49 protein-coding genes, 1 tRNA gene and 1 pseudogene (2 of these 51 cut by a window edge) are annotated in these 57,671 nt (G+C 70.0%); 20 read left to right on the top strand and 31 right to left on the bottom strand.

Annotated elements, in window-relative coordinates:
- From argG to HHX31_RS16185, 3 genes are all read right to left on the bottom strand, one after another.
- Window positions 1–906: the 5' portion of an argininosuccinate synthase gene (gene argG, locus HHX31_RS16195; RefSeq protein ID WP_169949098.1), read on the bottom strand. 543 nt of this gene lie to the left of the window's left edge; only the first 906 of its 1,449 coding nucleotides appear in the window; its start codon is at window positions 904–906; the stop codon falls past the left edge of the window.
- Window positions 907–1,101: 195 nt separating this feature from the next.
- Complete coding sequence (locus tag HHX31_RS16190; RefSeq protein ID WP_169949097.1) at window positions 1,102–2,298, bottom strand: ROK family transcriptional regulator; 1,197 nt, start codon at window positions 2,296–2,298, stop codon at window positions 1,102–1,104.
- Between the two features lie 188 nt (window positions 2,299–2,486).
- Window positions 2,487–3,314, bottom strand: a complete 828-nt coding sequence (locus HHX31_RS16185) for an SDR family NAD(P)-dependent oxidoreductase (protein WP_169949096.1) — start codon at window positions 3,312–3,314, stop codon at window positions 2,487–2,489.
- 84 nt (window positions 3,315–3,398) lie between these two features.
- Between HHX31_RS16185 and HHX31_RS16180 the strand changes: the two genes are divergently transcribed.
- The gene (locus tag HHX31_RS16180; RefSeq protein ID WP_169949095.1) at window positions 3,399–4,247 is read left to right on the top strand and encodes a helix-turn-helix domain-containing protein; all 849 of its coding nucleotides are present in this window, start codon (window positions 3,399–3,401) and stop codon (window positions 4,245–4,247) included.
- A gap of 12 nt (window positions 4,248–4,259) precedes the next feature.
- Here HHX31_RS16180 and HHX31_RS16175 read toward each other — a convergent pair whose 3' ends face one another.
- The 4 genes from HHX31_RS16175 to HHX31_RS16160 form a co-directional block, all read right to left on the bottom strand.
- Complete coding sequence (locus tag HHX31_RS16175) at window positions 4,260–4,889, bottom strand: TetR/AcrR family transcriptional regulator (RefSeq protein WP_169949094.1); 630 nt, start codon at window positions 4,887–4,889, stop codon at window positions 4,260–4,262.
- A gap of 52 nt (window positions 4,890–4,941) precedes the next feature.
- Window positions 4,942–6,147, bottom strand: a complete 1,206-nt coding sequence (locus HHX31_RS16170) for a cytochrome P450 (protein WP_169949093.1) — start codon at window positions 6,145–6,147, stop codon at window positions 4,942–4,944.
- Between the two features lie 162 nt (window positions 6,148–6,309).
- On the bottom strand, window positions 6,310–6,612 hold the full coding sequence (locus HHX31_RS16165; protein ID WP_169949092.1) for an STAS domain-containing protein: 303 nt from the start codon (window positions 6,610–6,612) through the stop codon (window positions 6,310–6,312).
- Entirely contained in the window at window positions 6,612–10,787 is a 4,176-nt protein-coding gene (locus tag HHX31_RS16160; protein ID WP_311931822.1) for a SpoIIE family protein phosphatase, read from the bottom strand. The genes HHX31_RS16165 and HHX31_RS16160 overlap by 1 nt, the downstream gene beginning before the upstream one ends.
- Before the next feature lie 258 nt (window positions 10,788–11,045).
- Here HHX31_RS16160 and HHX31_RS16155 point away from each other — a divergent pair, with 258 nt between their 5' ends.
- Window positions 11,046–11,378 carry a YnfA family protein gene (locus HHX31_RS16155; protein ID WP_169949090.1) on the top strand — a complete coding sequence of 111 codons (333 nt, stop codon included), beginning with the start codon at window positions 11,046–11,048 and terminating at the stop codon, window positions 11,376–11,378.
- Here HHX31_RS16155 and HHX31_RS16150 read toward each other — a convergent pair.
- The 4 genes from HHX31_RS16150 to HHX31_RS16135 form a co-directional block, all read right to left on the bottom strand.
- Window positions 11,375–12,541, bottom strand: coding sequence for an SRPBCC family protein (locus HHX31_RS16150; protein WP_211589785.1), 1,167 nt, complete (start codon window positions 12,539–12,541; stop codon window positions 11,375–11,377). The genes HHX31_RS16155 and HHX31_RS16150 overlap by 4 nt on opposite strands.
- Window positions 12,542–12,613: 72 nt before the next feature.
- Window positions 12,614–13,207 (bottom strand): TetR/AcrR family transcriptional regulator, encoded by a 594-nt coding sequence (locus HHX31_RS35685; RefSeq protein ID WP_311931821.1) that lies wholly within the window; start codon window positions 13,205–13,207, stop codon window positions 12,614–12,616.
- 59 nt (window positions 13,208–13,266) lie between these two features.
- Entirely contained in the window at window positions 13,267–14,151 is an 885-nt protein-coding gene (locus tag HHX31_RS16140; RefSeq protein ID WP_169949089.1) for a maleylpyruvate isomerase N-terminal domain-containing protein, read from the bottom strand.
- A 217-nt stretch (window positions 14,152–14,368) separates the two neighbouring features.
- Window positions 14,369–14,830, bottom strand: coding sequence for a hypothetical protein (locus HHX31_RS16135; RefSeq protein ID WP_169949088.1), 462 nt, complete (start codon window positions 14,828–14,830; stop codon window positions 14,369–14,371).
- A gap of 793 nt (window positions 14,831–15,623) precedes the next feature.
- Here HHX31_RS16135 and HHX31_RS16130 point away from each other — a divergent pair.
- The 8 genes from HHX31_RS16130 to HHX31_RS16095 all read left to right on the top strand — a co-directional run bounded on the left by HHX31_RS16130 (window position 15,624) and on the right by HHX31_RS16095 (window position 24,236).
- Window positions 15,624–16,091: a general stress protein gene (locus HHX31_RS16130; protein ID WP_169949087.1), complete on the top strand. Its 468-nt coding sequence runs from the start codon at window positions 15,624–15,626 to the stop codon at window positions 16,089–16,091.
- A gap of 22 nt (window positions 16,092–16,113) precedes the next feature.
- The gene (dnaK, locus tag HHX31_RS16125; RefSeq protein WP_169949086.1) at window positions 16,114–18,012 is read left to right on the top strand and encodes a molecular chaperone DnaK; all 1,899 of its coding nucleotides are present in this window, start codon (window positions 16,114–16,116) and stop codon (window positions 18,010–18,012) included.
- A gap of 13 nt (window positions 18,013–18,025) precedes the next feature.
- Window positions 18,026–18,520 carry a nucleotide exchange factor GrpE gene (locus HHX31_RS16120; RefSeq protein WP_169949085.1) on the top strand — a complete coding sequence of 165 codons (495 nt, stop codon included), beginning with the start codon at window positions 18,026–18,028 and terminating at the stop codon, window positions 18,518–18,520.
- Window positions 18,520–19,509, top strand: coding sequence for a DnaJ C-terminal domain-containing protein (locus HHX31_RS16115; protein WP_169949084.1), 990 nt, complete (start codon window positions 18,520–18,522; stop codon window positions 19,507–19,509). The genes HHX31_RS16120 and HHX31_RS16115 overlap by 1 nt, the downstream gene beginning before the upstream one ends.
- Window positions 19,506–19,832 (top strand): chaperone modulator CbpM, encoded by a 327-nt coding sequence (locus tag HHX31_RS16110; RefSeq protein WP_169949083.1) that lies wholly within the window; start codon window positions 19,506–19,508, stop codon window positions 19,830–19,832. Before HHX31_RS16115 ends, HHX31_RS16110 begins: the two co-directional genes overlap by 4 nt.
- Complete coding sequence (gene clpB, locus HHX31_RS16105) at window positions 19,823–22,441, top strand: ATP-dependent chaperone ClpB (RefSeq protein ID WP_169949278.1); 2,619 nt, start codon at window positions 19,823–19,825, stop codon at window positions 22,439–22,441. The genes HHX31_RS16110 and clpB overlap by 10 nt, the downstream gene beginning before the upstream one ends.
- A 3-nt stretch (window positions 22,442–22,444) precedes the next feature.
- Window positions 22,445–22,864, top strand: a complete 420-nt coding sequence (trxA, locus tag HHX31_RS16100) for a thioredoxin (RefSeq protein WP_211589783.1) — start codon at window positions 22,445–22,447, stop codon at window positions 22,862–22,864.
- A 220-nt stretch (window positions 22,865–23,084) separates the two neighbouring features.
- The gene (locus HHX31_RS16095; RefSeq protein ID WP_169949082.1) at window positions 23,085–24,236 is read left to right on the top strand and encodes a glutathione-independent formaldehyde dehydrogenase; all 1,152 of its coding nucleotides are present in this window, start codon (window positions 23,085–23,087) and stop codon (window positions 24,234–24,236) included.
- Between the two features lie 76 nt (window positions 24,237–24,312).
- Here the strand turns inward: HHX31_RS16095 and HHX31_RS34355 are convergent.
- From HHX31_RS34355 to dnaA, 10 genes and pseudogenes are all read right to left on the bottom strand, one after another.
- A pseudogene (locus tag HHX31_RS34355) lies at window positions 24,313–24,915 on the bottom strand (transposase); the annotation flags it as partial.
- A gap of 115 nt (window positions 24,916–25,030) precedes the next feature.
- A tRNA-Ile gene (locus tag HHX31_RS16080) sits at window positions 25,031–25,107 on the bottom strand.
- A 169-nt stretch (window positions 25,108–25,276) separates the two neighbouring features.
- Window positions 25,277–25,987, bottom strand: a complete 711-nt coding sequence (locus tag HHX31_RS16075) for a DUF3566 domain-containing protein (RefSeq protein WP_311931820.1) — start codon at window positions 25,985–25,987, stop codon at window positions 25,277–25,279.
- Between the two features lie 196 nt (window positions 25,988–26,183).
- Window positions 26,184–28,685, bottom strand: a complete 2,502-nt coding sequence (gene gyrA, locus HHX31_RS16070; protein WP_169949079.1) for a DNA gyrase subunit A — start codon at window positions 28,683–28,685, stop codon at window positions 26,184–26,186.
- A gap of 28 nt (window positions 28,686–28,713) precedes the next feature.
- Window positions 28,714–30,639 carry a DNA topoisomerase (ATP-hydrolyzing) subunit B gene (gene gyrB, locus HHX31_RS16065; RefSeq protein WP_396711154.1) on the bottom strand — a complete coding sequence of 642 codons (1,926 nt, stop codon included), beginning with the start codon at window positions 30,637–30,639 and terminating at the stop codon, window positions 28,714–28,716.
- Window positions 30,640–31,010: 371 nt separating this feature from the next.
- Complete coding sequence (locus HHX31_RS16060) at window positions 31,011–31,544, bottom strand: DciA family protein (protein ID WP_311931819.1); 534 nt, start codon at window positions 31,542–31,544, stop codon at window positions 31,011–31,013.
- Window positions 31,534–32,721 (bottom strand): DNA replication/repair protein RecF, encoded by a 1,188-nt coding sequence (gene recF, locus HHX31_RS16055; RefSeq protein WP_169949077.1) that lies wholly within the window; start codon window positions 32,719–32,721, stop codon window positions 31,534–31,536. The genes HHX31_RS16060 and recF overlap by 11 nt, the downstream gene beginning before the upstream one ends.
- Before the next feature lie 84 nt (window positions 32,722–32,805).
- Window positions 32,806–33,750, bottom strand: coding sequence for a phosphogluconate dehydrogenase (NAD(+)-dependent, decarboxylating) (gene gnd, locus HHX31_RS16050; RefSeq protein ID WP_169949076.1), 945 nt, complete (start codon window positions 33,748–33,750; stop codon window positions 32,806–32,808).
- 103 nt (window positions 33,751–33,853) lie between these two features.
- Window positions 33,854–34,993: a DNA polymerase III subunit beta gene (gene dnaN, locus HHX31_RS16045; RefSeq protein ID WP_169949075.1), complete on the bottom strand. Its 1,140-nt coding sequence runs from the start codon at window positions 34,991–34,993 to the stop codon at window positions 33,854–33,856.
- A gap of 524 nt (window positions 34,994–35,517) precedes the next feature.
- Window positions 35,518–37,239 carry a chromosomal replication initiator protein DnaA gene (gene dnaA, locus HHX31_RS16040; RefSeq protein WP_169949074.1) on the bottom strand — a complete coding sequence of 574 codons (1,722 nt, stop codon included), beginning with the start codon at window positions 37,237–37,239 and terminating at the stop codon, window positions 35,518–35,520.
- A 433-nt stretch (window positions 37,240–37,672) separates the two neighbouring features.
- On the opposite strand from dnaA, the gene rpmH reads away from it, so the two are divergent.
- The 8 genes from rpmH to HHX31_RS16000 all read left to right on the top strand — a co-directional run bounded on the left by rpmH (window position 37,673) and on the right by HHX31_RS16000 (window position 43,167).
- Window positions 37,673–37,810 (top strand): 50S ribosomal protein L34, encoded by a 138-nt coding sequence (rpmH, locus tag HHX31_RS16035; RefSeq protein WP_015772801.1) that lies wholly within the window; start codon window positions 37,673–37,675, stop codon window positions 37,808–37,810.
- A gap of 63 nt (window positions 37,811–37,873) precedes the next feature.
- Window positions 37,874–38,251, top strand: a complete 378-nt coding sequence (gene rnpA, locus HHX31_RS16030; RefSeq protein WP_169949073.1) for a ribonuclease P protein component — start codon at window positions 37,874–37,876, stop codon at window positions 38,249–38,251.
- On the top strand, window positions 38,248–38,562 hold the full coding sequence (gene yidD / locus HHX31_RS16025; RefSeq protein WP_169949072.1) for a membrane protein insertion efficiency factor YidD: 315 nt from the start codon (window positions 38,248–38,250) through the stop codon (window positions 38,560–38,562). The genes rnpA and yidD overlap by 4 nt, the downstream gene beginning before the upstream one ends.
- Before the next feature lie 4 nt (window positions 38,563–38,566).
- On the top strand, window positions 38,567–39,517 hold the full coding sequence (gene yidC, locus HHX31_RS16020; RefSeq protein ID WP_169949071.1) for a membrane protein insertase YidC: 951 nt from the start codon (window positions 38,567–38,569) through the stop codon (window positions 39,515–39,517).
- 18 nt (window positions 39,518–39,535) lie between these two features.
- Window positions 39,536–40,030, top strand: coding sequence for a R3H domain-containing nucleic acid-binding protein (locus HHX31_RS16015; RefSeq protein WP_169949070.1), 495 nt, complete (start codon window positions 39,536–39,538; stop codon window positions 40,028–40,030).
- Window positions 40,031–40,228: 198 nt separating this feature from the next.
- Window positions 40,229–40,909 carry a 16S rRNA (guanine(527)-N(7))-methyltransferase RsmG gene (gene rsmG, locus HHX31_RS16010; protein ID WP_169949069.1) on the top strand — a complete coding sequence of 227 codons (681 nt, stop codon included), beginning with the start codon at window positions 40,229–40,231 and terminating at the stop codon, window positions 40,907–40,909.
- A 319-nt stretch (window positions 40,910–41,228) separates the two neighbouring features.
- On the top strand, window positions 41,229–42,002 hold the full coding sequence (locus HHX31_RS16005) for a ParA family protein (RefSeq protein ID WP_169949068.1): 774 nt from the start codon (window positions 41,229–41,231) through the stop codon (window positions 42,000–42,002).
- A gap of 178 nt (window positions 42,003–42,180) precedes the next feature.
- Window positions 42,181–43,167 carry a ParB/RepB/Spo0J family partition protein gene (locus tag HHX31_RS16000; protein ID WP_169949067.1) on the top strand — a complete coding sequence of 329 codons (987 nt, stop codon included), beginning with the start codon at window positions 42,181–42,183 and terminating at the stop codon, window positions 43,165–43,167.
- A 519-nt stretch (window positions 43,168–43,686) separates the two neighbouring features.
- Here the strand turns inward: HHX31_RS16000 and HHX31_RS15995 are convergent.
- Both HHX31_RS15995 and HHX31_RS15990 read right to left on the bottom strand, forming a co-directional pair.
- On the bottom strand, window positions 43,687–44,637 hold the full coding sequence (locus HHX31_RS15995) for a D-alanine--D-alanine ligase (RefSeq protein WP_169949066.1): 951 nt from the start codon (window positions 44,635–44,637) through the stop codon (window positions 43,687–43,689).
- A 321-nt stretch (window positions 44,638–44,958) separates the two neighbouring features.
- Complete coding sequence (locus HHX31_RS15990) at window positions 44,959–46,284, bottom strand: PLP-dependent aminotransferase family protein (RefSeq protein WP_396711090.1); 1,326 nt, start codon at window positions 46,282–46,284, stop codon at window positions 44,959–44,961.
- A 260-nt stretch (window positions 46,285–46,544) separates the two neighbouring features.
- Between HHX31_RS15990 and HHX31_RS15985 the strand changes: the two genes are divergently transcribed.
- Complete coding sequence (locus HHX31_RS15985; protein WP_169949065.1) at window positions 46,545–47,165, top strand: GNAT family N-acetyltransferase; 621 nt, start codon at window positions 46,545–46,547, stop codon at window positions 47,163–47,165.
- Between the two features lie 137 nt (window positions 47,166–47,302).
- On the opposite strand, the gene trxA (HHX31_RS15980) is transcribed toward HHX31_RS15985, so the two are convergent.
- The 8 genes from trxA (HHX31_RS15980) to HHX31_RS15945 all read right to left on the bottom strand — a co-directional run bounded on the left by trxA (HHX31_RS15980) (window position 47,303) and on the right by HHX31_RS15945 (window position 56,602).
- Entirely contained in the window at window positions 47,303–47,626 is a 324-nt protein-coding gene (gene trxA / locus HHX31_RS15980) for a thioredoxin (protein ID WP_311931818.1), read from the bottom strand.
- Window positions 47,627–47,704: 78 nt separating this feature from the next.
- The gene (gene trxB, locus HHX31_RS15975) at window positions 47,705–48,634 is read right to left on the bottom strand and encodes a thioredoxin-disulfide reductase (protein ID WP_169949064.1); all 930 of its coding nucleotides are present in this window, start codon (window positions 48,632–48,634) and stop codon (window positions 47,705–47,707) included.
- A gap of 165 nt (window positions 48,635–48,799) precedes the next feature.
- A complete protein-coding gene (locus HHX31_RS15970; RefSeq protein WP_169949063.1) occupies window positions 48,800–49,723 on the bottom strand; it encodes an anti-sigma factor in 924 nt (307 codons plus the stop codon).
- Complete coding sequence (gene sigM / locus HHX31_RS15965; RefSeq protein WP_169949062.1) at window positions 49,713–50,303, bottom strand: RNA polymerase sigma factor SigM; 591 nt, start codon at window positions 50,301–50,303, stop codon at window positions 49,713–49,715. Before sigM ends, HHX31_RS15970 begins: the two co-directional genes overlap by 11 nt.
- A gap of 60 nt (window positions 50,304–50,363) precedes the next feature.
- Window positions 50,364–51,866 carry a protein kinase family protein gene (locus HHX31_RS15960; protein ID WP_169949061.1) on the bottom strand — a complete coding sequence of 501 codons (1,503 nt, stop codon included), beginning with the start codon at window positions 51,864–51,866 and terminating at the stop codon, window positions 50,364–50,366.
- 271 nt (window positions 51,867–52,137) lie between these two features.
- Window positions 52,138–53,736, bottom strand: coding sequence for a murein biosynthesis integral membrane protein MurJ (gene murJ / locus HHX31_RS15955; protein WP_169949060.1), 1,599 nt, complete (start codon window positions 53,734–53,736; stop codon window positions 52,138–52,140).
- A 36-nt stretch (window positions 53,737–53,772) separates the two neighbouring features.
- Entirely contained in the window at window positions 53,773–56,019 is a 2,247-nt protein-coding gene (locus HHX31_RS15950) for a hypothetical protein (RefSeq protein WP_169949059.1), read from the bottom strand.
- 46 nt (window positions 56,020–56,065) lie between these two features.
- Entirely contained in the window at window positions 56,066–56,602 is a 537-nt protein-coding gene (locus tag HHX31_RS15945) for an aminoacyl-tRNA deacylase (RefSeq protein ID WP_169949058.1), read from the bottom strand.
- 140 nt (window positions 56,603–56,742) lie between these two features.
- Here HHX31_RS15945 and HHX31_RS15940 point away from each other — a divergent pair, with 140 nt between their 5' ends.
- Window positions 56,743–57,671, top strand: the 5' portion of a protein-coding gene (locus HHX31_RS15940; RefSeq protein ID WP_169949057.1) for a CCA tRNA nucleotidyltransferase. Its footprint extends 508 nt past the window's final position; only the first 929 of its 1,437 coding nucleotides appear in the window; it begins with the start codon at window positions 56,743–56,745; its stop codon lies off the right edge, out of view.

The raw sequence follows: 57,671 nt of genomic DNA, 5'->3' as shown, positions 1-57,671 counted from the left end.
CGCGTGCAGCAACGCCATGCCCGGCGCCTCGTAGATGCCGCGGCTCTTGGCCTCGATGATCCGGTTCTCTATCTGGTCGGACATGCCCAGGCCGTGCCGGCCGCCGATCGCGTTGGCCTCCAGCACCAGATCGACGGCGGAGGGGAACTCCTTGCCGTTGATCGTCACCGGACGTCCCTGCTGGAAGCCGATGGTGACGTCCTCGGCGGCGATCTCGGTGGCGGGGTCCCAGAAGCGCACACCCATGATGGGATCGACGATCTCGATGCCCGTGTCGAGGTGCTCGAGCGACTTGGCCTCGTGCGTCGCGCCCCAGATGTTCGCGTCGGTGGAGTAGGCCTTCTCCACGCTGTCCCGATAGGGCAGATCACGGACGAGCAGCCACTCGGACATCTCCTTGCGCCCGCCGAGCTCGTTGACGAAGTCGGCGTCCAGCCACGGCTTGTAGATCCGCAGCGAGGGGTTGGCGAGCAGGCCGTAACGGTAGAACCGCTCGATGTCGTTGCCCTTGAAGGTGGAGCCGTCTCCCCAGATCTGGACGCCGTCCTCGAGCATCGCGCGCACCAGCAGCGTGCCGGTGACGGCCCGCCCGAGCGGGGTCGTGTTGAAGTACGTACGACCACCGGACCTGATGTGGAACGCCCCGCAGGCCAGGGCCGCGAGGCCCTCCTCGACCAGAGCGGCCCGGCAGTCGACCAGCCGGGCGATCTCCGCGCCGTACGCGGTGGCTCGCCCGGGGACCGAGGCGATGTCTGGTTCGTCGTACTGGCCGACGTCTGCGGTGTAGGTGCACGGCACTGCACCCTTCTCCCGCATCCACGCGACCGCTACCGAAGTGTCGAGGCCACCGGAGAAGGCGATCCCGACACGCTCGCCGACAGGCAGAGAAGTGAGCACCTTGGACACGACTAGAATATATACACGGGAATGCATGATCATGCAATCCGGCGCGTACACGATCTCGGCGGACGGCCGAGTCCGGGGGTGCAAGGCGGGAGTGCGGGGCCGGTGGTGCGAGGCGGGGCGCGCAACCGGGCCGCGACGAGTGCGAGGCCGCGTTGCCAGGTGCGGGTGCGAGGAGTGTGGGGCGCGGGCGCCCGGTCACCGTGAGACCTCGTACGCCTCCTGGCTCACGAGCCTGGCCGCGCCGATCACGCCGGCCCTGGCGCCGAGGTCGCTCATGACGATCGGCAGGTTCCTGGTGGCGAGGGGCAGCGAGCGCCGGTAGATCGTGCCGCGGATCTCTGCGAGCAGGATGTGGCCGAGCAGCGTGAGCCCGCCCCCCAGCACGATGAGGCTCGGGTTGAAGAACGACACCAGGCCCGCCAGCACCTCGCCCACCCGCCGTCCGCCGTCGCGCACCAACTGCACGGACACCGGGTCGCCCGCGCCGACCGCCTCACCCACATCCGCGGCGGTCAGCGTCCCGTTGCGTTCGAGCAGTTCCCCGAGCATGGGCGAGCGCCCCGACCGCGCCGCGGCGAGCGCGTCACGAGCGAGCGCGCCGCCACCGAACGACGCCTCCAGGCATCCCGTGTTTCCGCATACGCATATGGCGTCCGAATCAGCGACCGGAATATGTCCGATATCCCCCGCGCACCCGTCCATGCCGCGATAGAGCTCGCTCTTGGCCACGATTCCGCAGCCGATACCCGTACCGACCTTGACGAAGAGGAAGTTCTCCACCGTGCCCGCCACACCGGTGTGTTGTTCGCCCAGCGCCATCGCATTGACGTCGTTGTCCAACAGGACCGGGCAATCGAACCGCCGGCCGAGCACATCGCGGACCGGATAACCGTCCCATCCCGGCATGATCGGCGGCGACACCGGGATACCCCGCGAGAAGTCCACCGGGCCCGGCACGCTCACGCCGACTCCCAGCGGCCTGTCCACGCCCAATTTCACGAGCAGCCTGCGGCCCTGTTCCGCGGCGAGTTCGAGCACCGGTTCCGGCCCCCGGCGTACGTCGCATTCAGTGCGTTCGAACGCCAGAACCCGCAGCCTGCCGTCCGTGACGGCCGAGGAAACCGAGGTGGCGCCGATGGCGATGCCGACGAATCGAACGTGACCGGCGAGATCGATGACGGTCGAGCGGCGGCCTCCGCGGGACGCGGCAGGCCCGATTTCCTCGACGAGATGAAGCGCCGTGAGCCGGCCGAGTTCCGTCCCGATCGTCGTTCGTGACACTTCGAAGTGTTCCGACAGCTGAATGCGAGATTGCGGACCGGCATCCCGCAATCGCGTAAGGATTTTGGCCTGGAGCCGTGTTTCGGCTCGCCCTGGCACCGAAGTCTCCACCGCCCAAGTTTCTCATCGGGCGGCTCCTCTTCCATCCTCCGCGCATAGTCCGGCAGCACCCAATTTTTTTCGCCTAATGAAACTTTCGTCGCCGCCTCGGCGGAACTCCGCGTTTCATCGGCTTCGTTCGGCGGCCCGGCCGGCGTTCCCCTACCGGCCGGGCTCCGAAAGCCGGCCCGGGGAACGGGTCACCCGTCGGCGGACTCGGAGAGGGCGCGCCACTCCCGCCAGGTGTCCAGGCGTCCGGCGTAGGCCCGCTCGGCGATCGGCAGGCAGTAGCTCCCCAGGAACAGGCGCAACGGGGGCCGTTCCGCGTCCACGACCGAGAGAACCGCCTCGACCGTGACCTCGGGGTCGATCGGTTCCCTGCCCGCCGCGGCGGCCCGGCGGGCCTCCCGGACGTGCTCGTACGCGGGATGCGGCTCGGCGTGGACGGCCGACGATCCACTCCAGTCGGTGCCGTACGGGCCGGGCTCGATGATCGTCACCTTGATGCCGTACGAGGCGACCTCCTGGGCGAGCGACTCGCTGAACGCCTCCAGGCCCCACTTCGACGCGTTGTAGAGCCCGAGCATGGGAAACGCGGCGACGCCGCCGATGCTCGACACCTGCAGGATGTGGCCCCGTCCGCGCTCCCGCATCCCGGGCAGCACGGCCTGGGTGACCCAGAGCGCGCCGAGCAGGTTCGTCTCCAGCTGAGCTCTCGCCTGGGCTTCGGTGACCTCCTCCACCGCTCCGAAAAGGCCGTACCCGGCGTTGTTGACGACGACGTCGATCCCGCCGAAGCGTTCGGCCCCCCGGTCTACCGCGGCGAAGGCGGCCTCCCGGTCGGTGACGTCGAGCGTCAACGGGAGGATCGCGTCGCCGAACTCGTCGGCGAGCGGCTTCAGCGCGGCGACGTCGCGCGCCGTCGCGACGACCCGGTCGCCGCGCCGCAGCGCCGCCCGCGTCCACACGTTTCCGAAGCCACGGGACGCTCCCGTGACGAACCAGGTGATTGCGTTTCCGGTACTCATGACAATCACTCTGCCCACCCGTGGGACGGGCAGCCATCACCGTGACAGGGTCACCATCGGGCACTGCGTACAGTGGCGGGTGACATGCCCGGCACCAACGCTCTCGGCAGCTTCCTCAAGGCCCGCCGCGCGCTCGTACGCCCGGAGGACGCCGGGCTGCCCGCGTTCGGGCGGCGCCGCGTGGCCGGGCTGCGCCGCGACGAACTGGCCGCGCTCGCGGGCGTCAGCCTCGCCTACCTGACCCGACTCGAGCAGGGCCGGGACCGCAACCCCTCCGAGCAGGTGCTCGACGCGCTCGGGGCCGCCCTGCGCCTCGACGCCGACCTCACGGCCCACCTGCACGCCCTGGCCCGTGACGCGTCGAGACCGAACGGCGGCCCGGCCCGCCGGCCGCCCGAGCGACCGGCCCCGGGGGCCGGCTCTCTCCTCGACGCGTGGGTGGGCGTACCCGCCTACCTGCGGGGACGGCGGTTCGACGTGCTGGCCGCCAACGCGCGGGCGATGGCCCTCGCGCCCATGTATCGGCCCGGCCGCAACCTCGTCCGAGACGTCTTCCTCGATCCTTACGCTCGGGCGCTGTTCCCCCAATGGGACGCCGTCGCCGCCGGCTCGGTCGCCGCGCTCCGGGCCGTGGCCAGCGCCGACCTCGGCGACCCGGCCCTGCGCGAGCTGGTCGAGGAGCTGTCGGCGGCCTCCGAGGACTTCCGCCGCCTGTGGGAACGCCACGACGTCCGCCCGACGCGAGACGAGACGAAGGAGTTCGCCCATCCCGTCGCCGGACCGCTCGTCCTGCGGCGTCACAGCCTGACGGTCGCCGGGACGGACGGCCAGGTCGTCATCGCCTACCAGGCCGAGCCCGGAACGCCCTCGGCCGCCGCGCTCGCCAGGCTCACCGCTCCCGGACCGGATCACGACGCGACCCGCTCGCCGTAGGCCGCCCGTGCGTCACACGGGCCAGCCGCCCCGCCTGCGCGCCGACCTGAGCGGCACGGCGGCCGGCAGCGGGGAGGCCGCGCCGGGAGACAGGGCGTCGAGGACGAGCGCGAGGTAGCGCCGCCAGCCGTCACTGCCGGGTTCCATCGTCCACAGCACGCCCATCAGCATGACCATGATCCTCGGCAGGTCGCCGGGGACGAGGTCCTCGCGGATGACACCGGCCTCCTGCCCGCGCCGGGCCAGCAGGGTCAGCGACTCGACGAACGGGCTGCTGGCCTCGGCGGTGACGGCGCCGGAGTTGCGGGCGGCGGCCAGGGTGTTGCGTTCACGGGCCGCCGTGGACATCGCCGCTTCCAGCACAGTGGCCAGACCACGCCGGGGATCGTCGTCGTCGAGCGCCCGCTCGACGACGGGGGCGATGTCCTCGGCGAAGCTCTGGTCGAGGGCCGCCCTGACCAGGCCCGCCTTGTCGGGGAAGTGGCGGTAGAGGGTCGCGATGCCCACACCGGCGCGGCGGGCGATGTCTTCGAGCAGCGCGTCGGGCCCCTGCTCGGCCCAGACCTCCCGGGCCGCGCGCACGATCCTGCCGGAGTTGCGTGCGGCGTCGGCGCGCGGCCGTCGCGAGCTCTCAGTGATCATTCCCACAGGATAGCCAAGTGATAGGTGACTATTAATTAGTTCCGTACGGGCGTCAGGGCCGGTCCCATGTGACAAGCATGTGCTCGGGCCCCCGGGTGGACAACCCCGTCTTCCACACGACGTCGTCCTCGGAGCCGGCGAGGCGGAGCCCCGGCAGCCGGGTGAGCAGCGTACGCAGCGCGACCTGCAGCTCCATCCGGGCGAGCGGGGCGCCGAGGCAGTGGTGCGCCCCGTACCCGAACCCCACGTGCGAGGCCTGCTGACGGTCGAACTCGAGGTCGTCGGGGTTCGTGTAGACCGACTCGTCACGGTTGGCCGACACCAGGCTCACGACGACCGGCTCACCGGCGCGCACCGTGACGCCGCCCAGCTCGACGTCCTCCAGCGCGTAGCGCGCGATGGAGGCGCCGCCGCCGAGCGGCACGAAACGCATCAGCTCCTCGACGGCACCGGGGATCAGGTCGAGGTCCGCGCGCAGCGTCGCGAGCTGCTCGGGGTGGGTGAGCAGCACGTAGACGAAGTTGGGGATCTGCGTGGCCGTGGTCTCGTGGCCGGCGACCAGCAGCGCCTCGGCCAGCGACAGCATCTCCTCCTCCGACAGCCGCTCCTCGTTGTCTCGGGCCGCGACGAGCGCGGTGAGCAGGTCGTCCTTCGGGGTCTGCCGGCGCTGGGCGATGAGCCCCGCCATGTACTCCCTGAGCAGCCCCATGCAGCGCATCACCTCCTCGGGGGTGAACCGCGTGGTGGACAGAAGCGCGTCCGACCAGGTGCGGAAGTCGACCCGGTCCTCGACGGGCACGCCCAGCAACTCGCAGATGACCGTGATCGGCAGCGGCAGCCCGAAGTCCTCGACGAGGTCGGCCGGGGCGCCCTTCGCCAGCATCGCGCCGACGAGATCGTCGGCGATCTCCTGGGTCCGGGGCCGCAGCGACTCGATCCGCCGTACGGTGAACGCCTTCGACACCAGCCTGCGCAGCCTGCTGTGCTCGGGCGGGTCGAAGCTGAGGATGCCGCCGGGGCGGGACCGGTGGGGCCGCATCCGCGGCTCGTCGCGGCCGATCGCCGCGGCCCGGCTGAACCGCGGGTCGCCGAGCACGACCTTGACATCCTCATAGCGGGTCGCGAGCCACGCGGGTTCACCGTAGGGCAGCCGGACCCGGCACAGCGGTTCCTCCTGCCGCAACCGGAAGAAGAGGGGATCCACCTCCAGCCGGTCCACCTGGCCGAAGGGGAAGATCCGGGGTTCGACAGTGGTCACGATGCCTCCAGAGCGGATCGCCGTTTCACCACGAGCCGTCGAGCAGCCACTTGATAGTCAACTATCACATGACTCGTGTAAAGAGATCAACGCAAGAAAGAGCAAATCTCGTTTACGGCGATATGACCGGAGGAGGAGGCGGGAACGCCCGCTGAGCGCCCGCTATCGGACGCCGGAGTCACCGCCGGCGACGCCGACGAGGTCCGCCAGCCCGGAGATGGTCAGGACGGGCGTCAGCAGAGGGTTGGCGACGAGCGTGATGTGGTCGGCGTGGGCGAACAGGACGCTCAGCCCGGCGCTGTCCAGGTATTCGACGGAGCTCAGGTCGAGGACGACGGGCCCCGGGGTGCTTTCGAGAGCGGCCGCGAGGGCGTCGGTGTTGCTCATGTCGATCTCACCGGCGACGGTCAGCAGAGCGGCGCCGTCCGGGCCATTGCCGGGGGTGAGAGTGAGCGGCGTGATCATCAGGCGATCCTCATCTGCATGTCGACGGTGGTGCCGGACGGTCCCGGGGTTATGGTGACCTGCTGCATCATGGCGCGCATGAGGGCGACGCCGCGGCCGCGGTGGGCGTTCACCTCGGGTTGTGGGGCCTTCCAGCGGCCCGTGTCGGCGACGGTGAGACGCAGGTTGTCCACGGACGCCTCGGCCCGGAGGCGGACGATGTCGCCTGGTGCGTGGCGATGGCCGTGCTCGATGGCGTTGGCACACGCCTCACCTGCGGCGACCAGGACGTTCTGGACGATCTGGGCCGGCAGGTCGCACTGGCCGAGCCAGCTGCGCAGCGCCTTGCGAACCGGCGCGAGCTGCGACGACTCGGCGGGGAACGTCATCTCCAGCGGGGCCGGGTGCCGGTAGAGCAGCAGAGCGACGTCGTCGTCGTAGCCGTCGGCGGGCGCCAGGCGGATCATCACCTGCGTCGCGAGGTCGTCGACCGCGACGTTCCTGCCGTCCTGTACGGCCTGGCTGGCCTGGTCGATGCCGGAGTACAGCGAGCGGCGGCGGCGTTCGACCAGGCCGTCCGTGTAGAGCATGAGCGTGGCACGGGCGGGGATGACCGTCTCGCCCTCCGGCCGCTCCGCCCCGGGGCGGACGGCCAGGGGAACGGAACGTCCGCCGTCGAGCAGGCCGGTGCTGCCGTCGGGGTGGGCGAGGATGCCCGGGGGGTGCCCGGCGCTGGAGTACGACAGACGTCCGGTCTCCGGGTCGAGGACACCGCAGAAGACCGTGGTGCACTTCGCTCCTGGCACACCGGCGGCGAACTGGTCGAGCGCCATGAGCACGCGGGCCGGGCTGGCGTCCTGCAGCAGCAGCGCGCGGCAGGCGCTGCGCAGTTGTCCCATGACGGCGGCGGCGTCCACGCCGCGTCCCACGCAGTCGCCGACGACGATGCCGATGCGTCCGCCCGGCAGGGCGATGGTGTCGTACCAGTCGCCGCCCACCTCCAGCGGCCGGGTCGCGGGCTCGTAGCGTACGGCGAACCCGTCGGGAAGCTGCGCGGGGCCGAGGATGGCCCGCTGGAGCGCGATCGCGGTCTCGCGCTGCTGGTCGATCTGGTGGGCGCGGACCAGTCCCTGCGCGAGCCGCCCGGCCAGCAGCGACAGCAGCACCTGGTCCTCGCTCGTGAAGGACCGGTAGCCCAGGTCGACCCACAGCGCCATCGGCCCGTCGGGGTGCTCCAGCAGGACGCCGACCCCGTCGCGCTCGGCGACCGGGGTGAGCAGCGGCCGCTTCGCCATGCCGGCGAGCGTCCGGCGGCGTTCCGCGGACAGCCCGTGCCAGTCGACGGTCGCGTCCGTCGCGGTCAGCGACGGCTCCTCCCCTTCGCCCTGGGCGAAGACGGCCGCCAGCACGGACTTGGCCCGCCACAGGATCCGCAGCTCCTCCAGCGCGCCGGTCAGCGCGTCGGACAGGCTCCCCGCCTGGGACAGGCGGGTGCTCAGGGAGGCGAGCGCGCTTTCGCGCTGGATGGCGTAGTGCTCGGCGGTGACGTCGCGGATCGTGCCGACGACGACCCTGCGCCCGGTGTCGGGGTCCTGCGCCCGGTTGAAGTTGACGCTGACCCACAGCCGGTGCCCGTCGCCGTGGGTGACGGGGATGGTGTAGCTGCCCTGCCCGGGGCCGAGAAGTCCGTTGAACGCGTCGGCGACCTGCTGGTGGGCCTCGGGATCGACGGCGGCGTCCGGCCACCACGGGTGGATCGGCCGGTAGGGCAGGTTCTCCGGGCCGTAGCCGAGGATGTCGGCGAACGCCTTGTTGATCTCGATGACGGCGCCGTCCTCGTCACAGACGAAGAACGCCTCCTGCATCGAGTTCACCAGCGCCGTACGCCAGCGCGCCTGGTGCTGACGCAGCCGCGCCATGTCCATGGTGGCCCGCACCCGCGCGAGCAGTTCCGCCGCGGCGAAGGGCTTGACCAGGTAGTCGTCGGCCCCCGCCTGCAGCCCTTCGATGGACGCCTCCTGGCCCGCCCGCGCCGACAGCAGCACCACGGGGATGGTCGCGGTACGCGGATCGGCCCGCAGCGCCGCGACCAGGGACAGGCCGTCCAGGCGGGGCATCATCACGTCGCTGACGACCAGGTCGGGGATCTCCGCGTGGATGGCGTCGAGGGCCTCCATCCCGTCGCTCGCGGTGTCGACGACATAGCCCGCGCCCTTGAGCAGGCGGACGAGGTAGCCCCGCATGTCGGCGTTGTCGTCGGCGACCAGCACACGCGCCGGGACCGCGGAACTCCCGGAGATCACGGGCCCTTCCTGGTGCGTCATCTCCGTGACGACCCCGGCGGGCTCGCCGTCGTCGTCCGCGGGCAGCCAGCGCAGCGCCTCTTCGACGAACGGGTCGGCGGCGGTGCCCGTGGTGCCCGTGCCGGCCGTCGTGATCACGTCATCGGGGAGATGCGCGGCGCCGTACGGCATGCGGATGGTGAAGCGGGTGCCCTCGCCCTCGGTGCTGTCGGCGGCGATGGTGCCGCCGTGCAGGCCGACCAGCTCCTGCACGAGAGCCAGCCCGATGCCGCTGCCCTCGTTGGACCGCGAGCGGGCGTTCTCGATGCGGTGGAAGCGCTCGAACAGCCGCGGCAGCTCCGCCGCGGGGATGCCGATGCCCGTGTCGGTGATGGTCACCACGGCGTGGGCGTCCTCCCCGCGCACCTCGACGCCGATCGACCCGTCGAAGGTGAACTTCAGCGCGTTGCTGAGGAGGTTGAGCACCACCTTCTCCCACATGCCGCGGTCGATGTACACCGGCTCGTCCAGGGGAGGGCACTCGACCCGGAACTCCAGCCCTGCCTTGTCGATCGCGGAGCGGAAGAGGCTGGCCAGCTCGGCGGTGACCGTGGCCAGGTCGACCGGTTCGTACCTGGCCTGCATGCGGCCGGCCTCTATGCGGGAGAAGTCCAGCAGGGTGTTGACCAGCTTCCCCAGCCGCAACCCGTTGCGGCGGATGACCTCCAGCTCCTCGCGCACCTGCGCGCCGGCCCCCTGCAGATGGCCGCGCAGCTCCTCCACCGGGCCCATGATCAGGGTCAGCGGGGTGCGGAACTCGTGGCTGATGTTGGAGAAGAAGACCGTCTTCGCGCGGTCGAGCTCGGCCAGCTCCTCCGCCCGCCGCTGCTGGGCCTGGTAGCTGCGCGCGCTCGCGACGCCCGCCGCGACGTGTCCCGCGGCCAGTTCGATGAACCCCTGGTAGACCTCGTCGAGGCGGCGGTAGCGGTTGAGCGCGCACACGAGGAACCCGTACGGCGCGCTGCCCTGCTGGAGCAGCGGCACCACCAGCGCCTGCGTGGGCGGCTCCGACCAGCCCCCCGACGGCAGCCCCGCGTACGCGGGACCGTCGAGCGGGACGAGCACCGGCTCTCCCCTGGCCAGCACCGTCGAAGGCCACACCGCGTTCTGGTCGTCGGCCGGCAGAGTGACAGGGGCCGCCGGATGCCCGGCCGGGATCCCGGTCGCACCCGCCAGCCACGCGCCGCCGCCGTCGTCCTTATAGAGGTAAGTCAGGGTGAACGGCAGGTCGTGCGAGTTGCGGCCGAGCTGCCGGCAGGCGAAGGCCAGCATCTCCTGCTCGGTGCGGACCACGCTGGGGTCGGAGCCGAGGTCCCGCAGGGTCGCCATGCGCCGCTCGCCGATGACCCGCTCGGTCTCCTCGCTGACGACGCACAGCATGCCGACCACGGCGCCGGAGTCGTCGCGCAGGGGACTGTAGGAGAACGTGTGGTAGGTCTCCTCGGGGTAGCCGGACCGCTCGAGGAACAGCAGGAGCGCCTCGTCCCAGGTCGCCTTCCCCGTGTCCAGCACGGCCTCGATCCGTGGGCCGATGTCGCCCCAGATCTCCGCCCAGACCTCGCTGGCCGGGCGGCCGAGCGCCCACGGGTATTTCCGGCCCAGGGTGTCGCGGCGGTAGGCGGAGTTGCAGAAGAACGTCAGCTCCGGCCCCCACGCCATCCACATGGAGAACCGGGACGACAGCAGGATGCTCACCGCCGTCTGCAGGCTCTGCGGCCACTCGTCCGGCGGTCCCAGTGGCGTCGCCGCCCAGTCCACCAGCGCCAGGTCGCGGCCGACCTCTTCGTCGACGCCGAACACCCCGGCCCAGTCCGCCGTACGCGGTACCTGCTCGGCGTCCTCGTAGCGCGTCACCTGACACCCCTCCGTTCGCGCCGAGCCTCGCCCACCCGCTCCGGGCTTCGTGTCATGCCGTTGCCCCACGGCGTGCCCCGCGGAATATTCAGGGGAAATCAGGGGCACGTGGGCAGCAGGATACCCCCGGCTGACCAACAGGGATGACTCGCCACAATAACGCGTGGTCATCGCGTGGCCGGCATTGCGTACGCGCCTGCCCCGCCGGGCGGAACGCGGCCCCCGGGGGACGGTGACACGTCCTCTACAGTCGCGGCCATGACCGTCGCGCGCTCTCTCCTGCTGTTCGTCGTCGCCGCGCTCGCCGAGATCGGCGGCGCCTGGCTGGTCTGGCAGGGAGTGCGAGAGCAGCGCGGGCTGCTGTGGGTCGGGGCGGGGTTCGTCGCGCTCGGCCTCTACGGCCTGGTGGCGACCTTCCAGCCGGACGCCAACTTCGGCCGGATCCTCGCGGCGTACGGAGGCGTGTTCGTCGCCGGCTCGCTGGTCTGGGGCATGGTGGTGGACGGCTTCCGCCCCGACCGATGGGATCTGGCCGGGGCCGCCGTCTGCCTGGTAGGCGTCCTGGTCATCATGTACGCGCCGCGCGGTTAGGCCGGGTGGGCCGGGCGGCCTGGTGTCCCTTCCACCCACGACCGGTACGCGTCGAGGACGAGGCCGTGGAAGTGGTGCACGCCGTGCTCGGACAGCCCGGAGCCGGACGGGTCGTAGACGATGCGGCCCTGGTCGAAGGCCGGGGTGCTCATGCCCCGCTGGACGCTCTCCACGATGGCGATGTCCTGCTGCTGCAGCACCTCGTCGATGTACCGCACGGCCTCCACCTCGGCGTCCATGAGTTCGGCCGTCTCGAAGTAGAAGTCCCAGGTCTCCAGGGTCCGGCCCGGACCGGCGGGGATCACCTGCAGGACCATGAAGTTGCCGCGGCCGGGGTAGCGCAGCAGACAGGTGTTGGGCCACAGCCACCAGACGGCGTGCTCAGTGACCGACGCGCCCGCGACGTCGTACGCGGCGTTCTCCTGCTTGCCCGCCTCGGCGAAGTGGCTCGACCAGATGCCGTGGGTCTTCACCTCGTAGGTGTCCATGTCGACGAGGTCGACGAACTCCTTGTGCGCGATGTGACAGTGGTAGCACTCAAGGAAGTTGTCGATGACGTTCTTCCAGTCGGACGCGATGTCGTAGGTCAACCGCTTCGCGAAGGTCAGTTCGGCCACGTCGGGGGCCCACCTGGCGATCTCGGCGGCCAGGTCCCCGGCCTGCTCGCCCAGCGGAGCGGCGGACGGGTCCAGGTTCACGTAGACGAAGCCGCCGAACTCCTCCACGAGCACCTGGTCGAGGCAGATCTCGTTCTTGTCGAAGTCCGCCATCCCGCTGGTGCGCCGGGCCGCCCTGAGCCGTCCGTCCAGGCCGTAGGTCCAGGCGTGGTACGGACAGACGATGGCGCGGGTGGTGCCGGAGCCGGAGAGCAGTTCGTGGGCGCGGTGCTTGCAGACGTTGTAGAACGCGCGCAGCGCCCCGTCGCGGTCGCGTACGACCGCGATCGGCATGCCCGCGACGGTGGCCGACACGTAGCCGCCGGGTGACCGGAGCTTCTCCACGTGGCAGACCAGTTGCCAGGTCCTGGCGAAGATCGCCCGGACGTCGGTCTCAAGCCACCGCGGGTCCGTGTACGCCTCCGACCGCAGTGACATCGATCGGCCGGGGTCCTGGTGGTAGCCGGCGCCGACCCGGCGTACGTCGGCCATCGTGACGGGTGCCATGGGGGGAGCATACGTTCGACTGAACGATCGTTCAATCCATTCCTGAACGTTCGTTCAGGGTCTGTGTAGTGGTCAACCGGCGAGCGCGATCTCCTCGCAGCGACGGACGTTCCTGCCGATCGACTCGCGGTCGAGCCCGAGCAGGGCCGTGAGCCACAGGCCGTTCTGGATGACGTCGATGTCCGCGGCCCGCTCCTCGCACTCGTCCGCCGACAGCTCCGGGCGTGCCGCGTGAATGAGGGCGGCGAGCCCGGCACGGTAGCGCTTCTGGGCCGCCGTGTTGATGCGCTCGAAGTCCTCGTGGGCCTGGGCGAGCGCCCAGAGCTGGAGCCGCAGAGACAGGTATTCCGTCGTCAGGAACTCGGGGTCGGCCACCCGCTTCAGCGCGGCCCGCAGCCGCTCCTCAGGCTCCAGGGCGGGATCCGGCTCGACCAGCGCGATGTCCTGCTCCTCGATGCGGTGCAGGGCCGCGCGGATCAGGCTCGTCTTGTCCTCGTAGTGGTAGTTGACCAGCCCGAGCGAGACCCCGGCCTCACGGGCGACGGCACGCATGCTGACCCCGGATATGCCCTGCAGGGACAGCAGCCGGAGCGCCGCGTCGAGGATCCGCGTCTGCCGGTCGACTTTCTCCTCGGCGTCCACCGCGCGCGCCGGCCTCGGACTCACGTCCTCAACCCTAGTAGCGGCAGGACGCCCTCACCGACGAAAGCGGGATCGGAGGCTCCTTACGGGCCCGGGTACGAGTTGGCGGGCAGGCGGACCTTGCGCAGGAAGGCCGGCAGCAGCCAGGGACGGCGCCCGGTGATCACGATCTTGCCGGTCAGCGCCGCCCTGGCCCGGCTCAGCCGCCCGAACAGCATCAGGTTGAGGGCGACCGGGTCGAACCGGACGCGTACGTCGGCTCCGGGCCCCGGCTCCTCCACGGTCAGTGTCCCGTTCCGCAGCACCAGCGTCGCGGGGCGGGTGTGCCGCGACCGGAACTCCACGGCGATGCGGCGCGGGTGCGGCGGTTCTCCGGTGTCGAGCAGCGAACCGGTGCCGTGGCGGATGAGGTCGGTCAGGAACAGGTCGAAGAAGAGGCCGGCGTCTCCGCGGGACATCGGCCAGGGAGCGCCGGTCGCCCGGGCGACGTCCCAGCCGTGGATCATGAACTCGTTGACCAGATGCGCCAGCAACCCGGAGACGGGCAGCCGGGCGGAGCCGAGCCAGGTCACCGTGTGGCCGGGGTCGAGGCTCTCGCTCAGCCGCAGGATGTCGCCGATGTGGCCTCGCAGGCGCTCGGCGAGCGCCCGGGGGTCCCGCTCGGTGAGCTCGCGCATGACGTGGTGGTTGAGTTCCGCGACCTTGTCCACATTGGTGGACAGAATGCGGTCCACGAGAGTAGGGAACGGGTTGGAGACGCCTCCGAGAAGGTACGGGTAGTACGCGCAGATCGAGACCAGGTGAGCCGCGGTGTCGGCGACGGACCACTCCTCGGTCACCATCGCCTGGGGGTCGGGCGCGGAGGACACCAGATCGGCGAACCCGTCACCAGTCCTCTTGAGCGCGATGCGGATCTCGCGCCACAGGTCCTCCCCGCGCCACAGGTCCTCCGAGGTTCCTGCTGCCATCGCGGCCTCCAGGCGTCCGTTGTCCCGTCACGCTAACAAGCCCCTGCCTGTCCCGCTTATCGGGAGATGCGGCGATCCAGGCCGGAACCGGGGATCGGACACGCCGCTTCGTCAGCCGGCGGGAGCCATCTCGGACAGGCGGCGAATCGATCCGCCGGACGGTTCCGTCCAGCGGGATGGCGGCGCCTGGCCGGCCGGGCTCGCCCCTGCTGTGGCGTCAGAGTGATGTCCAGCAGTACAGGTGGTGTTGGTGCTGGGTGGCTCGTACTGCCAGGTCGCGTAGGTCTTGGAGTAGCTCGGTGAGTTCGGCCGGGTCTGCGAGGCCCCAGAACTCCTCGGTCTGGGACCAGAGGTGCGCTGCGGCGCGGATCTGGTCATCGGTGGCGGTGGCGAGTGCAGTGGTGAACTCCTCGGTGACGGTCAGGATTCCCTGTCCTCCGTCATCGCTGAATCTCAGCGTGGCGGCATGCCTGGGCCGCTCGGCGATGTCCTCGTATCGGCTGCCGGTGAGCAGCGCCTCCAGGGTTCCCATCATCACGTACGGGTCGATGCTCTTCAGTTCGGCGCTGTCTTTCGGCTCTATGCCGGGGGGCGGGCAGGTGGGACCTGCCGGCCAGTCGTAGACGTTCGCGGCTTCGTCGTCCGTGGCTGCCCTGAAGTAGTCGAAGAAGACTCCCATGGTCGGGCAGAGTGCCAGGAACAGGGGCTTACCGCCATCACTGCGATGGCGCCGTGGCCACCTGGCACTACAGCCGCGGCTCAGCCGCCCTTGATCACTGGTCAACGGGAGGGTCTGAATCCATTTGGTCGTCCGCCAGATCGTCGGATAGAACACCGCGGTGATTCGCAATCGCGGCCTTGATCCGCAGGCGCTGAGCCAACTCTGGGCCCGACAGTGGCCCGAGTGTCCGCCGTTCGCTTACTGGCTAAGAGCCCGACTTCCGCAGCTATACGCAGCTCTACGCTGAGACACGACCCTGGCAGCCCGGGATCATCGACACCCTGCTACGAGCGGTCGCCGACCGATCTCTCGTCTGCCGTCGACCCATCGCGAAGCGAAGCGGGCCAGGACGGCGATCACCGCGATCCACTCTGGTTCCATGAAGCGCGCGCGATCACCCTGCAACGCTTCAGCCTTATCGCTCGCAGATAGGGAGCCCAGCTCCACGTGCTCCTTCGGATCTGGCGCTCCCCTGGGCGACTTGCTACTGCTCATGGGAGGCAGATGAGGGGCAGGGAGAGTGGTGCGAGGGAACGGCAGGCGGGATCCTGACATGGAAGACGAAAATCCCGTCGGGTGTTCCACAAGCCGACGGGGGGACACGCGTCATAGGGATTGTTCTCGCTGGTAGAGCCCTGATACCGCCAACATCGAAGGTGGCGTGGATTCCGGTTCTCCCGCTCCGGCCGATGCGCATCGGCGGCGGCGCGAGTCGTCTTCACGAGCTGGAATAGCCGAGGGGGTTGGTCCCGTGAGCGTCCCGAGAACAGCAGGGCCCCACAAGGTGGTGCTGGCCACCTACAGCAGCTACGACGCGGCCCAGCACGCCGTGGACGTCCTGGCCCGCCACGACTTCCCGATCGCACACGTCACCATCGTGGGCTGCGATCTGCGGTGGGAGGAGAAGGTGCTCGGGCGATGGGGCCTCGGCAGAGCACTCGTCACCGGCGCGGGTACCGGTGGCTGGATCGGTCTTCTTATCGGCTTGATATTCGCGATCTTCAGCCCGTGGGCCGGATGGGCCATCGGCTCCTCGATCGTGCTCGGGCTGATCTTCGGCCTCGTCTGGGGTGCGATCAGTCACGTGGTGCAGCACCGGGCGTTCGCCTCGATGCCTGCGGTCGTCGCCGACCACTACGACATCCTCGTCGACCCGGAGTTCGCCGACGAGGCCAGGCGCGTGCTCACGCATGCTCGTGAGGCCGCTGCGCTCAGGTGAGCGCCAGGAGGGGGATGAGGACATGGCCAAGGCGGTGGGCATCGACCTCGGCACGACGAACTCGGTCATCGCGACCACCGAGGACGCGCATCCGACGGTCGTCCCGAACGCCGAGGGGTCGCGCACGACTCCCTCGGTGGTGGCCTTTACGGACCAGGGCGAGGTGCTGGTGGGCCAGATGGCCAGACGCCAGGCGATCCTCAACCCGAAGGGCACGATCTATTCGGCCAAGCGCTTCATCGGGCGCAAGTTCGACGAGGTGCAGAGCGAGATCAAGGCGGTCTCGTTCGACGTCGTGCCGGGCCCGGACGGCGCCGTGCGGTTCAAGGTGCGCGACAAGCTGTACGCGCCGGAGGAGATCTCCGCCTTCGTGCTGCGCAAACTGGCCTCGGACGCCGGGAAGTTCCTGGGGGAGAAGGTCAACGAGGCCGTCGTCACGGTGCCCGCGTACTTCAACGACGCGCAGCGGCAGGCCACCAAGGACGCCGGCAAGATCGCCGGTCTGGAGGTCCTGCGGATCATCAACGAGCCGACCGCGGCGGCCCTGGCATACGGCCTGGACAAGAAGGACAACGAGACCGTTCTCGTGTTCGACCTGGGCGGGGGCACGTTCGACGTCAGCGTCCTCGACATCGGCGAGGGCGTCATCGAGGTCCGCGCCACCTCGGGCGACACTCACCTGGGCGGCGACGACTTCGACCGGCGCATCGTCGACCACCTGGCCGACGAGTTCCACAAGCAGCAGGGCATCGACCTGCGGCGCGATCCGCAGGCCCTCCAGCGGATGTTCGAGGCCGCGGAGAAGGCCAAGGTGGAGCTGTCGGCGGTCACCCAGACGCAGGTCAGCCTGCCGTTCATCACGGCCGACGCGACCGGCCCCAAACACCTGAACACGACGCTCATGCGCTCGACCTTCGAGCAGATCACCCACGACCTGCTCGAACGCTGCCGGGGTCCGGTGGAGCAGGCCATGGCCGACGCGAAGCTGACGACGAACGACCTCGACGAGGTGATCCTCGTCGGCGGCTCCACCCGCATGCCGGCCGTGCAGCAACTCGTGCGGCGGCTGACGGGCAAGGACCCGAACATGACGGTCAACCCGGACGAGGTCGTGGCCGTCGGCGCGGCCGTCCAGGCGGCCATCATCAAGGGCGAGCTGAAGGACGTCGTGCTGCTGGACGTCACGCCGCTGTCGCTCGGCGTCGAGACGCTCGGCGGCGTGATGACGAAGATCATCGAGCGGAACACCACGATCCCGGCCCGCCGCACGGAGACGTTCAGCACCGCGGAGGACAACCAGTCGGCCGTGGACGTGGTCATCCTGCAGGGCGAGCGCGAGCGGGCCGCCGACAACCGGGTGCTCGGCCGGTTCCGGCTGGAGAACATCCGGCCCGCGCCGCGCGGGGTGCCGCAGATCGAGGTCACCACCGACATCGACGCCAACGGCATCCTGAACGTCTCCGCCAAGGACAAGGACACCGGCGCCGAGCAGCGCATCACGATCAGCGAGAGCTCCAACCTGGACAAGAGCGAGATCGACCGGATGATCGCCGACGCGGAGCGGCACCGCGCCGAGGACGCGCAGCTTCGCGCCGCGATCGACGCGCGCAACGAGCTGGACTCGATCGCCCACCAAGTGGAACGCCGGCTGTCGGAGCTGGGCGAGGCCGTCCCAGTGCACGAGAAGGCGCGGGCCGAGCAGCTGATCATGGAGGCGCGTCAGGCGATCAAGGAAGAGGTGCCCGTCGACCGGCTGCGCGGCCTCACCGCGGAGCTACAGCAGGTCTATCACGGCCTCGGCGTGGCGGCGTCCGCCGCCCAGGCCCAGACCCAGGGGCCGACTCAGGCCGGGCCCGGCCAGGCCGCCGCCGGCTCCTCGGACGAGGACGTCATCGACGCCGAGTTCACCAGCTCCGAATAGCCAGTGACATGACATGACCGAGCGGAATGAGACACCACCTCCGGAGCCCCGGCAGGCCGTCGAGGAACCCGTTGAGGAGAAGCTCGCCGAGCTGGAGGACCGGTGGCTGCGGGCCGTCGCCGAGCTCGACAACCTCCGCAAGCGTGTCGCGCGCGATATGGACCGGCAGCGGATCGAAGAGCGTACGCGCGTCGCGGCCGAGTGGCTGCCGGTGATCGACAACCTCGAACTCGCGCTGAGGCACGCGGGCGCCGACGCCGACCCGGTGATCGAGGGTGTCAGGGCCGTCCGCGATCAGGCGGTCGGCGTCCTCGCGCGCCTCGGCTTCCCGCGCAGGGACGACGTGGGCACGCGGTTCGACCCCGCCAGGCACGAGGCGGTCAGCACGGTCGCCGTCCCGGATGCCGACCCCGGCACCGTCGTCGAGGTCGTACGGCCCGGCTACGGTGACGGCGCGCTGCAACTACGCCCGGCCTCCGTCGTCGTCTCCACGAGAGCCGACGAGTGATGGCGGAGCGCGACTTCTACGAGGCTCTCGGAGTGCCGAGGACGGCGGACCAGGACGAGATCCAGCGGGCCTACCGGAAGCTGGCCCGCACCTACCATCCCGACGTCAACAAGGCCCCGGACGCCGAGGACCGCTTCAAGGAGGTCTCGGAGGCGTACGAGGTGCTGTCGGACCCCGGGACGCGGCGGCGGTACGACGCGTTCGGGCCGGACTTCCGCCGGGTGCCCGAGGGCGTGGACCCAGCGGCGTACGCGCGCGCCCGCGCCGGAGCGGGAGCCGGCGCGGGGCCGGGCTGGGCGGGGCCGGGGCCCGCCTGGGCGCGCGGACCCGGCGGGGAGGAGATCCACTTCACCACCGGCGAGGGCTTCGAGGGCATCGACCTCGAAGACCTGCTCGGTGGCGTCTTCGGCAGGCGCAGGCGCGGCGCGACCGGCCGCGGCTGGGGCCCGGTGCCCGGCGCCGACCAGGAGGCCGAGCTGCCGCTCACGGTGGAGGAGGCCTACCGCGGCGGCCGGCGGACCATCACGATCCCCGGCCCGGGAGGCGGACGGACCCTCCAGGTGAACATTCCCCCCGGGTTGACCGACGGCCAGCGGATCCGGCTCGCGGGCCAGGGCGGTGCGGGCAGCGACGGCGCCAGTGCGGGCGACCTCTATCTGATCGCGCGGATCGCCGACCACCACCGCTACCGCCTGGAAGGGCGCGATATCCACGTCCGCCTCCCGCTGACGCCGTCGGAGGCCGCGCTGGGGGCGACCGTCGCGGTCGACACGCCCGGCGGGGAGGCGAAGGTCAAGGTGCCGCCGGGCACCTCGTCCGGGCGTCGCCTGCGCCTGCGTGGACAGGGCATGCCGAACCCGCGCGGCCGGCCCGGAGACCTGCTGGCCGAGGCCCGGATCATGGTGCCGCCCACGCTCGGCGACGAGGAGCGCCGCCTGTACGAGCAACTGGCCAGGATCTCGACGTTCAACCCGAGGAGCCCGTCATGACCTATCCGCTCGTCCGGCTCGCCCAGGTGGACGTCGGGCACCTGGACCTTGAGTCCTTCTCCCGGGCCACGGGGCTGCACCCGGAACTGGTGCGCCGCCTGGTGGCGCTCGGGCTGATCGACGCCTGGACCGGCTTCTCGGGCGGCCTGTGCTTCCCGCCCGCCCAGGTCGCCGCCGCGGGCCGACTCCAACGCCTGCACGCGGGGCTCGCCGTCAACTACGCCTCCCTCGGCCTCGTGACGGACCTCCTGGACCGCATCGCGGAGCTGGAGGCGGCTCTGCGCACCCATACGAGATGGACCGGAGACAGATCGTGGACCTGAACCGCCTGACGCAGAAGTCGCAGGAGGCCCTGCACGACGCCCAGACCGCGGCGATCCGCTTCGGACACACCGAGGTCGACGGGGAGCACCTGCTGTTGGCGCTGGTCCGGCAGCCCGACGGGCTCGTCCCGCGCCTGCTGTCCGCCGCCGGCGCCGACCCGGACAAGCTCCGGCTCGAACTGGAGCACGAGCTGGAGCGGCGGCCCCGCGTCACCGGTCCCGGCGCCGCCCCCGGCCAGGTCTACGTCACCCAACGGCTGTCGCGGCTGTTCGATGCCGCCGAGCGGGAGGCCGGCCGGCTGAAGGACGAGTACGTGTCGGTCGAGCACCTGCTGATGGCGCTGCTGGACGAGGGCGTCGACAGCGCGGCGGGCCGGCTGCTCAAGGGACACGGGCTGACCCGTGAGCGCTTCCTGCAGGTCCTGACGCAGGCACGCGGGAATCAGCGGGTGACCTCCGCCAATCCGGAGGTCGCCTACGAGGCGCTTGAGAAGTATGGGCGCGACCTCGTCGCCGCGGCGCGGGCGGACAAGCTCGACCCGGTCATCGGGCGGGACGGCGAGATCCGCCGGGTCATCCAGATCCTGTCCCGCAAGAGCAAGAACAACCCGGTCCTGATCGGCGACCCGGGTGTGGGCAAGACGGCGATCGTGGAGGGCCTCGCGCAGCGCATCGCGCGCGGCGACGTACCGGAGGGCCTGAAGGACAAGACGATCTTCAGCCTGGACATGGGCGCGCTCGTCGCGGGGGCGAAGTACCGCGGCGAGTTCGAGGAGCGCCTGAAGGCCGTGCTCACCGAGGTGACGGCGTCCGAGGGACGCATCCTGCTGTTCGTCGACGAGGTGCACACGGTGGTCGGCGCGGGCGCCGCCGAGGGGGCGATGGACGCCGGCAACATGCTGAAGCCGATGCTGGCCCGCGGCGAGCTGCACATGATCGGCGCGACGACCGTGACGGAGTATCGCAAGCACATCGAGAAGGACGCCGCGCTTGAGCGCCGCTTCCAACCCGTCTTCGTCGACGAGCCGTCAGTCGAGGATTCCATCTCCATCCTGCGCGGGCTGCGCGAGCGGCTCGAGGTCTTCCACGGCGTGAAGATCCAGGACGGCGCGATCGTCGCCGCGGTTGTGCTGAGCCACCGCTACATCTCCGACCGCTTCCTCCCTGATAAGGCGATCGACCTGGTCGACGAGGCGTGCGCCATGCTCCGTACGGAGATCGACTCGATGCCCGCGGAGCTGGACGAGCTGACCCGCCGGGTGACGCGGCTGGAGATCGAGGAGGCGGCGCTCGCCAAGGAGGACGACCCGGCGAGCCGGGAGCGCCTGGAGACGCTACGCAAGGAGCTGGCCGACCTGCGGGCCGAGGCCGACGCCATGCGGGCCCAGTGGGAGGCCGAGCGGCACGCCCTGCGCAAGGTGCAGCAGTTGCGCGAGGAAATCGAGAGCGTACGCCGGGAGGCCGAGCAGGCCGAGCGCATGTACGACCTGAACCGCGCGGCCGAGCTGCGACACGGCAGGCTCCCCGAACTGGAGCGCAGGCTGCGTGCCGCGGAGGAACAGCTGGAGAGCAAGCAGGGCGGGCGCCGGCTGCTGCGCGAGGTGGTGACCGAGGAGGAGATCGCCGGCATCGTGTCGCGGTGGACCGGCATCCCGATCAGCCGCCTGCAGGAGGGCGAGCGGGAGAAGCTGCTACGGCTCGACGAGATTCTGCACCAGCGGGTGATCGGCCAGGACGAGGCCGTGCGGGCGGTCGCCGACGCCATCATCCGGGCGCGCTCGGGGATCAAGGACCCCCGCCGCCCGATCGGGTCGTTCATCTTCCTCGGGCCGACCGGAGTCGGCAAGACCGAGCTGGCCAAGACGCTGGCCGAGGCATTGTTCGACACCGAGGAGAACATCGTCCGCGTCGACATGAGCGAATACCAGGAGCGCCACACCGTCAGCCGCCTCGTTGGCGCCCCGCCCGGGTACGTCGGCTACGAGGAGGGCGGCCAGCTCACCGAGGCCGTGCGGCGCAAGCCCTACTCCGTGGTGCTCTTCGACGAGATCGAGAAGGCACACACGGACGTGTTCAACACCCTGCTGCAGGTGCTGGACGACGGGCGGCTCACCGACGCCCAAGGGCGCACGGTCGACTTCCGCAACACCGTGATCATCATGACGTCCAACATCGGCTCGCACTACCTCAGCGAGAAGGCCGCGCCGTCAGGCGAGATCGACCCGGAGGTGCGCGAGATGGTCATGGCGGAGCTGCGCGCCCGCTTCCGCCCCGAGTTCCTCAACCGCATCGACGACATCGTGCTGTTCAAGCCGCTCACCGAGGCCGAGATCGAGCAGATCGTCAAGCTGATGTTCAACGACATCAGAGCGCGGCTCGCCGAGCGCAGGTTGACGCTCGAGATCAGCCCGGAGGCGGTCCGCCACATCGCCGAGCGCGGGTTCGACCCGATCTACGGAGCCCGCCCGCTGCGGCGTTACATCGCCCGCGAGGTGGAGACCCGGGTCGCGCGGGCGCTGGTCGCCGGCGACGTCCGCGACGGCGCGACCATCCGGGTGGAACTGTCCGGCGGCGAGATCGTGGTCACGTACGAGAACCCGGAGGGCTGACCGATGCCGCCGAAGGTCGTGGAGTCGAACGTCGTCCGGTGCCCGCACTGCGGCCGGAACAACCGCGTGCCCAAGACGGGGGCGGGAGCACCGCGCTGTGGCGAGTGCCGCGAGTCGCTGCCCTGGGTGGTGGACGCGGGGGACGAGGACTTCGCCGAGGTCGCCGAGGCGGCGCGGATACCGGTCGTCGTCGACTTCTGGGCGTCCTGGTGTGGGCCCTGCCGCATGGTGAGCCCGGTGCTCCAGCAGGTCGCCACCGAGTTGGCCGGGCGGATCAAGCTGGTGAAGGTGAACATCGACGAGGCGCCCGAGACGTCGCGGCGCTTCGACGTGCGAGCCGTTCCGACGCTCGTCGTCCTCCGGCTGGGGCGGGTCGTGGCCCAGCGGGCCGGTGCGTCGCCCGCGCCCGTGTTGCGGAAGTGAGTCGGCGATGCGCTGGCCGGATGAGCTCACCGAGGTCCACGGCGCGGGCCGGTTCCTGGGCGAGCTCAACGTGGGGAGGAAGGGGACTGGCGATGGCAGAAGTGATGGCGGTGCCGAGGTTCGAGCGGTTCTTCACGACGGCGGCGGGCCTCGACGTCGACCGAGCAGTGGGAACGTGTGATCCGCGTTTTCGAGCTGCTGCTCTAGAAGCGAGGACATCATGAAGGCAGTCGTATACGAGGGACCCCGGCAGGTCGGCGTCGAGAACGTGCCGGACGCGCGGATAGAGATGCCCACCGACGTCCTGGTCCGTGTCACCACGACCAACATCTGCGGGTCGGACCTGCACATGTACGAAGGCCGGACCGACCTGGAGCCGGGCCGTGTCCTCGGCCACGAGAACCTCGGCGAGGTGGTCGAGGTGGGGCCGGGAGTGGTACGCGTCCGCGTCGGCGACATGGTCTGCGTGCCGTTCAACGTCGCGTGCGGCTTCTGCGCCAACTGTGAGAGGGGCCTGACCGCCTTCTGCCTCACAACCAATCCGGAGCCGGGGGTGGATGGGGCCGCTTACGGCTTCGCGGACATGGGCCCGTACAACGGCGGCCAGGCCGAGCTGCTGCGCGTGCCGTTCGGCGACTTCAACTGTCTGGTCCTGCCTGAGGACGCGCGGGAGAGGCAGAGCGACTACGTCATGCTGGCCGACATCTGGCCCACCGGCTGGCACGCGACCCAGCTCGCCTGTGTGCAGGCCGGCGACTCGGTCGTGATCTACGGGGCGGGGCCGGTCGGCCTGATGGCCGCCTACTCCGCGACGTTCAAGAGCGCGGGCATGGTGATGGTCGTGGACCGCCACCCGGACCGGCTGGCCAAGGCCGAGGAAATTGGGGCGATCTCGATCGACGACTCCAAGACGTCGCCGGTCGACCAGGTCATGGAGCTCACGCACGGCAGGGGCGCCGACCGGGGTTGCGAGTGCGTGGGCTACCAGGCGCACGACCCCCAGGGGCACGAGCATCCCAACATGACGCTGAACAACCTCGTCAAGTCGGTGAGGTTCGCCGGGACGATCGGGGTCGTGGGCGTGTTCATCCCCACGGATCCCGGCAGCCCCGACGACCTCTACAAGCAGGGCGAGATCGCCTTCGACTACGGGATGTTCTGGTTCAAGGGCCAGACCATGGGCAACGGTCAGTGCAACGTCAAGAACTACAACCGGCAGCTCTGCACCCTCATCCACGAGGGTAAGGCCCGGCCGTCGTGGGTCGTCTCACACGAGCTGAATCTGGACGACGCGCCCGGCGGCTACGAGCACTTCGACCGGAGGGATCCCGGCTGGACCAAGGTCGTCCTGCATCCCGCCGGCTTCGGCTGACCCTCCCGTGGCGGCCGCGGGGACTGTACAAAAACAACGGGTCTGTCCCTTAATCGGTGGTGGCGCTGCGTGATCTTCAGTGCAGCAGGATGCGGTGGCGTAGGAGGTCGAACCCCGCTCGGCCGTGCATCTGCCGCAGGATTCTCTTCGTTCGCGTGTTGACGCCTTCGGTCCGGCCGTTGTGATGCGCCAGCGTGACGGCGCCGTTCACAGCTTCGCGGTCGAGTTCGAGGCCGTTGGCGAAGCCGTGCAGGTGGGGCAGGTTGGCGGCCCGGGCCTTGCTGAGCCAGGCGGTGAGCTTGGCGTCGTTACCCGCGGCCGGGGACAGCAGTTCGGCGAAGGAACGGATCAGGCGAGCGAGCTCGACCAGCTCAGGGCACGTGGCCACATGCACCTGCAGCACGCCTCAAGAGCAGTCGGCACCACGTCCTGCGAGAACGTCGATACGCTCGCCGGTTTCGGCGTCGGTGAGGATGGTGGCGTATCGGTGCCGGCGCTTGAGCGCGAAGTCATCGACCCCGAGCACGCGGGGGACCCTCGGTGGCGGCAGTGGCATGCGCATGAGCAGCCGCAGTGCCGTGGATCTCGAGATCGCGACGTCCAGTGCCTGTGACAGGCGAGCGCCCGCCCGGCCGGCGAGCTCTGTGACCACGGCTCCCAGTTGGCCGGTGAGCCTGTCGATGTGGATCGATGTCTGCTATCTGGTGCCGGGAGCCCGTGATGGCAAATCGATGGCAAACGATCAAAAGGCCAGCTCCCTGATCGCGGGAACTGGCCTCTGAGCTGGTACTTCGTGGTGGGGCTACCAGGACTTGAACCTGGGACCTCTTCCTTATCAGGGAAGCGCTCTAACCGACTGAGCTATAGCCCCGCACCGCGCAACGAAGGTTACCGCATCCCGTTTCCGGTGGCGAATCCGTCGTTCTGAACGAGGAAAAGCTTACCGTGCCCGGGCCGCTGGTCGTGCCATCGTGTGCGCTACCGCACGGCGGGCCGCTCGGTTGGGGCGGCCAGCCGTGCCGTGCCTTGCTGCGGCGAGGTCACTCGGCCTCGCTGAAGGTGACCTCGACACCACCTACGAGGTCAGCGGAGATGTTGTAGATCACCGCACCGAGAGTGGACAGCGCGGTGATGAGCACGACGTTCAGCGCGCCGAGCAGGGCCGCGTATCCGAGGATGCGGACCGGCTCGAACCAGCTGCCGATGTCGATGGTGCCGGCCCCGTTGCCGCCGGCGCCGCCACTGGTGGTGAGCTGCGTGACGGTCTCGGTGATCGAGGAGAACACGCCGAGCGCGGACAGCACGCCGTACAGCACGGCGACGGCCACGAACAGCACGACGAAGCACACCAGCGACACGACGAAGCTGAACTTCATCGCCGACCACGGCTCGATCCTGCGCAGGACCAGGTGGGCCTTGCGCGGCGGACGCAAACCGGACTTCTTGTCCTTCTTGTCCTTCTCCTTGGGGGCCTCGACGCGGTCCGCCGCGGGGCCGAAGCTCAGCCCGCGCACGGATCCGCCGTCCACCGAGGGGCGGCCGTTGTCCACAGGCGGGCGCCCGTTATCCACAGAGGGTGTGGACGTACCGAGGCCCGTGGGGCGGGGATACTGCGCGGTCGCCCCGCTGACGTCGGACCTGCCGTTCTCGGACGCACCGTCCTTGGCCGTCTGCCGCTTCCATGGCTGGTCGGCGGCCGAGGTCCTGATGCGCATGGTGTCGTCGGCCTTCGCCTTGTCGGCGCCGGTCACGTCATTTCCTTCGGAAGCCACCTTGGCGACGCTACCGTCATCCTGCGCCTGCGCGGTAACCCCGTTCGAGGACGACGCCGGGCGGGCGCCCGTCGTCGGTCTCTTGCCACCGGGTGTCCGCGGTCCGCCGGTATCACTCATGCCACACCCTCGTCCGACGCAGCACTGTGCGCGTCGAGTCGCTCGCTACGCTCGCTCATGCCTCGCCTCCTGCCCCGTTCTCCTCGGTCTCCAACGACTCGGCGTTGCGAGCGAGGGCCACAACGCTGTCACCCTCGGCCAGGTTCATCAGGCGGACGCCCATGGTCTGGCGGCCCGACTGCTTGATCTCGCCCGCGCTGGTACGGATCACCCCGCCGGCAGATGTGATCGCGAAGACCTCGTCCTCGGGACGCACCATGACGGCTCCGACCAGCTTGCCACGAGCACTGACGATCTTCGCTGTCAGCACGCCCTTGCCGCCCCGGCCCTGGACCGGGTACTGGTCGGCGGGTGTCCGCTTCGCATACCCACCCTCGGTCGCGATCAACACGTCGTCGCCGTCGCTCATGACGTTCATCGCGAGCAGTTCGTCGCCGTCCACGAACCGCATGCCGATCACACCGCTGGTGGCCCGGCCCATCGGGCGCAGCGCCTCGTCAGAGGCGGTGAACCTGATCGACTGGGCGTTCTTCGACACGAGCAGCAGGTCGTCTCCCTCGGAGACGAGACGCGCGGCGATCACCTCGTCATCATCGCGGAGGTTGATCGCGATCAGGCCACCGGAGCGCGGCGAATCGTACTCGGAGAGCCTGGTCTTCTTCACCGAGCCGCTGCGGGTCGCCAGCACCAGGTAGGGCGCCACGTTGTAGTCCCGCAGGTCGAGGATCTCCATCACGTGCTCGTCCGGCTGCATCGCGAGCAGGTTGGCCAGGTGCTGGCCGCGGGCGTCCCGTCCCGCGTCCGGCAGCTCGTACGCCTTGAAGCGGTAGACCCGGCCCTTGTTGGTGAAGGCCAGCAGCCAGTGGTGCGTCGTGGTGACGAAGAAGTGCTCCACGATGTCGTCCTGCCGGAGCTGCGCCCCCCTGACGCCCTTGCCGCCACGCCGCTGCGCGCGGTAGAGGTCGGTGCTCGTCCGCTTGGCGTAGCCACCGCGCGTGATCGTGACGACCACGTCCTCCTCGGCGATCAGGTCCTCGATGGACATGTCGCCCTCGTACGCGATGATCTCGGTCTTCCGCTCGTCGCCGTACTTGGCGACGATCTCCCCGAGCTCGTCCGACACGATCCGGCGCTGCCGCGGCTCTGAGGCCAGGATGTCCTGGTAGTCGGCGATCTGCGCCATCAGGCCGTCGTACTCGTCCTGGATCTGCTGCCGCTCCAGCGCGGCCAGCTTGCGCAGCTGCATGTCGAGGATGGCCTGCGCCTGGACCTGGTCGATGTCCAGCAGCGTCATCAGGCCGCCCTGCGCCTCCGACGCCGACGGCGACCGCCTGATCAGGGCGATGACGTCGTCGAGCCGGTCGAGCGCCTTGAGCAGACCGCGCAGGATGTGCGCCCGCTCCTCCGCCTTGCGCAGCAGGAACCGGGTCCGCCGGACCACGACCTCGATCTGGTGGGTGACGTAGTGGCGGACGAACTGGTCGAGCCGCAGCGTCCGCGGCACGCCGTCCACCAGCGCGATCATGTTCGCGCCGAACGTGGTCTGCAGCTGGGTGTGCTTGTAGAGGTTGTTCAGCACGACCTTGGCGACCGCGTCGCGCTTGAGCACGATCACCAGGCGCTGGCCGGTGCGCGACGACGTCTCGTCGCGGACGTCCGCGATCCCGGTGATCTTGCCGTCCCTGACCAGCTCGGCGATCGTGAGCGCGAGGTTGTCGGGGTTCACCTGGTACGGCAGGGCCGTGACGACCAGGCACTGCCGCCCCTTGGGGTCCTCCTCGACCTCGACGATGGCCCGCATGATGATCGAGCCGCGGCCGGTGCGGTAGGCGTCCTCGATGCCACGGCGGCCCACGATCAGCGCGCCGGTCGGGAAGTCGGGGCCCTTGACCCGCGCGAGCAGCCCGTCGAGCAGTTCCTCGTCGGTGGCCTCGGGGTTGTCGAGCGCCCACTTGACGCCCTCGCCCACCTCGCGGAGGTTGTGCGGCGGGATGTTCGTCGCCATGCCGACCGCGATGCCGGCGGATCCGTTGACCAGCAGGTTCGGGAACCGCGACGGAAGGACGATCGGCTCCTGCGACCGCCCGTCGTAGTTGGGCTGGAAGTCGACGGTCTCCTTGTCGATGTCCCGGAGCATCTCCATGGCGATCGGCGCGAGGCGGCACTCGGTGTACCGCATCGCGGCGGCCGGGTCGTTGCCCGGCGAGCCGAAGTTGCCCTGGCCGTCGACGAGCGGATAGCGCAGCGACCACGGCTGCGCGAGCCGTACGACGGTGTCGTAGATCGACGTGTCACCATGGGGGTGGTAGGAGCCCATGACGTCGCCGACGACGCGGGAGCACTTGAAGTAGCCGCGGTCGGGCCGGTAGCCGCCGTCGAACATCGCGTACAGCACGCGCCGGTGCACCGGCTTGAGGCCGTCGCGGACGTCGGGCAGCGCGCGGGACACGATGACGGACATCGCGTAGTCCATGTAGCTGCGCTGCATCTCGGCCTGGATGTCGACCGGCTCGATGCGATCGGCGGGGGGCCCAGGCGGCGTGTTCACTTCCGTCACGAAAAGTCCTTCTGGTCGGCCACGCTGCTCAGACGTCGAGGAACCGGACGTCGCGAGCGTTGGTGATGATGAAGTTCCTGCGGGCCTCGACGTCCTCGCCCATCAGCACGCTGAACAGGTCGTCGGCCTGGGCCGCGTCGTCGAGGGTCACCTGGCGCAGCACCCGGGTGTCGGGGTTCATCGTGGTGTCCCACAGCTGGGCGGCGTTCATCTCGCCCAGACCCTTGAACCGCTGCACACCGTCGTGCAGGCGCGGGTCACGCCGGCCGCGGGCGACACCGTCCTCGATGATCGCGTCCCGCTCCCGGTCGGAGTACGCGTACGACGCGTCCTCGCCCTTGCGGTCCCACTTGATCTTGTAGAGCGGCGGCTGGGACAGGTAGACGTGACCCGCCTCGATCAGCGGCCGCATGAAACGGAACAGCAGCGTCAGCAGCAGCGTGGTGATGTGCTGGCCGTCCACATCGGCGTCCGCCATCAGGATCAGCTTGTGGTAACGCAGCTTCGAGATGTCGAACTCGTCGTGCACGCCGGTGCCGAGGGCCGTGATGAGCGCCTGGACCTCGTTGTTCTTGAGGACCTTGTCGATCCTGGCCTTCTCGACGTTCAGGATCTTGCCGCGGAGCGGGAGGATCGCCTGGAACTTCGGGTCGCGGCCGCCCTTGGCGGAGCCGCCGGCCGAGTCGCCCTCGACGATGAACAATTCGCACTTCTCCGGCTCCGACCACTGGCAGTCGGCCAGCTTGCCGGGCAGGCCGCTGCCGCTCTCCAGCAGCGACTTGCGCCGGGTGAGGTCGCGGGCCTGCCGGGCCGCGATGCGGGCGCGGGACGCCTGGAGCGACTTGTTGATGATCTCCTTGGCCTCGCCCGGGTTGCGCTCGAACCAGTCGCGAAGGTGGTCGTTGCAGGCCTTCTGGACGAACGACTTCGCCTCGGTGTTGCCCAGTTTGGTCTTGGTCTGGCCCTCGAACTGCGGGTCGGCCAGCTTCACCGAGATGATCGCGGCGAGGCCCTCGCGGACGTCGTCACCGCTGAGGTTGTCGTCCTTGCCCTCCTTGAGGAACTTCTGCTCGCGCGCGTACCTGTTGACGATCGTGGTCAGCGCCGCGCGGAAGCCCTCCTCGTGGGTGCCGCCCTCGGCCGTGTTGATCGTGTTGGCGAACGTGTAGACCGACTCGCTGTAGGAGGCGTTCCACTGCATCGCGATCTCGACGGAGATGCCGTCGCCGTGCTCCTCGAAGTCGATCACAGAGTTGTGGATCGGCTCCTTCTTGGAGTTCAGGTGCCGAACGAAGTCGGACAAACCGCCCTCGTAGTAGTACGAGACGACCTTGGACTCGCCCTCGATGATGTGGTCGGGCCGCTCGTCCGTCAGCGTGATCCGCAGGCCCTTGTTGAGGAAGGCCATCTCCTGGAACCGGCGCGCCAGCGTCTCGAAGTTCCAGGCCGTGGTCTCGAAGATGTCCTGGTCGGGCCAGAAGCTGATCGTCGTGCCGTGCTCATCGGTCGGCTCGCCCTTCTCGAGCGGCGCCGTGGGCTTGGCCGTGACGTACTTCTGCCGCCACACGTGGCCGTCCGTGCGGACCTCGACCTCAAGGCGTGTGGACAGCGCGTTGACGACCGAGGCGCCCACGCCGTGCAGACCGCCGGAGACGGCGTACGACTTGCTGTCGAACTTGCCGCCCGCGTGCAGCACGGTGAAGACGACCTCGACGGCCGGCCTGCCCTCGGCGGCGACGATGCCCACGGGAATGCCGCGTCCGTGGTCCATCACGCGCACGCCGCCGTCGGCGAGCAGGGTGACCTCGATCAGGTCGTTGTAACCGGCCAGCGCCTCGTCGACCGCGTTGTCGACGATCTCATAGACCAGGTGGTGCAGTCCGCGCTCACCGGTGGAGCCGATGTACATGCCGGGGCGCTTGCGGACCGCTTCCAGCCCTTCGAGAACGGTGATAGAGCTAGCGTCGTAGGACAAGTGCGAAATCCTCCTGCCGCGGACACGCGGCGGGCCCCGTGGATTGGCTGCCCCTGCCGTGCCCGTCACCATCGTGAGTGCCCCGATGCGGCGCCCAGGGAAATCGGCCCATGGGGCCGGGGTGCCACAAACCGGACGTGTCCTTGAGTCCGTCTTCATTCTACCGGTCCGACCGACATCAGGTGGCATTCACGGGGGCTGTGATGCCCTGTCGCTTGACGATCATGTTTCTGAGCACCCCCCACCCGGAACGGGGGTCGGGGCCTCTGACGCGATTTTGGGCCGGTTCGGCTCATCACAGACCGCTTCGAGGCTCGTCACGGCCCTCGGGACGCGCCCGCCAACGCCGCTCAGCCGTACGTGTCGCCCGGCCCCCGGCTCCCGCGTACGCGCAGACCGCCTTCCTGGCGGGGCCCGGCGCCCGGGCCGTGGACCTTCACCCGGGTCACCGTGCCGTCGCCGAGCTCCTCGTTCAACCGTCTGACCAGGGTGGACGCGAGCAAACGCACCTGCGTCGCCCAGGCGGTGGAGTCGGCGGCGACCAGCACCTCGCCGTCCTCGAAGCTCTCCGGCCGCGTGTGGGCGGCCAGCTCAGGCCCGACGATCTCCGCCCAGCGGCCGAACACACCGCCCACGGCGACCGGCTGTTCCCATCCCCTCGCGGCGAGCAGGTCGCGGATCGCCCGCCCGAACGGCAGCGGGTCGCCCGCGTCCCGCCGCGCGCCGCCGGAGCCGGAGCGGCGGCGCGGCTCGGTCCGCGGGAGCTGCCCCCGCTTCAGCGCGTCGGCCTTCGCCTGGGCCAGCTTCTCCCGCGCCAGCGCGGCCCCTCGGGCGACCGATCCCCGCGGCGACTGTCCACCGCCTGTGGATATCTCATCGGACACGGGACGCTCTCCCTTCCGTGACGTCGAACCGGGCGCCGGTCAGCTCGGGCGGCACGTCGTCCGGCACCGCCGCCGTGACGAGCACCTGCTCGGCGGGGGCGACGATCTCGGTGAGACGCCTGCGCCGCTGGCCGTCCAGCTCGGCGAAGACGTCGTCGAGGATCAGCACGGGGTCGCCGCCGTCGGCTCTCAGCAGGTCATAGGCGGCCAGGCGCAGCGCGAGCGCGAACGACCACGACTCGCCGTGGCTGGCGTAGCCGCGGGCAGGCAGCTCGCCCAGCCGCAGCAGCAGGTCGTCGCGGTGCGGGCCGACGAGGGTCACGCCACGTTCGAGCTCCGCCTGGCGAGCCTCCGCGAGTCCCGCCCGCAGCTGCTCGGCCAGTAGTTCCCGGTTTGTCCCCAGGGTGGGGATATCTGTGGATAACCCCGACGGCCGGTACTCGATGTCGGCGAGCCCGGACGACGGAGCGAGCGTGGCGTACGCCTTCGCCACGAGCGGGCGCAGCGCGTCCACCAGGCCCAGCCGTGCCGCGAGCAACTCCGCGCCGTGCCGCACCAGGTGGGAGTCCCAGACCTCCAGCGTGCTCAGGACGTCACCGGCGCCCGCGGAGGCGAACGCCGCGTCGTCCTCCTGCCTGCGGCCGCCGCGCCGCCGTCCCGCCCGCGTCGCCGCGGCCGTACGGAGGAGGGCGTTGCGTTGCTTGAGCACGCGCTCGTAGTCGGCGCGTACGCCGGCGAACCTGGGGGCGCGGGCGACGAGCAGGTCGTCCATGAAACGGCGGCGCTCGGAGGGGTCGCCCTTCACCAGCGCCAGATCCTCGGGGGCGAACAGGACGGTCCGCAGGATGCCGAGCGCGTCGCGCGCGCGTGGGACGGGCGAGCGGTTCACCCTGGCGCGGTTGGCTCTGCCCGGGTTGATCTCCACCTCGATCAGCGCGCGCCGGTCGTCTCTCACCACCACCCCGCGCACGATCGCCCGCTGGGCGCCGTGCCGTACGAGCGGGGCGTCGGTGGCCACGCGGTGGCTGGAATGGGTGGCGAGATAGCCCACGGCCTCGACCAGGTTGGTCTTGCCCTGCCCGTTCGGCCCGACGAACGCCGTCGCCCCAGGTTCCAGCGAGAGTTCGACCTCCTGGTAGGACCGGAAGTCGGTGAGGGACAGGCTCGCCACGTGCACCCCCGCAAGGCTAGTGCCCCTCCCGCCGGGCGCGGGCACCATGCGCCGATTCGTCCACAGCCTGTGGAGAGCCGGCGCCGCGCGTCAGCCCTCGGCCTCCACAGGCGGGGTGACGTCGGCGCCGGGGGCGTCCGCGCCCTTTGCCTGCCCGCCCTCGGCGGAGGCGACCGCATGCCCGCCGAACTGGTTGCGCAGCGCCGCGACCATCTTCATCGCGGGGGAGTCGGCCTGGCGTGAGGCGAAACGGGCGTACAGCGCGGCCGTGATGGCCGGCAGGGGCACGGCGTGGTCCACGGCGGCCTGGACCGTCCAGCGGCCCTCCCCGGAGTCCTCCGCGTAGCCCCTGAGCTCGGCGAGGTCGGGGTCCTCCTCCAGCGCCCGCACCAGCAGGTCGAGCAGCCAGGACTGGATGACCGTGCCGTGCCGCCAGCTCCGGAACGTCTCGGGGACGTTGCTGACGACGTCGCTGGCCTCCAGCAGCTCCCAGCCCTCGGCGAAGGCCTGCATCATGCCGTACTCGATGCCGTTGTGGACCATCTTCGCGAAGTGGCCGGCACCGACGCGGCCCGCGTGCACGAAGCCGTCCTCGCCCTCGGGCTTGAGCGTGTCGAAGATCGGCATGAGCCGCCGTACGTGCTCGTCCTCGCCGCCCACCATCAGCGCGTAGCCGTTCTGCAGGCCCCACACGCCGCCGCTGACGCCCACGTCGACGAAGCCGATGCCGTGGGCGCCGAGGTCGGCCGCGTGCCGCTGGTCGTCCAGGTAGTGCGAATTGCCGCCGTCGATGACGACGTCGCCCTCCGACAGCAGGTCGCGCAACTGCTCGACCGTGCTCCGCGTCGGCGCGCCCGCGGGGACCATGACCCAGACCGCGCGCGGCGCGGCGAGGCTGTCCACAAGCTCCTTCAGGCTGCCGACGTCGCTGACCGAGGGGTCGCGGTCGTAGCCCACGACCTCATGGCCGCCGCGCCGCAGTCGCTCGGCCATGTTCCCGCCCATTTTGCCGAGCCCGATCATGCCGATCCGCATCCGCGCCACCCCTCAGCGTCTCCGTCGTCCCCCGGGCACGCGTACCCGAGCATCGGGGGTCCATGCCCGCAGAGATCGTACGCCCGGGAGGCCCGGGGCCGGGTCAGCTGGACAGGCGGATGGGCATGATGAGGTAGCGGTAGTCCTCGCTCCCGGCGTCGTCCACAGGCTTGCCCCCGGTGAGGATGGCGGGCTTGGTCGGCGTGGTGAACTGGAGCCGCGCGACGTCGGAGTCGATCGCCCCCAGGCCCTCCAGCAGGAACTGGTGGTTGAAGGCGATATTGATCTCGTCGCCGTCGAAGTCGACCGGCAGCGCCTCCACGGCCTGCGCCTCGTCGCCGCTGCCCGCCTCCAGGACGACCTCTCCGCCCCGGAAGGCCAGCCGTACGGGGGTGTTGCGCTCGGCGACGAGAGCGACGCGCTTGACGGCCTCCACGAACGAGGCTGTGGACAGGTCCGCGCGCGCGGAGAACTCCGTGGGCAGCAGCGAACGGTACTTGGGGAACTCGGGGTCGAGCAGCCGGGTCGTCGTCCGCCGTCCTGAGCTGGAGAACCCGATCATGCCCTCGCCCGTGCCGCCGGCGGAGCTGAGCGCGATCTCGACCTCCGCGCCCGTGCCGCCCAGCGCCTTGGCGGTGTCGGCCAGCGTGCGGCCGGGGATCATCGCCACGGCCTGGAGGCCGGGCTGCTCGGGCTGCCACTTCAGCTCGCGTACGGCGAGGCGGTAGCGGTCGGTGGCGGCGAGGGTCACGGTGTCGCCCTCGATCTCCATCCGTACGCCGGTGAGCATGGGAAGCGTGTCGTCCTTGCCCGCGGCGACGGCGACCTGGCCGACGGCGGAGGCGAACACGTCGCTGCCGACCCGTCCGGCGGCCGGGGGCATGGCTGGCAGGGAGGGGTAGTCCTCCACAGGCATGGTGAGAAGTGTGAACCGGGCGCTGCCACAGGTGACGACGGCCTTGGCGCCGTCCACAAGCAGCTCGACCGGCTGTGCGGGAAGAGCGCGGGTGATCTCGGCGAGGAGCTTGCCGGAGACGAGGACCACGCCCGGCTCTCCGGTCTGCAGGTCGAGGGTCACCTCGGCGGAGACCTCGTAGTCGAAGCCGGACAGCTTCAGCCGCTGGTCGTCGGTCACCTCGAGCCGCATGCCCGCGAGCACCGGCACCGACGGCCGGGCCGGAAGGCTCCGTGCCGTCCACGCCACGGCCTCGGCGAGCACGTCGCGATCGATCCGGAACATCACGTGGACCAGCCTCCTGGGTGTCGCTGCTTCGTCAAGTCTTCACTCTCCCGCACCTGTGTGCCTCCAGAACCCCTTCTATGGTTCTTGAGTTCTTTAGAGGGAGAGAGACACGTAGTCTCATTAGGCAGTGTGGATATGTGGATGTCGAGCATTTTCGCAGCTCACGGAGCCTGCTTCATCCACTGCGGGTGTGGGGGACAGGTGGACGGACCCCCTGTGGATTGTGGGTGGTCCCGCTGTCCCCACACCCGCTCCCCAGGCGGAGGGCCCTCTGTCCACGAGTAATCCACCATGTTTCCACCGGTTGTCCACGGGGTAAATGGGACAGCCGAGTCCCGTGTGGCGAGTACGCACAGGGCGTCCCCAGCTCGTCCACGGGTGTTCCCCAAGTGATCCCCAGCTTTTCCCCAAAGCTGTCCCCAAGCGCGGACGGCGTGTTGGCGGGCCGGGAAGGGTGGGGGTAACGCACGGAGCCGCCGCCGAGGGCGGCATTTTTGATCCACAGAGTTATCCACAGCTGTGTACTAAGCGTTGCGTGCGCGCTGCTTGATCCGCGTCGTCAGCTCGTTGACCTGGTTGTACATCGAGCGCCGCTCGGCCATGAGCGACCGGATCTTACGCTCCGCGTGCATCACGGTGGTGTGGTCGCGTCCGCCGAACTGCTGGCCGATCTTCGGCAGGGACAGGTCGGTGAGCTCGCGGGCCAGATACATGGCGATCTGCCGGGCGGTGACGAGGGCCCGCGACCGTGAGCTTCCACACAGGTCGTCGAGTGTGACGCCGAAGTACTCGGCGGTCGTGGACATGATGAGGGAGATGGTGATCTCCGGGCTCGCGTCCTCGCTGATGAGGTCCTTGAGCACGATCTCGGCGAGCTGGATGTCCACAGACTGCCGGTTGAGGCTGGCGAACGCGGTGACCCGGATCAGCGCGCCCTCCAGCTCGCGGATGTTGGTCGCGATGCGGCTGGCGATGTACTCCAGCACGTCGGGCGGCGCGGCCAGGCCCTCCTGGATCGCCTTCTTGCGCAGGATCGCGATGCGCGTCTCCAGCTCGGGCGGCTGGACGTCGGTGATCAGGCCCCACTCGAACCTGTTGCGCAGCCGGTCCTCCAGCGTCACGAGTTGCTTGGGCGCCCGGTCGCTGGAGATGACGATCTGCTTGCTGGCGTTGTGGAGGGTGTTGAAGGTGTGGAAGAACTCCTCCTGCGTCTGCTCCTTGCCCTCGAGGAACTGGATGTCGTCGACGAGGAGGATGTCCACGGCGCGGAAACGGGAGCGGAACCCGTCGGCCTTGTGGTCGCGGATGGAGTTGATGAAGTCGTTGGTGAACTCCTCGGAGCTCACGTAGCGCACCCGGGCGCCGTCGTACAGGCTCTGCGCGTAGTGGCCGATCGCGTGCAGCAGGTGGGTCTTGCCCAGCCCGGAGTCGCCGTAGATGAACAGCGGGTTGTACGCCTTGGCGGGGGCCTCGGCGACCGCGACGGCGGCGGCGTGCGCGAAGCGGTTGCTGGCGCCGATGACGAAGGTCTCGAAGGTGTACTTGGCGTTCAGCCGGGCCGGCTCGCCCGAGGTGCGGCCGCCGCGGGCGTCCCAGCGGTTCTGCCCGGCGCCGGGCGGCCCGGATACGGGCCCGGGGACCGGCTCGGGCTTGGGCGGCGGGGGCGGCTCGGGGGAGTAGCCGCCGGGCCGCTGCTGCGGATCCTGCGGCGACATGTGCTGCGGCGACATGTGCTGCGGCGACATGTGCTGCGGCGACATGTGCTGCGGCGACATGTGCTGCGGCGACATGTGCTGCGGGGGCTGTGGATACTGCTGGCCCTGTGGATAGTGCTGTCCGTGGGGCTCGGCCTCGCGCCGGATCGGCCCGTCCTCACCTAAGGGGAAGCGCGGAGCCGGCGAACCAGCCTGTGGATAACCTGTGGACTGCGTTTGTGGACGATGGTCGCCCGGCTGAGCGGGGGCGGCGTCGGCGGGAGCGGACATCCCGGCGCCGGGATCCACCATCACGGCGATCCGCACGGGCCGGCCGAGCTCCTGCGACAACGCGTGCACGATCAGCGGGCGCAGCCGCACCTCGATGACCTCTTTGGCGAAGTCGTTGGGGGCGGCCAGGAGGATCGTGTCGTTGATGAGGCCGGAGGGCTGCGTCATCTGCAGGAACGCGCGCTGCTGCCCCGAGACGCCCTCGTCGAGCAGGGTCCTGAGCGCCCGAGCCCATACAGCGTTGAGATCGACGCCTTCCATGGCTCGGCCCCTCCTCCCGTTGCGCGGCCCCGCTCGCCCGCCGCGATCCGTGTCGTGTCAGTTCGGTACGCCTCGCGGCACCGGCCCTCGTCCGGATGCCATCCACATATGATCCACATGATGTGCACAGCCCGCGCGTTCTCCCCTGGCGCGTTCACGCTGGTGGGGGGAAGAGCCGGACGGCCGACAGTAGCGGTGTGCGCAACCTGCGTTCAAGACGTTGTCCACAGCCTAATGGGCCGTAGTCGATCGCCGTACGCGCTTGGTGGCACGGGTGCCGGTTTGACCTGACGTACGGTGGACCCGTAACGTGTCCCGGTCGGCTAATCACGCGACGGCTATTTCGCATGCCCGCGCATCTGACGAGCCGTGACCATGGAATGTACCGCGCCCGCGGAACGCCGCGGACGTACCTGAAGCCTGGAGCCCACCCGTGAGCAAGCGTACTTACCAGCCGAACAACCGTCGCCGCGCGAAGACCCACGGCTTCCGGCTGCGCATGCGCACCCGGGCCGGCCGCGCCATCCTGGCCGCGCGCCGCCGCAAGGGCCGCGCCGAGCTGACGGTCTGACAACCAGACGCCGTCCGCCCGTGCCAGCGGAGCGGGCGGCCAGATGTCGATCGAGGAAACCCGGTGCTGCCGTCCGCGTCCCGCATGCGGCGGGGTGACGAGTTCGCCGACGCGATTCGCCGTGGGCGGCGCGCCGGGCGTCCCATGCTGGTCGCACATCTGAACCTGCGCGACGCCGACGAGCCACCGCTGGTCGGCTTCGTCGTGAGCAAGGCGGTCGGTGGCGCCGTGGTGCGGAACCAGGTCAGACGCAGGTTGAGACACCTCGTGCGGAACCGCCTGCCGATGCTGCCGAGAGGTAGCCTTCTGGTGGTACGCGCCAATCCACCGGCTGCGTCCGCGCGCAGCGAGCACCTGGCCGCCGAACTCGACGTCGCGCTGAGTCGTTTACTCCGGCGGCGCGGGTCCGACTCTCGGACCCCGACGGATGGACGGTCATGACAGCGCAGCAACCGACCCCGGCAGTGCTGCCCGGGGAGGCCGACCGGCCCGCGACCGGGCCGGTCGCTCGCGTGCTGCTCGCGCTCATAAAGTTCTACCGCGCCTTCATCAGCCCGATCCTGGGGCCGAGGTGCCGGTTCGAACCGTCCTGCAGCGCCTACGGAGCGGAAGCCGTCGCCGTCCACGGAGCGGCCCGCGGGGTCTGGCTGACCATCCGCCGCATCGGGCGCTGCCACCCGTTCCATCCTGGAGGTTTCGACCCGGTGCCCCCACGCCGAGTCCGGTCTCACGACGAAACGCAAGGGAGCTAGCTCGGTGGAGCTGCCATTCCTGAACTGGCTGTATACGGCGGTGGCCTGGGTAATCACCCACATCCACTCCGGTTACAGCACATTCATCCCCGCCAGCAGCGGTCTCAACTGGGCGCTGACCATCATCACGCTGACCGTGCTGATGCGTCTGTTGATCTTCCCGCTCTTCATGAAGCAGATGCGCTCGTCGCGCAAGATGCAGGAGCTCGCACCCAAGGTCCAGGACCTGCGCAAGAAGTACAAGAACGACAAGCAGCGCATGAACCAGGAGGTCATGCGGCTGTACCAGGAGGCCGGCGCCAACCCGCTCGGGGGCTGCCTCCCGATCGTCGCGCAGTTCCCGATCTTCATTTCGATGTTCACCGTGCTGCGGGCCATCGCCGAGGACCGGGCCGTGTTCGGGATGACGAAGGAGCTCGTGGAGAGCGCCCGTGAGGCGCACGTCTTCGGAGCCCCGCTGCCGGCCACCTTCTTCACGAGCGCCGCGGACATCGAGAAGTTCGGGGCCGACCCGGTGATCACGAAGATCGTGCTCGCGCTCTTCGTGGCGGTCAGTTCGCTCACCACGTTCCTCACCGTCCGGCAGAGCGTGACGCGCTCGATGGCGCAGATGCCGGACAACCCCATGGCGCAGCAGCAGAAGATCCTCATGTACATCTCGCCGCTGTTCGCCGTCTTCAGCCTGAACTTCCAGCTCGGCCTGATCCTCTACTGGGTGACCACCAACCTGTGGACCCTCGGTCAGCAGCACTGGTTCTACAGCCGCCACCCCATGCCGGTCGTGGACGAGAAGGGCAACATCACCACTCCCCAGCCGACGAACGGCATCTTCACCAGGCTGGTAGGGAAGCCCAAGGCGCCGGAGCAGCCCGAGGCGGCACCCGCCCCCAAGATCGTCCGTCAGCAGCCCACGCGCCAGCCTCGCAGCAAGCGCAGCGGCAGCAAGAAGTCGTAGGAGAAGGAGAGTCCGGACGTGACCGAAGCTGAGGAGACCCTCAAGCCTGCTCCCGACATCGAAGCCCTCGAACAGGAGGGCGAGATCGCTGCGGACTACCTTGAGGGCCTGCTCGACATCGCCGACCTCGACGGCGATATCGACATGGACGTCGAAGGAGACCGCGCGGTGGTCTCGATCGTGGGCATCAAGGGCGACGAGCTCGTCGGCCCCGGGGGAGAGGTGCTGGAGGCGCTGCAGGAGCTGACGCGCCTGGCCGTGCACCGCCAGACGGGGGAGCGTTCGCGGCTCATGCTCGACGTCGGCGGCTATCGGGAACGGCGCCGCGCGGAGCTCACCAAGGTGGGCGCCTCGGCGGCCGACGACGTCAAGCGCACCGGCGAGCCGAAGGCGCTCAAGCCGATGACGCCCTTCGAGCGCAAGATCGTGCACGACGCGGTGGCCGCGGCCGGCCTGCGCAGCGAGTCCGAGGGCGAGGAGCCCCGCCGCTTCGTGGTGGTCCTGCCGGCCTGACCGCCTGCACAGTTCCGACGCGAGGAAGCCGCCGGTCCCACATCCGGGACCGGCGGCTTTTCCGTCCTGTACGTGCCCCAGTTCCCATCCCTTTTCGCCGGATCCGCGCGGCCCGCGGACGCCGGATGTACGGCTGGCCGTCGCCGAGGGGGTGAGGACGGTTACCCTTGGCCCAGAGCGTTCATGGATGAGTGAGTGATGACGGAGAGCAACGAGCTGCCCGAGGCGCCCCCGGTGGCGCGCGAAATCTTCACCGGCGAGGCGTTGGAGCGGGCCCGGGTGTTCGCCGAGTTGCTCGCGGGGCCGGGTGTGGTGCGAGGACTCCTTGGGCCGCGTGAGGTGTCCCGCATCTGGGACCGGCATCTGCTGAACTGCGCGGTCGTCGAGGAGGCGGTCCCACCGGACTCGACCCTCGTCGACATCGGCTCGGGCGCGGGCCTGCCCGGCCTTGTGCTCGCGATCGTCCGCCCCGACGTGACCGTCACCCTGCTGGAGCCGCTTCTGCGTCGCACGGTGTTCCTGTCCGAGTGCGTGGAGGCGCTCAAGCTCGACAACGTGGAGGTGCTGCGCGGGCGGGCGGAGGAGCTGGCCCGTAAGCGCGTCTTCGACGTGGCGACGGCCCGCGCCGTCGCCCCGCTCGACCGGCTGCTGGCGTGGTCGATGCCGCTGCTGCGTGAGGGCGGAGAGCTGCTCGCGATGAAGGGCGAGCGCGCGCAGGAGGAGCTGGACGCCGCCCGCCCGCAACTCAAGACCTTCGGGGTGCGGGACGTCGAGCTGGTCACGGTGGGGCGGGGTAGGGTCGAGCCGCCCGCGACCCTCGTTCGCGTCGTCGCCGGACGGTCACCGCGGACGGACACGCGGAGGCAACGAAAGAGGTGAACCGGTGGCGGACGCCGGATCGGGCGGTATGACAGCGGGCCTGGGTTGGCCGGAGACCCGGCTCCCCCTACGCTGGGAGATCGCGACAGCAGGCCGGTCCTCCGGGGTGGGCTGGCCTCGTCCCTCTGCTTCGCCGGTCGAAAGGACGACGACCGTGTCCCAGACCCCCCTTAACCCTGGCGATTCGCCGCTGGTACGAGAGGCACTGAGTTCTGTGGTTTCACGTGAAACAGCCGCATCCCCGCAGGCGGCTGCGCCTTCCGTTGGTTACTCGACGCGCGACGAGGGTGCCTGGCCCCGGCCTTCCCGGTGCCGCGTGATGACGGTCGCCAACCAGAAGGGCGGCGTGGGCAAGACCACCACAGCCGTCAACCTGGCGGCCGCGCTGTCCATGCACGATCAGCGTGTCCTCGTGGTCGACCTCGACCCGCAGGGGAACGCGTCTACCGCGCTGGCGACGGAGCACCGGTCGGGCATGCCGTCGGTCTACCAGGTCCTCGTGGACGACATGCCGCTGTCGCAGATCGTGAAGCCGGTCCCCGACATGCCGAACCTGTACTGCGCTCCCGCCACCCTCGACCTCGCGGGTGCGGAGATCGAGCTGGTTCCCATGGTCGGGCGGGAGACCCGGCTGCGCCGGGCGCTGGCCTCGTTCGACGCGATGGAGTTCGACTACATCCTCATCGACTGTCCGCCGTCCCTGGGCCTGCTGACCGTGAACGCCATGGCGACGGCCCAGGAAGTGCTGATCCCCATCCAGTGCGAGTATTACGCGCTGGAGGGGCTCACCCAGCTCATGCAGAACGTCGAGTTGGTGCGCGCACACCTCAACCAGACGCTGTCGGTCTCGACCATCCTGCTCACCATGTACGACGGCCGGACCCGCCTCGCCTCCCAGGTGGCCGAGGAGGTGCGGTCGCACTTCGGCGACACGGTGCTCGACTCCGTCATCCCCAGGAGCGTCCGGGTCTCCGAGGCGCCCAGCTATGGCCAGTCGGTCATGACGTACGACCCCGGATCGAGCGGGGCGCTGGCGTACATGGGCGCGGCCCGCGAGATCGCCTATCGTGCGGCGGCCCTCGCCGGCGCCTGACGAAGCCCGCTCCGCTCCACCCCGGCGGCGCACGGGGAACGGTTTTGTGCACAGGTCGACGCGTGTGGACTCATGGAGGCGCCGTCACAGCGGTACTCTCTCCTGGTGTGTGCGTGCCGGTGCCCAGTGACCCCGAGTCGCTGGGCACCGCCTTCTGTGCGGGTATGAGGGAGCAACGTTGAGCCAGCAGCGTCGGGGACTGGGCAAGGGTCTTGGGGCTCTGATCCCCACAGCACCGATCGTCGATCCTGCGTCCATGGCGAGCGCTTCGCCTCTCGGTCCACCGTCTGCCACGCTGGGGACGGACATCGCGGGCCTGCGCCCCGTGGAAGGCGCCTACTTCCAGGAGATCGAGGTCGACTCCGTCTCCCCGAACCCGCGGCAGCCGCGTGAGGTCTTCGACGAGGACCGCCTCGACGAGCTCGCGGCCTCCATCAAGGAGGTCGGCCTGCTGCAGCCGATCGTCGTCCGCGCGGTGGAGGGCGGTCGCTTCGAGCTGATCATGGGGGAGCGGAGGTGGCGCGCCTCGCAGATCGCGGGGCTGGACCGCATCCCCGCGATCGTCCGGAGCACCCAGGACGACGAGATGCTCCGTGAGGCGCTCATCGAGAACCTCCAGCGGGAGCAGTTGAACGCGCTGGAGGAGGCCGCGGCCTACCAGCAGCTCCTGGATGACTTCGGGGCCACCCACGAGGTGCTCGCCAGGAAGGTCGGGCGGTCTCGCTCGCACATCAGCAACACCCTGCGGCTGCTGAACCTCCCTCCCGAGGTGCAGCGCCGGCTGGCCGCCGGCATCATCAGCGCCGGGCACGCGCGGGCGCTGCTCACGCTGAACGATCCCGCCGCGCAGGAACGGCTGGCCGGCCGGATCGTGGCCGAAGGGCTCTCCGTGCGGACCGTCGAGGAGATCGTGGCGCTGGGAGAGGCGACTGCGGGGCCCGCTCCGCGTAAGCCCCGGGCCAAGAAGCCGACCGCTCCGGCGCTGCGCGACCTGGCGGACCGTCTCTCCGACCACTTCGAGACCAAGGTGAAGGTCGACCTCGGCAGCCGGAAGGGCCGCATCGTCGTCGAGTTCTCCACGATCGACGACCTTGAGCGGATCATCGACTCGATGGCACCGGAGGCCGCCAACGCGATGCGCAGCAGGGGTATCACGGCCGACTAGTGGGGTGTCCACGAGCGTCGACCGGGTCGGTCGCTGCGCCGGAAGGAAACTCCGGTCCTCGCGAAGCCCGCTCCGCTGGGCCTTCGCTGCGGTCCGCGCTCCCTTCCGCTCCGCTCCCTCCACCCCCCTGAATGTCGGTGCACAGCGCACCAGCGGGCGCCGTCCACCGGTGCTGTCGGCCGTGAGGAACGGCGCGGGCATCGCGAGGGCTGCGGAGGCTCCCCATGGCGCGGAGACCACGCACCGAGGACATTCGGCGCCGCCCACGGGTCAGTGGTTTCACGTGAAACATGCTGCCGATGGGTGTCCAGGCATGCAGCGCCTCGTGGCGCAATGCGCAGTCGTGCTGAGTTCTGTGGTTCCGATCGGCTCATGGACGGCTATTGCCCGCTGTGGAGTCCGAGGGCTTACGCACGAGCGGCCGGGCGTTAGGGTGATGGGCCGCCTAGCCCAAAATTGCCACCCCTCCAGGCCGAGATGAGCGCCTGGAGGGGTGTTTCACGTGAAACAGCAGCGGGATCAGCCCCGGGTGGCCGCGAGTTCCAGGAGTCCCTTGCACAGGGTGCCGAGATCACGGCCCGCCGCCTCCGCCGCCATCGGCAGCAGAGAGGTCTCCGTCATCCCGGGCGCCACGTTGACTTCCAGGAAGTACGGCTTGCCGGAGCTGTCGACGATGAGGTCGGTGCGGGAGAGGTCCCGCAGGCCGAGGGCGGCGTGCGCGGCGACCGCCATCCCGGCGCAGGCCTCGGCGACCTCGGGGGAGAGCCGGGCAGGCGCGAAGAACTCGGTTTGGCCGGCCGTGTATCGGGCCGCGTAGTCGTACACGCCCCGGTCGGGCACGATCTCCACCGGAGTGAGGGCGACCGGTCCGTCGCCGAGATCCACCACGGAGACCGCGACCTCCACGCCCTGGACGTACCGCTCGATGAGCGCGGTGTCGCCGTAGGCGAAGCAGCCGACCATCGCGGCGGGCAGTTCCTCCGCCGTGCGAACAATGGACGCGCCCAGCGCGGAGCCGCCACGGGAGGGCTTGACGAACAGCGGCAGGCCGAGCCGGTCGATGATGCGGGCGAGCACGGCCGTGGCGCCGAGGTCGTGGAACGTCTCCTTGGGCAGCGCGACGGAGTCGGGCGTGTTCAGCCCCCAGGAGCGGACGACGGCCTTCGCCGTGGGCTTGTCGAAGGAGATCCGGCAGGCGTCCGGCGTCGCCCCGACGTACGGCACGTCGAGCAGTTCCAGCACCGACCGGATGGCGCCGTCCTCCCCGGCGCCGCCGTGCAGGGTGACGAACACCGCGTCCGGCGGGTCCGCCAGCACGGCGGGCACGAGGGTGGCGTCGGCGTCGCGTGTCTCGACGTCCACGCCGACCGCCCGCAGCACCTCCGCGACGCGGCGTCCGGACCGGATGGAGACCTCACGCTCGTAGGAGAGCCCTCCCGCGAGGACGAGCACGTGGCCCAGATCGCTCATCGCGCATCACCGCCCATGCGGACGGCGGCGGCGCCGGTCCGCGCCTCCCGACACGGACGCACGGGGGGCGATCCTTGGGTCATCGTTCGCTCGCTCACGAAGAGGGCCTTTCTCGCCTCGAGGAGTCAGTATGGCCAGCCTGAACAGGCTAGTGCCCCGCCCGAGCCGGTGTGTCCCCCGATACCCGTAAGCGGCGCGGTGTGGCAAGCCAAGCGGTACGGCAAGTCACCCCGGCGGGGGCGTCGCGGCATGTCCGTCAAGAGCACCGGAGCCGCCCATGAGGTCCCATGGGCGGCTCCGGCATCGCGCGGGGGAACGGCGTCAGGCCAGATCCGGGCTGGGGGTGTCGACGCCGGCGTGGCCCGGCGTGGAGCCGGTGCCGAAGGTGTCGCGAAGCCTGAGCTCCTGCTCGATCACGCCCGCCAGGCGGCGCACGCCTTCCTTGATGCGTTCCGGCTCCGGATAGCAGAACGACAGGCGCATGTTCCGCGAGCCACCGCCGTCGGAGTAGAAGCCGGTGCCGGGTACGAACGCGACGCGCTCGGCGACCGCACGGGGGAGGATCGCCTTGGAGTTGAGCCCTTCGGGCAGCGTCATCCAGACGAAGAACCCGCCGGCGGGGCGGGTCCACGTGCAACCGGGCGGCATGAGCATGTCGAGCGCGCTCAGGAGCGCGTCACGCCGCTCGCGGTACAGCTCGCGGAACGACTTGATCTGCTCGCGCCACGGCTGGGTGGCGAGATACTGGCCCACGGCGAGCTGGGTGAAGGACGAGTGCGAAAGCACCGCCGACTCCATGGCCAGGACCAGCTTGTCGCGTACGGCGTGCGGGGCGAGGGCCCAGCCGACGCGGAAGCCGGGGGCGAGGGTCTTGGAGAACGAGCCGAGGTACACGACGCCCTCGGGGTCGTCGGCGCGCAGCGCCCGCATCGGCTCCCCGTCGAACCCGAGCAGGCCGTAGGGGTTGTCCTCCACCACGAGCACGCCGGCCCTGCGGCAGATCTCCAGCACCTGGCGGCGGCGTACCTCGTTCAGCGTGACACCGGCGGGGTTCTGGAAGGTCGGGATCGTGTAGAGGAACTTGATCCGGTTGCCGGCCGCGTGGAGCGCGTAGATGGTCTGGGCGAGGGACTCGGGGATGAGGCCCTGGTCGTCCATGGCGATGTGCACGACCTTGGCCTGGTAGGCGCTGAACGTCCCGAGGGCTCCGACGTACGAGGGCCCTTCGGCGAGCACGACGTCGCCGGGGTCGATGAAGATCCGGGTGATCAGATCGAGCGCCTGCTGCGAGCCGACGGTGACGACGACGTCGTCGGCGTTCGCCTCGATGCCCTCCATGCGCATGACGTCGCAGATCTGCTCGCGCAGGGCGGGGTCGCCCTGCCCGGAGCCGTACTGCAGGGCCACGGAGCCGCGGGTGGCGACCAGGTCGGCGACGAGTTCGCTGACCAGGTCGAGGGGAAGCGCGTTGACGTACGGCATGCCGCCGGCGAGCGAGACCACCTCGGGCCTCGAAGCGACGGCGAAGAGAGCTCGGATCTCGGAGGCGACCATCCCGGCGGCGCGGGCGGCGTACCTGTCGACGTAGGCGTCAATGCGCGACCCGTGGGGCGCGTTCGTCTGACCGTGATCAAGCTCTTGTGCCACGGTCCACCTCCGATCACGTAGCCAGGAAATCCAGAGTACGGTAACGCGCCACGCACATCACAACTGGGTATTGACCATCAATGGCCCCTTTTCTTGCATTCCTGTCCCACTGGTTTCCGTGGGGCCAACCCCTTTAACGGACGGCGGGGGCTGTTCGTGGCGCACCCGCTCCTGCCCTTCCGCTGAGTTACGATGCGACCTGGAGACGCCGTTTTCGCGCGCTTTTCTGGCAGGGTTCCTGACGGGGATTGGGGCTTCACGTGTCGCGTCGGCTGGTCAACGTCACTCTCGACAATCTCGACGACCTGCCGCGCCGGTGCCGGCGGTGCGTGTTCTGGGAGCTCGACCCCGTCAGCGGCGAGCGCGCGGCGGAGGCCGGCGACCCGGGGTTGGAGAAGGAGGCGTGGATCTCCGCGACCCTGCTCGAATGGGGGAGCTGCGGCAAGATCGCCTATGTCGACGGGGTGGCGGCCGGGTTCGTGCTCTACGCCCCGCCGCTCTACGTTCCGCGCTCGGTGGCGTTCCCGACCTCTCCGGTCAGCTCGGACGCGGTGCTGCTGATGACCGCGCACATCGTGCCCGAGTTCACGGGCGGAGGCCTCGGCCGGATGCTCGTGCAGGGCGTCGCGAAGGACCTGACCCGCCGCGGTGTACGGGCGATCGAGGCGTTCGGCGACCTGAAGTGGGAGCAGCCGGGCGGCTGCGTGCTTCCGGCGGACTACCTGCTCTCGGTCGGGTTCAAGACCGTCCGCCAGCATCTGCGCTTCCCCCGGCTCCGGCTGGAGCTGAAGACGGCCGTCTCGTGGCGTGAGGACGTCGAGGTGGCGCTGGAGAGGCTGCTGGGATCGATGTCCCCGGAGAGGGCCCTGCGGCCCGTCTGAGGCGATCTCAGCGGTGCCTATGGCCGGCCCCTGCGGGGGAGGCCGCCACAACAGCCGCCACAACACAGCCGCCACAACACAGGAGCCCCCCGCGCGGGGCGCGGAGGGCTCTGCTCGCGGTGGTGCGGCGGGCGGCGTCAGATGACGCCGTCGAGCTCGCGCAGCAGCATGGCCTTCGGCTTGGCGCCGATGATCTGCTTGACGACCTCGCCGCCCTTGTAGACGTTCATCGTCGGGATCTGGAGCACGCCGTAGTCCCGCGGCGTGACCGGGTTCTCATCGATGTTCAGCTTGACGATGGTCAGCCGGTCGGCGTGCTCGGCGGCGATCTCCTCGAGGATCGGCCCGACCTGACGGCAAGGACCGCACCACTCGGCCCAGAAGTCGACCAGAACCGGCTTGTCGCTCTTGAGGACATCGGCCTCGAAGCTGGCGTCCGTCACGCTCTTGATCGCGCCCACGGTATCTCTCCCCTTGCGTGAGTGGTGTGGCGGTGCTGACAACCGCGGGGGGCCTCCCCGCATTCCCGCTGCCGGGACTCAGGCGTTCAGCGTCAGCCAGCGCTCCGCGTCGAGCGCCGCCGCGCATCCGGTGCCGGCCGCCGTGATCGCCTGACGATAGGTGTGGTCGACGACGTCGCCGGCCGCGAACACCCCGTCGATGTTCGTACGCGTCGACGGGGAGTCGACCACGATGTATCCCTGGTCGTCGAGATCGACCTGGTCCTTGACGAGCTCGGTGCGGGGGTCGTGGCCGATGGCGACGAACAGGCCTCCCACCGGGAGCTCGCTCTCCTCCCCGGTCTTGAGGTTGCGCAGCCGCACCCCGGACACCCGCTCCTCGCCGAGCACCTCGACGACCTCGCTGTCCCAGACGAAGCGGATCTTCTCGTTCGCGAACGCCCGATCCTGCATGATCTTGCTGGCGCGCAGCGAGTCGCGGCGGTGGACCACGACCACCGACTTCGCGAACCGGGTCAGGAAGATGGCCTCCTCCATCGCCGTGTCACCGCCGCCGACGACCACGATGTCCTGGTCGCGGAAGAAGAAGCCGTCGCACGTGGCACACCAGGAGACGCCACGGCCGGACAGCCGCTTCTCGTTGCTCAGCCCAAGCTCGCGGTAGCCCGACCCGGTGGCCAGGATGACCGACTTGGCGTAGTAGGTGTCGGTGTAGGTCTTGACGACCTTCGGGTCGGCCCGCAGATCCACCTCGACCACGTCGTCGGCGACCAGTTCGGCGCCGAACCGCTCGGCCTGCTTGCGGAAGTTGTCCATGAGGTCGGGACCCATGATCCCGTCGGGGAACCCGGGGAAGTTCTCCACATCGGTGGTGTTCATCAGCGCGCCACCGGCCGTGACCGACCCCTCGAAGACGAGCGGCTTGAGGTCCGCGCGCGCGGTGTAGACGGCCGCCGTGTAGCCGGCCGGCCCCGACCCGATGATGATCACGTTACGAACGTCGCTCAACGGACCCGCCTTCTTCGATCCCGGTGGTTGCTGCAGTGCCCTCAACAGATCCTAGGCCCCGGGCATTCCGGGGCCGACCCCTGTTGCCGACCCCTGTCATGACGAAGCCCCCCGGAGGTCGCGGGGGGCTTCGTCACTGCCGATGGTACGGCTCTCGCCGAGTGGTCACTTCCAGGTGGCCAGACCCTCGGGTCGCAGCTTGCGGCACCCGGAGTCCACGACGACCACGCGTACGGCGTTCATGCTCTTGTCTTCCCAGAACGCCATGATGGTGGCCTCGTTGCCGTTGTACAGCGCCTTGTCGACGCCGATCGGCGTGCGGTCGAGCTCGTTGGAGAACCGCTTGACGCAGGTATCGAGGTCCTCGTCGTCGTTGGTGCCCGAGCCGGGCGCCACGCCGAAGTAGCCGAGCAGCGGGCCGCGCAGCTCACGGCTGGTGTAGTTGTGGCCGCTCGCGTACGTCGAGTAGGTCATCGCCTGGACGTCTGCAGGGCTCTGGCCGGGCTGGCCCTGGCTCACCACCGTTCGCGACGGCGAGTCGCCGAACGAGAGCAGGCCGGTGGCGAGACCGCCGCTCCCGATCACCACGGCCGCCGCGGCGGCGACAGCGGCGGGCATGGCCCACGTGCGCCGCCTGGACGCCTTCGAGCGGCGCCTGGCCGGCCGGACTGTGCCGTCGTCGCCGACGACTCCCAGTGGAGCGACCGATGGCGTGACCGGCGGAGTGACCGGCGCGAGCTCGCGCTCCGGCTCCGCGGAGTCGGCCGTGGTCGCGACCAGAGGCTCGACCGTCTCCCACGGACCCTTCTCCGGCACGGGACTGTCCCATGGGGCGTCCCGCAGGATGCGGTCCCAGTCCGGAGCCTCGGCGGCCAGCGCCCGGTCTATGCGCTTGGCGACGCCCAGAGGCATCGCAGGCACCGGCATCGCCGCCAGGACCTCGCGGACCGCGGCCAGATCGGCAAGGCTCTCCCCGCAGGGGTCGCAGACCGCGAGATGCTCGCGGACCCGTCGGGCCGTGGTGTCGTCGAGGAGACCCTCCGCCAACTCGGCGAGAACCTCCAGGTCGTAGTGCGTGTCACCCGTCACGAAGTTCTGCTCCCTTCCCGGATGAGACGCGAGTGAGGTCGGTTCGGTTCCGTAGATGCGCAAGAATCGGGGCGAGTTTCGCCCGGCCCCTGGCACAGCGGCTCTTAACCGTGCCGGGTGGGACACCCAGCACCGCCGCGGCGTCGTCCACGCCGTACCCCATCATGTCGACCAGCACGAGAGCCGCCCGCTGGTCTGGCGGCAGCAGCTTGAGCGCCGCCGTGACCTCCAGGGAGACCTCGCGCTCGCCCGCCTGGTCGGTCGCCGGGGACTCGCGCTCCGCGGCCTCGATCAGCTCGTCGTCGGCCACCGGGCGCACCGACTTGCGGCGCATCCGGTCGAGACAGGCGTTGACCACGATGCGGTGGAGCCAGGTGGTGACCGCCGCCTCACCGCGGAAGGTGTCCGCCTTGCGGTATGCCGAGACGAACGCGTCCTGGACCGCGTCGGCCGCCTCGTCGGGGTCGCCGAGCGTACGCAGGGCGACGGCCCACATGCGGTCGCGGTGCCGCCTGACGATCTCGCTGAAGGCGTGCGGGTCGCCGCCGAGGTGGCGGGTAAGCAGATCGGCATCGGACATCGCGCGTCGCGCGTGTTCAGCCGTCGGGGGATTGTCTGGTGGGGAGTTCACAAGTCCCTGCTATGCCGATCCGGGGGAATGCACCGTTACCTCGTAGATAGTGCCACGATACTGCCCGTTGTAGGGGGCAAGTCGGGTGAACCACACCAGAACGTATTGGCCGGTGACGGTCTTTTCCGGAAGCAGCGTCACCGTGCCCGACGCGCCCTTCTTCTCGGCCACGGTCTTCAGCGAGGAAAGGTCCGCCGAGTCGCCCACCTTGAGTTGCACCGTCGAGCCGCCCGCGGAGCCCAGGGAGACGACCACGTCGGCGATGGGCACCGGTTTGCCCATGTCGAGGATGAGCCCGACGCCGTCTTTGAGTTTTCCGAGGTCGGCGCTGTTGTAACTGTCGGTGTGCCATTCCGTGGACGGTTTGCCGTCGATGGCGAGCGGGGCGATCTCCGGCTTCTCCGCGCGGTCGGAACCGAGGGGGTCGAAGCCCGCCGCGCTCACCGCCTCGACCTTGACCGGCTTGATCGAGGGGGACGCGGACTGCGTGCCGTCCGCCTGTTCCACTCCCCTCGGGGTGTTGCCGAGGTTCTTGCCCACGGTCCACGCGCCGACGCCTACGGCGGCCATCACGAGCAGGACGATGACGGTCAGCAGGATCTTGCTCGCGGTGCCGGTCTGCGGGCGCGGCGGAGGGACCATCGTCACGTGGGACGGCATGCGCGGCGGCATCGTCGACATGCCGTGTCCGTCCGGCGCCTCACTGTGCAGGTTCAGCGCGGGCGGCCCGGTGGTGACGGGGGCAGGCGCGGGGCGGGGCACGTGGGCGAGCGCCTCGGCCACGTCGGCGGGGGTGGCCAGCGGCGGCTCACCCCGCCGCGACTCCTGCAGCAGCGCGCGGCAGGTGATGGCGTCGAGGTAGCCGGGGACTCCCGCGGTGACCTGCCGCGGGGTGCAGACCTTGCCGTCGTCCAGCGGCGCGGCGGGCAGCCCGCAGTCGAGCTCGCCCGGCCAGTGGCCGGTCAGCGCCGCGTAGAGCAGGCGGCCCAGCCCTTCCGCGTCCTCCCGGGCGGGCTCGTCGCTGCTCAGGTCGAGGATCGCGGCGTCGACGGCGAGCCCGAGGAGCTTGACCGTGCCGCCGCTCGTCCAGACCAGGCGGGCGGGGGTGAGGTGCAGATGGGTGAGGCCGGCCGCGTGCGCGTGCGCCAATGCCTCGGCGGCCTCGGCGACCAGGGCCGCGCCGCGCTCAGGCTCGATCGGCCCGCTTTCCAGCAGGTCGAGGAGCGAGTCTCCGTTCACCCACTCGCTCACGACGTACGCGGTGCCGTCCTCGTCGGCCGCGTCGAACACCTGGGTGAGGCGGGGGTCGGTCAGGCGGCTCGCCAGGCGGGCGGCGGTGACGACCTCCTCGACCCGGGGGAAGTCGGGAGTGAACGTGTGGACCGCGACCGACCGGGCGAGGATCTCGTCCATGGCTTTCCACAGGGTCGCGCCGCCGGACTCGTGCACCCGGTCCTCAAGGCGAAACCGGTCCGCCAGCCGGGTTCCCGGTTCGACCGTGGACATGCTCATACGGCCGCCCCGCTCCGCGGCTCGTCGGCATGCATCGGCCGATGCCGGGTGGTTCCGCCCACGCCTTCCCGCTTCCGCTCGCCTGTCCGAAACTCAGATCGCGTCCCTGAGACCTCCTGCCTGCCGCCACCACCGGTAGGACGAGTTCCGCGGGACGCACTCCCTGGCGCACCATGCTAGTGCCGTGCCGCTTGTGCCCGCCTTCCCGATGGAAAACGTCCGAATCGGACTTCTGGGCTACCTTCCAGTTGCCGGTCGCTCTTGAGGACTCTTACCGTCCTACCCGGCTTGCCACAAGTCCAATGATGGAGCGGACCTCGGGCACCCGCAGCCGGTGGGCGGCCACCAGGTAGAGCAGCAGCCCCGCGCCGCCGCCCACCGCGAGCACCACGGCCGAGCTCACCGGGTTGATCGTGGTGATCTCCCTGGACAGCCACAGGATCCCCAGCGCCAGCGCGGCGGCGGGGATGGCCGCGGCGTACATCCGGCCGAGCCCGGCGGTGACCTCGCGTCCGTCGAGACCGCCGACCTTCCGGCTCGCGAGCACCCACGTGACGAGGCAGAGCACGCAGTAGGTGATCAGATAGGCGAAGGCCATTCCGAGGACGATGTAACGGTCGGGGAGCGTGAGGTACGCGACCAGGCTCAGTGTCGCGTTGATGGCCACGTTCACCCCCGCCATGATCGCGGGCGTGCGGGTGTCGCCGAAGCTGTAGAAGACCCGCAACAACAGCTGGAAGATCGAGAACGGTACGAGCGCGACGCCGAACACCTGCAGCACGTGGCCGATGTAGATCGCGTCGGTGGTGGTCATGCGGCCCCACGAGAAGATCAGCGTGGTGACCGAAGGGCCGAGGACCATCAGCAGCAGCCCCGCCGGCACGATGACGGACGAGACCAGCCGCACCGCCGAGGCGAACTCGGTGCGCACGGAGTCGAACTCGCCCTCGGCCACGGACCGGCTCATCCTCGGCAGCATCGCGGTGATCACCGACACCGCGATGATCCCGTACGGGAGCTGGAAGAGCTGGAAGGCGTACGCCCACGCGCTGTTGCCCGCGCCGGGGGCCCGTTCGCCCGCGCCGGTCGCGAGCTTGGTGGTGACCCAGAAACCGATCTGGGTGATGCCGGTGTAGGCGAACGTCCACACGGCGGCCCTGGCCGCCTCGCCGAGCCCCGTCCCGCGCACGCCGAACCGCGGGCGGAACCGGAAGCCGGCCCGGTGCAGCGCGATGATCAGGACCAGCGCCTGGGCCACGATGCCGGCGGTCGTGCCGAGGCCGAGCAACGCGAGGTCGCGGTCGCTCACCTTCTCGATGTCGGACGACGCGACGGCGTAGTAGGCCCCAAGGACGCCCATGACCACGATGTTGTTGAGCACCGGCGCCCACATCGGGGCGGCGAACCTGTCCCGCGTGTTCAGGATCGCCCCGGCCAGCGAGCCGATCCCGAAGAAGGCGATCTGGGGGAGCATGTACCTGGCCAGGGTGGCGGCCACGTCGACCTTTTCCTCGGACCAGTTCGAGGCGGTGTAGAGCTCCATGATCGGCCGGGCCAGCAGCACGCCGATCAGGGCGACGGCGGTGAGTACGATCACCGCCAGTGTCATGAGCCGCTGCTCGAACGCCTGGCCGCCGTCCGGGTCGCGCCGCTGCGCCCGGATGATCACCGGCACGACCACGCTGCTCAGCACGCCCTGGAGCAGCAGGTCCAGCAGGATGTACGGGATCATGTAGGCCGCGTTGTACGCGTCGCCGAGGGCGAAGGTCCCGATCGCGGCGGCGAGCATCGCCGTGCGGACGAAGCCGGTGAGCCGGGAGACCATCGTTCCGGCCGCCATGATCGCGCTGGCCCGCAGCATCCTGCTCATGGGTGTTCCTGGCCGCCTTCCTCCGGAGGGTCCCGGCTACGGTGTCTGGGTGCGCTCGGCGGGGACGGCGCCAGGACCGCGGCCGGACGTGCCCCCCTCGTCCCTCGGCCCGTCGAACGGGAAGGCCCTGCGCGACCTGCGGCGCAGGATGCGCATCACCACGGCCGCCAGCATGATGACCACGGCCGCCCCCACGATGACGAGGGCGATGCCGGTGTAGCCGGTCGCGCGCACGACGACGCGCACCGCGCTGCCGTACTTCTCGTCCTCGTCGGTCAGCAGTTGCACGGAGATGCTCGCGTCGCCGCCCTCGTCGCGCACGATCACCGGCACGTTCACGAGCTGGCTGCGTCCCGCGAGGATCCGGGTGGTGGGGGTCACGTAGACCCCATCGGGGGCCTCGATCGCGAGCCGTGACTTGCTGCCGGAGGTGACCTGGATCTTGATCTGGATGTCCTTGTCCAGGTTGTTGGCCACGCTCACCGGGACCTGGCCGTTGCTGCCCGCGACCGCGCGCGGGGTGTCGAGCACGGACACGTCGCCGATGCGGGCGTCGATCGCCTTCTGCACCTGGGCGGCGAAGGAGGCCGCCCGCTTCCCGTCGCCCCGCCAGGAGGCGGAGGCCAGCCGGAGGATGGCCGTGTGGAAGACGTCCGTGTGCTCCTCGGTGACGGTGGCCACGGCGTCGGCCTTGCGCTCCAGCTTGCGTACGGTGGCCAGGTAGGAGCGGCTCAGCTCGGCCTGGCGGTCGCGCTCGGTGTAGCTCAGGTCGCCGCGCGGGGTCCCGCCCCGTACGGGCTTGACCGAGTCGAGCGGGGTCATGCGCAGCCACGGGGCGTCGGAGGCGGCCTGGAGCAGGCCGGAGACGAACGCCGGGTCGGGGGTCCACAGGTGCGACCGGGGGGCCGCGATCACCGTGGGGGAGGCCGTACGCGCCGTCGTTTCCTGCCCGCTCTGGCCGGTCTGGCCGAGCTGCGCGAACGGGCCGAGTCGCTGGTTCTGCGGGCTGTGCGGCTCGAAGGCGATCATCGCGGTCTCCGCGAGGAACCGCTGCCGCGCGAGCATCGCTGCCCCGGGCGCCGACACGTCCCCGCCGAGGATCTCGCTGAGGGCGGGGTCGGCGAGCAGCGCCGTGACCGGGTTCTCCGCGACGGTGTCGAGCCTGGCCGCGGCGTCGGTGGTGATGGGCGCAGGCGGGAGGACGGTCTGCCCGGTCTGCCCGGTCTGTCCATCGGCCCGCGGCGGCAGCGCGTCCCCCGACAGCAGTACGGACGTGACGCCCGACATGGCGAGCTCGTCCACCGCGTCACGGTCGATCTTGCCCCCGGCCGGCCACGCGGTGGTGCCGTGGATCTGCCGGCCGAGCAGTTCCGTCGCGAGCGCGGCGCCGCGCTGCACCGACGCCGCGGCCTGCTTGTCGAGTCCGTGGTGGACCAGCGCGGCCACGTCCGGGTCGGCGTACGGCGTGGCGATGACGGTCTTGCCCGTCAGCGCGCCGCGCAGGCCGTTCAGCCACTGGCCCGCGGCCGGGTCGGCGTCCTTGCGCGCGCCCTTCACGCTGCGGGGGCCGGAGGACAGGACGCGGACGTCGTCGAGCAGGGCGGGGTCCACGAACCAGGTCACCCCGTCGCCGGTGTCCTGGGCGGTCTGTAGCAGCGACGCCAGGCGGCCCGACACGAGCGAGCCGGACAGGTCGTCGTCCATGAACGTCGCGTCGTCGGCGCGGTGGGGCCGGTCCACCAGCGGCAGCGCGACGGCCAGCTTGACCGTGGGGATCTGCTCCCCCTTGGGGGCGTACGTCAGGAAGGTGCGCTCGATCGCCAGTCGCTGACCGGTCACCGCGTCGGCCACCTCGATCGCGAGGGGGTAGACGCCGGGCCGGGACATCCTCAGCTCCTCCGACGTCATGGTGAACCGGAAGGCCAGCTTGCCCGCCTGGTCGAGCGGCGTCGCCTGGACCCTGGTGCTGTAGTTGGAGGGGGCGTATCCCTGCTCGGCCAGGTAGGCCGCCATCTCGGCGCGCGAGGCCAGCGGCCGGTTCGGCGAGTAGCGGACCACCACGCGTACGGAGGATCCCGGCGTGCCCGCGGCGGTCCCCGCGATCGTCACGGGGGCGGCGGTGTCGCGGACGACCTCCGGGGTGATCTCGCTCACGAGGAGCGGATCCGCCGGGGCCGCCGCCGCGACACGATCCGGAGGCGCCGCGACAGCCGTACCGGCCATGCCCGCTGGGGAGGCGAGCAGGGCGGTCAGCAATGTCAGCAGCGCGGCCTTACGGATCATGTGCCGGCCGGCGGTGAGGTACGGCGCACGTCCAGAATGCTATTGGCTACGCGGTCCGCATAGGACTCGCGAGGCTCGCGAGACCCCTTCGGCCGCCTGCGGCGAGATCAACCGGTTTGGCCGCTACCAGGTCGAACAGGTGGATCGCGCGCAATCGCAACGCGGTGCGGCGCTCGCCGGTCGCGGTGTGGACGACCTCGTCGGCATCGAGGCGCGCGATCAGCCGCTGGTCCACGAGGACGGTCAGCCCGTCGGGCAGCAGCAGCGGGCAGACCAGGCCGTGCGCGTAGTCGGTCGCGGAGTTGACGGTGAAGGCCGACGCCGCGGATACCCTGTGGGCACGCAGGACGGCGCCCACCTCCGCCGGCCCGGGGCAGGAGTTCACCGCGCTCACCACGGCCACCTCCTGTGTCCGCCCGCGCGCCGACACCTCGAACAGCGCCACGCCCAGGCACGTCTCAGGAGTGACCCCCAGCACCTCGGGAAGCTCGTCCGAGCATGTCAAGGGGCGCGGAAGACGTACGATCTCATGGTGGATCTGGTGGGCGAGGAGCCAGCGGTGAATCGCGAGAGCGTCTTTCATCGTGTGCTCCTTGCGTCGTCCAGCACCCCCGAACTGACCGTGGCCTGGTGATCGCTAGGCGTGTCTCCCCTGGGTGACACCCGAACACCTGGGCCATCGGGGGAGAGTTTCTGTTCCGTGACCGAAGGACCTACCCAGCCTTGTCCGTTTCAAATCTGAGCGACAGCCAGCAGCGCGCCGTGAACGAACTGTTCCGTCGGATCGCCCCGGTCGCCGACGAGCTCGGCGAGCTGTTCTCGGCCCGGGGGCACGAGCTGGCCCTGGTCGGCGGCTCCGTCCGCGACGTCCTCCTCGGCCGCGCGAGCAAGGACCTCGACCTGACCACGGACGCCCGTCCCGAGCGGGTGCTGGAGATCGTCAAGGACTGGGCGGACGCCGTCTGGACGATCGGGATCGACTTCGGCACCGTCGGCGTGCGCAAGGGCGGCTGGCTGCTGGAGATCACCACCTACCGCAGCGAGTCGTACGATCCGGCCTCGCGCAAGCCCGAGGTGATGTACGGCGACTCGCTCGACGGCGACCTCGCCCGGCGCGACTTCGCGGTCAACGCGATGGCCGTGCGCCTGCCGAACCACGAGTTCGCCGACCCGTACGGCGGGCTGCCCGACCTCGCCGCGAAGGTCCTGCGGACGCCGGGCAGGCCCGAGCAGTCGTTCGACGACGATCCGCTGCGGATGCTGCGCGCGGCGCGGTTCGCCGGGCAGCTCGGGTTCACGGTCGCGCCCGAGGTCGTCGAGGCCATGACCGCGATGTCCGGCCGCATCGAGATCGTCTCGGCCGAGCGCATCCGTGAGGAGCTCGACAAGCTGATCCTCGGCGCGTACCCCAGGGCGGGGCTGGCGCTGCTGGTGGAGAGCGGGCTCGCCGCCCACGTCCTGCCCGAGCTGCCCAAGCTGCGGCTGGAGATCGACGAGCACCACCGGCACAAGGACGTCTACGAGCACACGCTGATCGTGCTGGAGCAGGCCATGGGCCTGGAGACGGCCGGTCCCGACCGGGTGCTGCGCTGGGCCGCCCTGCTGCACGACATCGGCAAGCCCAAGACCCGGCGCAACGAGCCCGGCGGCCG

The sequence above is a fragment of the Microbispora sp. H11081 genome (assembly GCF_012999535.1).
Lineage (GTDB): Bacteria > Actinomycetota > Actinomycetes > Streptosporangiales > Streptosporangiaceae > Microbispora.
Note: the sequence above shows the minus strand (reverse complement) of the source record. Positions and strands in the feature narration are given on the sequence as shown.

Excerpts from the sequence above, each read along its gene's own strand:
- HHX31_RS16185 (WP_169949096.1), bottom strand. The coding sequence starts at position 3,314 with ATGAGTACCGGAAACGCAATCACCTGGTTCGTCACGGGAGCGTCCCGT.
- HHX31_RS16180 (WP_169949095.1), top strand. The coding sequence starts at position 3,399 with ATGCCCGGCACCAACGCTCTCGGCAGCTTCCTCAAGGCCCGCCGCGCG.
- HHX31_RS16175 (WP_169949094.1), bottom strand. The coding sequence starts at position 4,889 with ATGATCACTGAGAGCTCGCGACGGCCGCGCGCCGACGCCGCACGCAAC.
- HHX31_RS16165 (WP_169949092.1), bottom strand. The coding sequence starts at position 6,612 with ATGATCACGCCGCTCACTCTCACCCCCGGCAATGGCCCGGACGGCGCC.
- HHX31_RS16155 (WP_169949090.1), top strand. The coding sequence starts at position 11,046 with ATGACCGTCGCGCGCTCTCTCCTGCTGTTCGTCGTCGCCGCGCTCGCC.
- HHX31_RS16150 (WP_211589785.1), bottom strand. The coding sequence starts at position 12,541 with ATGGCACCCGTCACGATGGCCGACGTACGCCGGGTCGGCGCCGGCTAC.
- HHX31_RS16140 (WP_169949089.1), bottom strand. The coding sequence starts at position 14,151 with ATGGCAGCAGGAACCTCGGAGGACCTGTGGCGCGGGGAGGACCTGTGG.
- HHX31_RS16135 (WP_169949088.1), bottom strand. The coding sequence starts at position 14,830 with ATGGGAGTCTTCTTCGACTACTTCAGGGCAGCCACGGACGACGAAGCC.
- dnaK (WP_169949086.1), top strand. The coding sequence starts at position 16,114 with ATGGCCAAGGCGGTGGGCATCGACCTCGGCACGACGAACTCGGTCATC.
- HHX31_RS16120 (WP_169949085.1), top strand. The coding sequence starts at position 18,026 with ATGACCGAGCGGAATGAGACACCACCTCCGGAGCCCCGGCAGGCCGTC.
- HHX31_RS16115 (WP_169949084.1), top strand. The coding sequence starts at position 18,520 with ATGGCGGAGCGCGACTTCTACGAGGCTCTCGGAGTGCCGAGGACGGCG.
- HHX31_RS16110 (WP_169949083.1), top strand. The coding sequence starts at position 19,506 with ATGACCTATCCGCTCGTCCGGCTCGCCCAGGTGGACGTCGGGCACCTG.
- trxA (WP_211589783.1), top strand. The coding sequence starts at position 22,445 with ATGCCGCCGAAGGTCGTGGAGTCGAACGTCGTCCGGTGCCCGCACTGC.
- HHX31_RS16095 (WP_169949082.1), top strand. The coding sequence starts at position 23,085 with ATGAAGGCAGTCGTATACGAGGGACCCCGGCAGGTCGGCGTCGAGAAC.
- gnd (WP_169949076.1), bottom strand. The coding sequence starts at position 33,750 with ATGCGGATCGGCATGATCGGGCTCGGCAAAATGGGCGGGAACATGGCC.
- dnaA (WP_169949074.1), bottom strand. The coding sequence starts at position 37,239 with ATGGAAGGCGTCGATCTCAACGCTGTATGGGCTCGGGCGCTCAGGACC.
- yidD (WP_169949072.1), top strand. The coding sequence starts at position 38,248 with ATGACAGCGCAGCAACCGACCCCGGCAGTGCTGCCCGGGGAGGCCGAC.
- rsmG (WP_169949069.1), top strand. The coding sequence starts at position 40,229 with ATGACGGAGAGCAACGAGCTGCCCGAGGCGCCCCCGGTGGCGCGCGAA.
- HHX31_RS16005 (WP_169949068.1), top strand. The coding sequence starts at position 41,229 with ATGACGGTCGCCAACCAGAAGGGCGGCGTGGGCAAGACCACCACAGCC.
- HHX31_RS15995 (WP_169949066.1), bottom strand. The coding sequence starts at position 44,637 with ATGAGCGATCTGGGCCACGTGCTCGTCCTCGCGGGAGGGCTCTCCTAC.
- sigM (WP_169949062.1), bottom strand. The coding sequence starts at position 50,303 with ATGTCCGATGCCGATCTGCTTACCCGCCACCTCGGCGGCGACCCGCAC.
- HHX31_RS15960 (WP_169949061.1), bottom strand. The coding sequence starts at position 51,866 with ATGAGCATGTCCACGGTCGAACCGGGAACCCGGCTGGCGGACCGGTTT.
- murJ (WP_169949060.1), bottom strand. The coding sequence starts at position 53,736 with ATGAGCAGGATGCTGCGGGCCAGCGCGATCATGGCGGCCGGAACGATG.
- HHX31_RS15950 (WP_169949059.1), bottom strand. The coding sequence starts at position 56,019 with ATGATCCGTAAGGCCGCGCTGCTGACATTGCTGACCGCCCTGCTCGCC.
- HHX31_RS15945 (WP_169949058.1), bottom strand. The coding sequence starts at position 56,602 with ATGAAAGACGCTCTCGCGATTCACCGCTGGCTCCTCGCCCACCAGATC.